Source organism: Stieleria sedimenti (assembly GCF_025060895.1).
GTDB classification, from domain to species: Bacteria; Planctomycetota; Planctomycetia; order Pirellulales; family Pirellulaceae; genus Stieleria; species Stieleria sedimenti.
This window is the reverse complement of sequence record NZ_JANZKV010000015.1, coordinates 1-57,671: the sequence shown is the minus strand read 5'-3', so window position 1 is coordinate 57,671 and position 57,671 is coordinate 1. Positions and strand designations below refer to the sequence as shown.

At 59.1% G+C, this 57,671-nt stretch carries 51 protein-coding genes and 1 riboswitch (1 of these 52 running past the window's edge); of the genes, 28 read left to right on the top strand and 23 right to left on the bottom strand.

All coding sequences use genetic code 11. The features are described from left to right. Together NZK35_RS02910 and NZK35_RS02905 are read left to right on the top strand one after the other, a co-directional pair. On the top strand, positions 1-370 hold the 3' portion of the coding sequence (locus tag NZK35_RS02910; RefSeq protein ID WP_259631097.1) for a carbonic anhydrase. It extends 209 nt beyond the left edge of the window; only the last 370 of its 579 coding nucleotides appear in the window; its start codon lies off the left edge, out of view; its stop codon occupies positions 368-370. A 258-nt stretch (positions 371-628) separates the two neighbouring features. Beyond that, complete coding sequence (locus NZK35_RS02905) at positions 629-1,711, top strand: thiamine phosphate synthase (protein WP_259631096.1); 1,083 nt, start codon at positions 629-631, stop codon at positions 1,709-1,711. A 111-nt stretch (positions 1,712-1,822) separates the two neighbouring features. On the opposite strand, the gene recJ is transcribed toward NZK35_RS02905, so the two are convergent. Then, positions 1,823-3,586 (bottom strand): single-stranded-DNA-specific exonuclease RecJ, encoded by a 1,764-nt coding sequence (gene recJ, locus NZK35_RS02900; RefSeq protein ID WP_259631095.1) that lies wholly within the window; start codon positions 3,584-3,586, stop codon positions 1,823-1,825. A 229-nt stretch (positions 3,587-3,815) separates the two neighbouring features. Beyond that, a complete protein-coding gene (gene rpmG / locus NZK35_RS02895) occupies positions 3,816-3,980 on the bottom strand; it encodes a 50S ribosomal protein L33 (RefSeq protein WP_095736658.1) in 165 nt (54 codons plus the stop codon). Positions 3,981-4,167: 187 nt separating this feature from the next. Here rpmG and NZK35_RS02890 point away from each other — a divergent pair, with 187 nt between their 5' ends. After that, positions 4,168-6,066 (top strand): sulfatase-like hydrolase/transferase, encoded by a 1,899-nt coding sequence (locus NZK35_RS02890; RefSeq protein WP_259631094.1) that lies wholly within the window; start codon positions 4,168-4,170, stop codon positions 6,064-6,066. Positions 6,067-6,202: 136 nt separating this feature from the next. On the opposite strand, the gene NZK35_RS02885 is transcribed toward NZK35_RS02890, so the two are convergent. Beyond that, positions 6,203-7,033: a 3'-5' exonuclease gene (locus NZK35_RS02885; protein WP_259631093.1), complete on the bottom strand. Its 831-nt coding sequence runs from the start codon at positions 7,031-7,033 to the stop codon at positions 6,203-6,205. An 88-nt stretch (positions 7,034-7,121) separates the two neighbouring features. Here NZK35_RS02885 and pepT point away from each other — a divergent pair, with 88 nt between their 5' ends. The 8 genes from pepT to NZK35_RS02845 all read left to right on the top strand — a co-directional run bounded on the left by pepT (position 7,122) and on the right by NZK35_RS02845 (position 14,772). Beyond that, positions 7,122-8,369 carry a peptidase T gene (gene pepT / locus NZK35_RS02880; RefSeq protein ID WP_259631092.1) on the top strand — a complete coding sequence of 416 codons (1,248 nt, stop codon included), beginning with the start codon at positions 7,122-7,124 and terminating at the stop codon, positions 8,367-8,369. Positions 8,370-8,376: 7 nt separating this feature from the next. Beyond that, complete coding sequence (locus NZK35_RS02875) at positions 8,377-9,354, top strand: 4-(cytidine 5'-diphospho)-2-C-methyl-D-erythritol kinase (protein ID WP_259631091.1); 978 nt, start codon at positions 8,377-8,379, stop codon at positions 9,352-9,354. Positions 9,355-9,384: 30 nt separating this feature from the next. Further along, complete coding sequence (locus tag NZK35_RS02870; RefSeq protein ID WP_259631090.1) at positions 9,385-9,936, top strand: SpoVG family protein; 552 nt, start codon at positions 9,385-9,387, stop codon at positions 9,934-9,936. Between the two features lie 169 nt (positions 9,937-10,105). After that, on the top strand, positions 10,106-12,082 hold the full coding sequence (locus NZK35_RS02865; RefSeq protein ID WP_259631089.1) for an ABC transporter ATP-binding protein: 1,977 nt from the start codon (positions 10,106-10,108) through the stop codon (positions 12,080-12,082). A 567-nt stretch (positions 12,083-12,649) separates the two neighbouring features. Beyond that, positions 12,650-13,741: a flotillin-like FloA family protein gene (locus NZK35_RS02860; RefSeq protein ID WP_259631088.1), complete on the top strand. Its 1,092-nt coding sequence runs from the start codon at positions 12,650-12,652 to the stop codon at positions 13,739-13,741. Between the two features lie 114 nt (positions 13,742-13,855). After that, a complete protein-coding gene (locus NZK35_RS02855; protein ID WP_259631087.1) occupies positions 13,856-14,098 on the top strand; it encodes a BON domain-containing protein in 243 nt (80 codons plus the stop codon). A 120-nt stretch (positions 14,099-14,218) separates the two neighbouring features. Then, on the top strand, positions 14,219-14,341 hold the full coding sequence (locus NZK35_RS02850; protein ID WP_259631086.1) for a hypothetical protein: 123 nt from the start codon (positions 14,219-14,221) through the stop codon (positions 14,339-14,341). A gap of 224 nt (positions 14,342-14,565) precedes the next feature. Then, positions 14,566-14,772, top strand: coding sequence for a cold-shock protein (locus tag NZK35_RS02845; protein ID WP_259631085.1), 207 nt, complete (start codon positions 14,566-14,568; stop codon positions 14,770-14,772). 38 nt (positions 14,773-14,810) lie between these two features. On the opposite strand, the gene NZK35_RS02840 is transcribed toward NZK35_RS02845, so the two are convergent. Continuing rightward, entirely contained in the window at positions 14,811-16,262 is a 1,452-nt protein-coding gene (locus NZK35_RS02840; RefSeq protein WP_259631084.1) for a DUF1501 domain-containing protein, read from the bottom strand. Further along, complete coding sequence (locus NZK35_RS02835) at positions 16,259-19,207, bottom strand: DUF1553 domain-containing protein (RefSeq protein ID WP_259631083.1); 2,949 nt, start codon at positions 19,205-19,207, stop codon at positions 16,259-16,261. The genes NZK35_RS02840 and NZK35_RS02835 overlap by 4 nt, the downstream gene beginning before the upstream one ends. A gap of 646 nt (positions 19,208-19,853) precedes the next feature. Between NZK35_RS02835 and NZK35_RS02830 the strand changes: the two genes are divergently transcribed. Next, positions 19,854-20,933, top strand: a complete 1,080-nt coding sequence (locus NZK35_RS02830; protein WP_259631082.1) for a class I fructose-bisphosphate aldolase — start codon at positions 19,854-19,856, stop codon at positions 20,931-20,933. Between the two features lie 57 nt (positions 20,934-20,990). On the opposite strand, the gene NZK35_RS02825 is transcribed toward NZK35_RS02830, so the two are convergent. Both NZK35_RS02825 and NZK35_RS02820 read right to left on the bottom strand, forming a co-directional pair. Next, the gene (locus NZK35_RS02825) at positions 20,991-21,707 is read right to left on the bottom strand and encodes an SGNH/GDSL hydrolase family protein (RefSeq protein ID WP_259631081.1); all 717 of its coding nucleotides are present in this window, start codon (positions 21,705-21,707) and stop codon (positions 20,991-20,993) included. 130 nt (positions 21,708-21,837) lie between these two features. Next, positions 21,838-22,371, bottom strand: a complete 534-nt coding sequence (locus NZK35_RS02820; RefSeq protein ID WP_259631080.1) for a hypothetical protein — start codon at positions 22,369-22,371, stop codon at positions 21,838-21,840. A 453-nt stretch (positions 22,372-22,824) separates the two neighbouring features. Between NZK35_RS02820 and NZK35_RS02815 the strand changes: the two genes are divergently transcribed. The 6 genes from NZK35_RS02815 (at position 22,825) to NZK35_RS02790 (ending at position 29,501) form a co-directional block, all read left to right on the top strand. Then, a complete protein-coding gene (locus tag NZK35_RS02815; RefSeq protein ID WP_145206974.1) occupies positions 22,825-23,004 on the top strand; it encodes a Flp family type IVb pilin in 180 nt (59 codons plus the stop codon). A gap of 649 nt (positions 23,005-23,653) precedes the next feature. Beyond that, a riboswitch (cyclic di-GMP riboswitch) is annotated at positions 23,654-23,752 on the top strand. Between the two features lie 159 nt (positions 23,753-23,911). Further along, the gene (locus tag NZK35_RS02810) at positions 23,912-24,091 is read left to right on the top strand and encodes a Flp family type IVb pilin (protein WP_095736645.1); all 180 of its coding nucleotides are present in this window, start codon (positions 23,912-23,914) and stop codon (positions 24,089-24,091) included. 417 nt (positions 24,092-24,508) lie between these two features. Beyond that, on the top strand, positions 24,509-25,066 hold the full coding sequence (locus NZK35_RS02805; RefSeq protein WP_259631079.1) for an A24 family peptidase: 558 nt from the start codon (positions 24,509-24,511) through the stop codon (positions 25,064-25,066). A gap of 277 nt (positions 25,067-25,343) precedes the next feature. Then, positions 25,344-26,363 carry a Flp pilus assembly protein CpaB gene (gene cpaB, locus NZK35_RS02800; protein WP_259631078.1) on the top strand — a complete coding sequence of 340 codons (1,020 nt, stop codon included), beginning with the start codon at positions 25,344-25,346 and terminating at the stop codon, positions 26,361-26,363. A 217-nt stretch (positions 26,364-26,580) separates the two neighbouring features. Further along, positions 26,581-28,161 (top strand): type II and III secretion system protein family protein, encoded by a 1,581-nt coding sequence (locus tag NZK35_RS02795; protein WP_259631077.1) that lies wholly within the window; start codon positions 26,581-26,583, stop codon positions 28,159-28,161. A 128-nt stretch (positions 28,162-28,289) separates the two neighbouring features. Continuing rightward, a complete protein-coding gene (locus tag NZK35_RS02790) occupies positions 28,290-29,501 on the top strand; it encodes a nucleotide-binding protein (RefSeq protein WP_259631076.1) in 1,212 nt (403 codons plus the stop codon). A gap of 380 nt (positions 29,502-29,881) precedes the next feature. Here NZK35_RS02790 and NZK35_RS02785 read toward each other — a convergent pair whose 3' ends face one another. Further along, complete coding sequence (locus NZK35_RS02785) at positions 29,882-31,396, bottom strand: leucyl aminopeptidase (protein WP_259631075.1); 1,515 nt, start codon at positions 31,394-31,396, stop codon at positions 29,882-29,884. Positions 31,397-31,497: 101 nt separating this feature from the next. On the opposite strand from NZK35_RS02785, the gene NZK35_RS02780 reads away from it, so the two are divergent. Together NZK35_RS02780 and NZK35_RS02775 are read left to right on the top strand one after the other, a co-directional pair. After that, complete coding sequence (locus NZK35_RS02780) at positions 31,498-33,327, top strand: UbiD family decarboxylase (RefSeq protein WP_259631074.1); 1,830 nt, start codon at positions 31,498-31,500, stop codon at positions 33,325-33,327. A gap of 126 nt (positions 33,328-33,453) precedes the next feature. Then, the gene (locus tag NZK35_RS02775; RefSeq protein WP_259631073.1) at positions 33,454-34,260 is read left to right on the top strand and encodes an SDR family oxidoreductase; all 807 of its coding nucleotides are present in this window, start codon (positions 33,454-33,456) and stop codon (positions 34,258-34,260) included. Positions 34,261-34,353: 93 nt separating this feature from the next. On the opposite strand, the gene NZK35_RS02770 is transcribed toward NZK35_RS02775, so the two are convergent. After that, positions 34,354-34,710: a hypothetical protein gene (locus NZK35_RS02770; RefSeq protein ID WP_259631072.1), complete on the bottom strand. Its 357-nt coding sequence runs from the start codon at positions 34,708-34,710 to the stop codon at positions 34,354-34,356. Between the two features lie 158 nt (positions 34,711-34,868). Further along, a complete protein-coding gene (locus tag NZK35_RS02765) occupies positions 34,869-35,339 on the bottom strand; it encodes a YaiI/YqxD family protein (protein ID WP_259631071.1) in 471 nt (156 codons plus the stop codon). Positions 35,340-35,358: 19 nt separating this feature from the next. Between NZK35_RS02765 and NZK35_RS02760 the strand changes: the two genes are divergently transcribed. Together NZK35_RS02760 and NZK35_RS02755 are read left to right on the top strand one after the other, a co-directional pair. Further along, a complete protein-coding gene (locus NZK35_RS02760) occupies positions 35,359-35,772 on the top strand; it encodes a hypothetical protein (protein ID WP_259631070.1) in 414 nt (137 codons plus the stop codon). 245 nt (positions 35,773-36,017) lie between these two features. Beyond that, positions 36,018-36,236: a hypothetical protein gene (locus tag NZK35_RS02755; RefSeq protein ID WP_259631069.1), complete on the top strand. Its 219-nt coding sequence runs from the start codon at positions 36,018-36,020 to the stop codon at positions 36,234-36,236. A gap of 68 nt (positions 36,237-36,304) precedes the next feature. Here NZK35_RS02755 and ruvX read toward each other — a convergent pair whose 3' ends face one another. The 6 genes from ruvX to NZK35_RS02730 all read right to left on the bottom strand — a co-directional run bounded on the left by ruvX (position 36,305) and on the right by NZK35_RS02730 (position 42,401). Beyond that, on the bottom strand, positions 36,305-36,835 hold the full coding sequence (gene ruvX, locus NZK35_RS02750) for a Holliday junction resolvase RuvX (protein ID WP_259631068.1): 531 nt from the start codon (positions 36,833-36,835) through the stop codon (positions 36,305-36,307). Between the two features lie 64 nt (positions 36,836-36,899). Then, positions 36,900-37,436, bottom strand: coding sequence for a 3-hydroxyacyl-ACP dehydratase FabZ family protein (locus NZK35_RS02745; protein ID WP_259631067.1), 537 nt, complete (start codon positions 37,434-37,436; stop codon positions 36,900-36,902). Positions 37,437-37,472: 36 nt separating this feature from the next. Further along, positions 37,473-37,571, bottom strand: coding sequence for a 50S ribosomal protein bL37 (locus NZK35_RS34840; protein WP_407699759.1), 99 nt, complete (start codon positions 37,569-37,571; stop codon positions 37,473-37,475). Between the two features lie 223 nt (positions 37,572-37,794). Further along, positions 37,795-39,036, bottom strand: a complete 1,242-nt coding sequence (locus NZK35_RS02740) for a peptidase MA family metallohydrolase (protein ID WP_259631066.1) — start codon at positions 39,034-39,036, stop codon at positions 37,795-37,797. Positions 39,037-39,158: 122 nt separating this feature from the next. Beyond that, the gene (locus NZK35_RS02735) at positions 39,159-39,938 is read right to left on the bottom strand and encodes an NRDE family protein (RefSeq protein ID WP_095736631.1); all 780 of its coding nucleotides are present in this window, start codon (positions 39,936-39,938) and stop codon (positions 39,159-39,161) included. A 273-nt stretch (positions 39,939-40,211) separates the two neighbouring features. Beyond that, complete coding sequence (locus NZK35_RS02730; protein ID WP_259631065.1) at positions 40,212-42,401, bottom strand: DEAD/DEAH box helicase; 2,190 nt, start codon at positions 42,399-42,401, stop codon at positions 40,212-40,214. Between the two features lie 262 nt (positions 42,402-42,663). Between NZK35_RS02730 and NZK35_RS02725 the strand changes: the two genes are divergently transcribed. Further along, complete coding sequence (locus tag NZK35_RS02725) at positions 42,664-43,950, top strand: hypothetical protein (RefSeq protein ID WP_259631064.1); 1,287 nt, start codon at positions 42,664-42,666, stop codon at positions 43,948-43,950. Between the two features lie 246 nt (positions 43,951-44,196). On the opposite strand, the gene NZK35_RS02720 is transcribed toward NZK35_RS02725, so the two are convergent. From NZK35_RS02720 to recA, 6 genes are all read right to left on the bottom strand, one after another. Further along, on the bottom strand, positions 44,197-45,894 hold the full coding sequence (locus tag NZK35_RS02720; protein ID WP_259631063.1) for a hypothetical protein: 1,698 nt from the start codon (positions 45,892-45,894) through the stop codon (positions 44,197-44,199). After that, positions 45,891-46,631, bottom strand: coding sequence for a hypothetical protein (locus NZK35_RS02715; RefSeq protein ID WP_259631062.1), 741 nt, complete (start codon positions 46,629-46,631; stop codon positions 45,891-45,893). The genes NZK35_RS02720 and NZK35_RS02715 overlap by 4 nt, the downstream gene beginning before the upstream one ends. 215 nt (positions 46,632-46,846) lie before the next feature. Next, a complete protein-coding gene (locus NZK35_RS02710) occupies positions 46,847-47,128 on the bottom strand; it encodes a DUF971 domain-containing protein (protein WP_259631111.1) in 282 nt (93 codons plus the stop codon). Positions 47,129-47,178: 50 nt separating this feature from the next. Further along, positions 47,179-48,615, bottom strand: a complete 1,437-nt coding sequence (locus tag NZK35_RS02705) for a sulfatase-like hydrolase/transferase (RefSeq protein WP_259631061.1) — start codon at positions 48,613-48,615, stop codon at positions 47,179-47,181. Beyond that, the gene (locus NZK35_RS02700) at positions 48,615-49,190 is read right to left on the bottom strand and encodes a DJ-1/PfpI family protein (protein WP_259631060.1); all 576 of its coding nucleotides are present in this window, start codon (positions 49,188-49,190) and stop codon (positions 48,615-48,617) included. The genes NZK35_RS02705 and NZK35_RS02700 overlap by 1 nt, the downstream gene beginning before the upstream one ends. A 162-nt stretch (positions 49,191-49,352) precedes the next feature. Next, positions 49,353-50,474, bottom strand: coding sequence for a recombinase RecA (gene recA / locus NZK35_RS02695; protein WP_259631059.1), 1,122 nt, complete (start codon positions 50,472-50,474; stop codon positions 49,353-49,355). A 502-nt stretch (positions 50,475-50,976) separates the two neighbouring features. Here recA and NZK35_RS02690 point away from each other — a divergent pair. Next, complete coding sequence (locus tag NZK35_RS02690) at positions 50,977-52,938, top strand: ATP-dependent DNA helicase (RefSeq protein ID WP_259631110.1); 1,962 nt, start codon at positions 50,977-50,979, stop codon at positions 52,936-52,938. A gap of 208 nt (positions 52,939-53,146) precedes the next feature. On the opposite strand, the gene rpsT is transcribed toward NZK35_RS02690, so the two are convergent. Further along, positions 53,147-53,410, bottom strand: coding sequence for a 30S ribosomal protein S20 (rpsT, locus tag NZK35_RS02685; protein WP_259631058.1), 264 nt, complete (start codon positions 53,408-53,410; stop codon positions 53,147-53,149). Between the two features lie 247 nt (positions 53,411-53,657). Here rpsT and cobA point away from each other — a divergent pair, with 247 nt between their 5' ends. The 4 genes from cobA (at position 53,658) to NZK35_RS02665 (ending at position 57,564) form a co-directional block, all read left to right on the top strand. Then, positions 53,658-55,151, top strand: coding sequence for a uroporphyrinogen-III C-methyltransferase (gene cobA / locus NZK35_RS02680; protein WP_259631057.1), 1,494 nt, complete (start codon positions 53,658-53,660; stop codon positions 55,149-55,151). Then, positions 55,148-55,465: a carboxymuconolactone decarboxylase family protein gene (locus NZK35_RS02675; RefSeq protein ID WP_259631056.1), complete on the top strand. Its 318-nt coding sequence runs from the start codon at positions 55,148-55,150 to the stop codon at positions 55,463-55,465. The genes cobA and NZK35_RS02675 overlap by 4 nt, the downstream gene beginning before the upstream one ends. A 306-nt stretch (positions 55,466-55,771) precedes the next feature. Then, the gene (gene mobA / locus NZK35_RS02670; RefSeq protein ID WP_259631055.1) at positions 55,772-56,362 is read left to right on the top strand and encodes a molybdenum cofactor guanylyltransferase; all 591 of its coding nucleotides are present in this window, start codon (positions 55,772-55,774) and stop codon (positions 56,360-56,362) included. Further along, positions 56,359-57,564 (top strand): molybdopterin molybdotransferase MoeA, encoded by a 1,206-nt coding sequence (locus tag NZK35_RS02665; RefSeq protein ID WP_259631054.1) that lies wholly within the window; start codon positions 56,359-56,361, stop codon positions 57,562-57,564. Before mobA ends, NZK35_RS02665 begins: the two co-directional genes overlap by 4 nt. Positions 57,565-57,671: the final 107 nt, after the last annotated feature.

Genomic DNA, 57,671 nt, shown 5'->3' with positions numbered 1-57,671 from the left:
GCACCAGTCGCAGTGGGATTTTCAATCTGCTGACCTGGCGTCGCTGCTCGACAGCGCGGTGGCCCGGAGCGGTGTTCGACGTTTGTGGCTGGTGGGTCACTCCGAGGGTTGCGACGACGGCCCGGTCGACGACTCCGCCCAGAGCGAAACAGGCCATCGACTGATCGGAGCGGCACGATCGATGCTGAACAAGGCGAGTCGTGCCAAAGACGATTTTGCGTCCAAGGCGAAATCACTCCATCAGCATCCGGCGGTCCAACAAGCCGTCGACGACGGAGACTTGCGGGTGCACGCGCTGTTCTATCTGGCGCACTGCAAGACCTTCCTGCTGTACAACCCCGCGACGCATGAATTTCGTCCGCTGGCTTGACGCCGCGGCGTGAACCGGCCGTTGTCGAACGAGGATCAGCCGATTGCCACAAGCGGGCTGTCGATTTAGTCGGGATCAGCTGAGTCAATGGTGAGCCGCTGGCCGTAAGGCCTCGGGCAACGTCGCAGTGACCGGCCGCTAACGCGTCGCGGCCCACAAAAACGACCCACCGCAAGCCGTCGGTCGGCTCGCTCGACAGGGCGGCCGGAATGCGAGATAACTGTCGTCCGCCGACGCCCGGTTTTACTTTTGATTGCCTTGATTGTTTGGACCCAGCCGTTGAACGACTCGCGACAGATTAGCTACCGAATTCTGGATGCGTCGGCGAATCGGGCGGCCGAGGGGATTCGCACGATCGAAGAGTTTGCCCGCTTCGGTCTGGAGGATTCCGACAGTGCCGGCGCGGCGAAGGCGCTGCGTCACGAACTCGCCGCGGCGCTGTCGCGGTTGAACCGCGCGGAGTTGCTCACCGCTCGCGATACCGATGCCGATGTCGGCACCACGCTGCAAACCGCGGCCGAGTACTCGCGGACGGAGATTGCCGACGTGATCACGGCGGCCGCCGAGCGGGTGCAACAATCGTTGCGGGTCCTGGAAGAGTACGGAAAAACGCTCGACGTTGACTTTGCTCGACGGATCGAAGCGCTGCGTTATCGGGCCTACACCCATCATCGCCGCATCGAGCTTCAGGCGATGGCCCATCGCAGAACACGGCGGCTGGCCGATGCGGTGCTTTACCTGTTGATCGATTGCGGTTCGTCCGAAGCGATGTTTGTCGAAACGATCCGGTCGTTGTCCCAAGCCGGTGTCGATGTCTTTCAGTTACGTGATAAACAGGCTTCCGACCGCGAGCTTTTTGAACGGGCCGAGGTGGGCGCGGCGATTGCCAAGGATTGCGGAGCGTTGTTCATCGTCAATGACCGCGCCGACATTGCATTGTCAGCCGACGCCGACGGTGTTCACGTCGGGCAAGACGAGTTACCCGCGACCATGGCGCGACGCGTGCTCGGCAGCGGGCGTTTGGTCGGTGTGTCGACGCACGACATCGCCCAGGTTCATCAAGCGATCGCCGACGGTGCGGACTACATCGGATGTGGGCCGACATTTCCCAGCACCACGAAGTCCTTTGACGCCCATGCCGGGACGGCGTTCTTAAGGCAGGTGCATGCGGAAACCCGTCAAACGCCCCGACCGGCGTTCGCGATCGGCGGCATCAACTCACAGAATCTCGATCAGGTGACCGCGTGCGGGTTTCACCGAATCGCCGTCACCGCCGCGATCAACGACGCCAAAGATCCGGCGGCCGCGGCGAGGGCATTGCGGCGCGGGTTGGTGGGATAGCGAGCGGAAAAGGGGTCAGGTACCAAAAACCCAATGGCCCGCAGGGTGTTTCGCATTTTTGGTACCTGACCCCTTTTCCGTGGCACCCTTCTAGCAGCCTATCCCGCAGCGTCAGCCGGTGGCCACGCCGACGTGCACGGGTTTCCAATCGACGACGTGAATTTCAACGCGACGGAAGCCACGGAACTCGTTGATCACCGGGCGATAAGCGATTTGAATCGGTCCGTCACAGGCGTTGAGTTCATCGCACCAATCGCCCGCGCCGAAGGCGACGCCGCGGACGGTCTTGCCGCCTTGATCCAGCCGCACCGTCAGATGGCGATCACCACTGCCCATGCGACGGGCCGGTTCGGCCAGCGTGACGTTTTGGCAGAGCAGCGTGGGGCGTGGGTTGCCTGCGCCGAACGGCTCGAGGGTTTCGATCTGTTTGATCGTGTTCAGATTCAATTGGCCGAACGACGCTTCAGCATCGATCACGATCTCCGGTTCGATTTCACCGGCTGTCCATTGTTCGGAAATCGCTTCGCAAAAGTCTTCGCGGAACCCATCGATTTGGCGTTCGTCGATCGTCAGTCCCGCGGCGGCTTTGTGTCCGCCGAACCGGACCAGTCGGTCGGCGCAATTGGCCAGTGCGGCGTGCAGATCAATCGCCGTTCCACCGACGCGACCCGATCCGACCGCTTCGGCTTTCCCGGAGGCATCCATCGACAGGATGATCACCGGCTTGGCGTACTTGTCGCTCAGCCGACCGGCGACCACTCCGATCACGCCCTGGTGCCAACCGACGCCGGCAAGCACCAGCGCGGGGTCGTTTTCGGCGTCGAAGTTTTCTTTGATTTGCTTCTGCGCGGCCAGTGTGACGCTGCGCTGCAAGCTGTCGCGGTTCTTGTTGAGCTGGTCGATGTATTCGGCCAGTGCCGTCGCCCGTTCTGCGTTGGTCGTCGTCAACAACTCCACGCCCAGCTGGGCTTGTCCGAGTCGACCGGAGGCGTTCAACCGGGGCGCCAAGTTGAACGCGATGCTCTCGGTGTTCAGCGTGGTTGCTTCGTCCAGTTTGGTGATCTTCATCAGTTCGGCCAGACCGGGCAACGGTTCGCTGCCGAGCATTCGCAAGCCGTGCGCGACCAGAATCCGGTTTTCGTCGACCAACGGGACCACGTCGGCGACGGTTCCGATGGCGGCCAAGGACAGCGACTGCATCAGGTAGCGGCGCAAGGGTTCGGTCACTTTCTTGGATCCGCAGATCTTTTGGCACAGCGACCAAGCCAATTTGAACGCCACGCCGGCGCCGCAGAGTTCGCCGAAGGGATAATGGGTACCGGGCAGTCGCGGGTGCACGATCGCGTCTGCGTCCGGCAGGGTTTCGTCGAGCGTGTGGTGATCGGTGATGATCAGTTGCACGCCCAGTTCTTTGCAGAGTTCGGCGCAGGCCACGCTGGTGATGCCGCAGTCGACCGAGATGATCATCTTCTTGCCGCGATCGGCCAGCTTGCCAATCGCGTCGGCATTCAAACCGTACCCTTCTTCCAATCGATTGGGGACGTGGTAGGCGACATTCCCGCCGAGCAGTTTCAAGCCGTTGTACAGGATCGCGGTTCCGGTCATCCCGTCGCAGTCGTAGTCGCCGTAGATCGCGATCGGCGTTTTCGCAGCGATTGCCTCGGCGACCAATTCGGTCGCTTCGGGGACACCGGGCAATTCTTGGGGGTCGCGAAGTCCCGTCAGTTTGGTCGACAAGAAGGCGTCGGCGGCTTTGCGATCGTAGACGCCGCGGCTGACCAGAAGCTGAGCGACGACGGGCGGCAATCCGGATCCACGGATCAGTTGGTCAACGCGGGCGGCATCATGGGGAACGATCCGCCATTTCCGTTTCATCCTTGGACTCACTTACGTTGGGGCGCGTGACGCGTTTCAAATCCGGGTACAGCGAAAGAAGCCGCCTACCGGGCACAGTCTACCGTGCAAGGCATGGAGGATCGGCGCAAGTCATTGAAACGAACGCCGCGATTCACCGATCGACCTCCCCTCGCTTCGCTCGACCCTCCTGCCAGGAGGGTGACTTTCAAACTGCACGACCTCCACAGGGGAGGGTATTTCAAACGTGCTACTTTTTCTTTTCGCCGTGCCACGTGTGGCGGCGCAGTCGCGGGCTGTATTTCTTCAGACGAAGCTTTTCGCCGCCGGGCTTACGCTTCAAGGTGTAGTTGTAGTCGCCGGTTTCTTCGCAAACCAGGAAGACCGTTTCAGCCTTTTTCTTGCTCTTAGCCATCGGAAGTCAATTCGGACAGGTGTGATTGTGGGGATGCATGCCGTTTTTTCGGGTCGCGGATTATGCCCGCTGGCCCCCTGTTTCGGCAAGCCTTGTTTCCAGAAACCTGCTCCGGAGGGCGATTCGGGTTAGAATTAGCACCACCAAGGCCTCCTTCTTTGATCATTTTGCACTGGATTCCTTCCTGATGACGCGTTTCATCCCCCCCGTTTGTCTCTCTGCGGTCGCTGTTCGTTTCGCCCTCGGCCTGGTTCTGCTGACGCAGCTTTCGGCCACCACAGACGCGGCCGACCCTCCCGGCCGACCCAACGTCGTTTGGATCATGTCCGAAGACAACTCGGCGGATTACCTTCGTCACTTTGACCCCGCCGGGGCTCCGGCCCCCAACATCGAAGCGATGGCGGCCCACGGCGTGACCTTCGATCGTGCGTTCTCCAACGCACCGGTCTGTTCGGTCGCCCGCACGACGTTGATCACCGGATGCTACGCCCCGCGGATCGGCACGCAATTCCATCGTCGTCATGTCGCGATGCCGATGCCCGAAGACTTGCAGATGTTTCCGGCCTACCTGCGAGCGGCCGGTTACTACACGACCAACAACAGCAAAGAGGACTACAACGCGGTCAAGGGATCCGATGTTTGGAGCGAGTCGAGTCGGAAGGCGAGTTGGAGGAACCGCCCGGATGCGTCGATGCCGTTCTTTCATGTTCAAACGTTCGCCGATTCGCACGAAAGCCGATTGCACTTCAGCGAAGCACAGATGAAGGAAAAGACGGTCACCGATCCGGCCGAGGTCAAGCTCCAAGACTACTTTCCCGAGACGCCGCTGTTCCGTTACACCCGCGCCCGGTATCACGATCGGATGATGAAAATCGACGAACTCGTCGGCGGCGTGATCGACCAGCTGCGCGAAGCCGAACAACTGGAAAACACGTTTGTGTTTTATTTCGGCGACCACGGCGGCGTGCTGCCACGATCCAAAGGGTACCTGTACGAATCCGGCCTGCACGTTCCGCTGGTCGTTCGCGTCCCGCAGCGTTTTCAATCGCTGGCGGCACGGCAACTCGGTTCGCGCACCAACGGGTTTGTGGAGTTTGTTGATTTCGGGCCGACCGTGTTGAGTTTGGCCGGATTGGAGCAACCCGAAGGTGTCGACGGGAAACCGTTTCTGGGGATCGACGCCGACCCGGACAAAGTCGATCGCCGCGACGAAACATTGGGGTATGCGGATCGGTTCGACGAAAAATACGAACTCGTCCGGTCGCTACGGATCGGCGACTTCAAATACATCCGCAACTTCGAGTCCTTCTATCCCGACGGTCTGCAGAACAACTATCGATACAAGTGTTTGGCGTACCAGCAGTGGCGCGAACTGTACCAGCAAGGAAAGCTGACCGGTGCCGCAAGACAATTCTACGAAGCCAAAGCGCCCGAGGCGTTGTACGACTTGGCGGCCGATCCGTACGAGATCCACAACCTGGCGTCCAATCCCGAGCACGCGACGCAATTGAAAATGATGCGTGATCAACTGGACGATCGACTCAAGTCGCTGCCGGATCTGAGCTTTGTGATCGAAGCGGTGATGGTCGATGAAGCGATCAACAATCCGACGGTGTTCGGCGAATCACACAGCGGACAAATCACCAAGTACATCGACACGGTGAACTTGGCATTGCTGCCGAGCGAACAAGCGTTGCCGGGAATCCAAGCGGCACTCGACGATGCCGATCCGTGGGTCCGTTACTGGGCCTTGGTCGCCTGCAGTTCATTGGGTGAAGCCGCCAAACCGTTGATTCCGGCCATCGAAAAATTCCTCGTCGACGTCGAACCGCTGGTCGTCATTCGAGCCGTCGAGTATCTGGCGGTGCATAGCGACATCGACACCCTACCGTTCCTCTATCGATCGCTGCAACGTGCGACCAACGAACCGGAACTGTTGCGGATGCTCAACACAATCGTCTTCCTGCGTGACTTCCATGGTTACGAAGTGGACCCGGACAAGTTTCAGTTCCTGCCGGTTTTGCTGCCGATCGATCCCAAAGGCGAAGTAATCCGTCGACTGCAATACCTCAAGGGAGAGATTTAAACGGTGTGAAGACGGAGAGATGGCAGAATGATGAAGTGGCAGAATGATTTTAGGTCTGCGATCGGAGCGGTCTGAACATCATTCTGCCCCGGATCATTCTGCCAAACCTCTTCCTACACTGTCGCCCTCGTCGCTCTCACCCTTCGGCGTCCGCCGCATCACTCTCCCAAGGATCCGACCAGTCTTCCCAGTGTTCCAGGTAGGTCGCGTAGGCTTCGCAGTCGGCGGCCTTGGCCTCGATCCATGCCTTGCTTTCGGCCGTGATCTCGACTTCTTTTTCCAGCGTCATCTTGCCGCTGAGCACCATCGACCGCAGGAACACGAAATAGGTGTCCAAGACATCGCAGCGGCAGTAGTCGCTGATGCCCTTGAGGTCACCGTCGTCAAATTGTTGTTGCACCTGGTCGCCGGTGACCGACATTTTGCCGGGTTTGCCGAGCAGTTTGGTCGCCAGATTCAGTCCGCCGTTGAAGCGTGAAGCGCTGAAATTGGTCAACAGATCTTGCAAGTCCAGGTGTGAATCGACGCTGAATCGATTCCGTGGCGATCGATACCCGTCGTTCTTGAACCAGGGCGCGATCGAGATGCCGAAGCGATAAGCGGCCAGCTCCATCAGCGGCAGATCAAAGGTGCGGCCGTTGAAGGTGACCCACTGGGGACGCTTGTAGATCTCCCAGCCCTTCCAAAAATGGGCCGTGATCACGTGGCTGCGGAAATTCGGTTCGTCGAGGGAAACGATATCGATCAGCCGATAGTCTTTGGAAACCTTGGCGACCACCACCGCAATGGGAACCTGAAACGTATACGGGATAAACGTGGTCCCTTTTTCTTCCATCAATTCCGATTGATAACGCGCGATGGCGTCCTGCGGTGAAAGCGACTGGCCGGGGTAGCGGACTTTCGCGATCAGCGCCCCATCGGCGATACTTTCGCAGTCAAATACCAGATGGGAAACGTCTTCGCTCATCAATCACCTTGATCCCGGTTCAAAAAACGTGTTTGGGGTGCGGATCCGTTTCCGACCCCTGCCGCACGAGCTTAACACAAAACGACACATGTTCGAAATCAACCGCCGCCGATTGTTGGACCGTTTTCTACGGTACGTTCGCATCGCCACCACCGCCGATCCCAACAGCGGGACTTATCCCAGCAGCGAAGGCCAACGGGAACTCGGCAAACTGCTCGCCGCCGAACTTGAGGCGATGTCGGCGGACGACGTCTTTCAGGACGAACACGCCCTGGTCTATGCGAGCGTTCCGTCCACCGTCGGTGATGCCGAGGTCCCCGTCGTCGCACTGGTCGCCCACGTCGATACATCGCCCGACGCACCCGGCGAGAACGTCTGCCCCAACGTGATCGAAAACTATCCCGGCGGCGACATTGAGCTGGCCAACGGTGAAGTGATCCGTGTCGACGCCTGCCCGGCGCTCCGCGATCTGGTCGGTGCCACGTTGATCACTACCGACGGCACCACGCTGCTCGGTGGTGACGACAAAGCAGGTGTCGCCATCATCATGGAACTGGTCGAAACGCTGATCGAGAACCCACACCTGAAACACGGTCCGGTCAAAGTCGTGATGACGTGCGATGAAGAAATCGGTCATGGCACCGACAAGATCGATTTGCAAAAACTGGCCGCCGATGTGGCATACACCCTCGACAGCGGCGGAGCCGGTATCGTCGACGTGGAAACGTTTTCGGCCGATGCTGCCACGGTCCGCTTCATCGGTGACAACATTCACCCGTCGATTGCCAAAGACCGCATGATCAACGCGGTTCGTGGCGCCGCCGATTTCATTGCCGCACTGCCCCGCGAAACCGATACACCGGAAACCACCGACGGCCGGCAAGGGTTCATCCACGCCAATTCCATCAGCGGCGGAGTCGGTGAAGCGACGGTCGAATTGATTCTCCGATCCTTTGATGCCGCCGACTTGGAAACCTACGCGGAAACCTTGCGACAGATCGCCGGCACCGTGGAATCGCAATGGCCGGGATTGAAAGTCGAAGTTAAGACGCGGCGGCAATATCGCAATCTGGGCGATGGCCTGGCCGAGCTACCCGAGGCGGTCACGTTGGCCGAACAAGCGTTTGAAAACTTGGGCCGCCCGTGCACCAAAGAGATCGTTCGCGGCGGGACCGACGGAAGCGTGCTGACCGAAAAAGGTCTGCCGACGCCCAATCTGTCCAGCGGCCAACACAATATCCACAGCGTTCGTGAATTCGCTTGCCTGGACGAAATGGTTGCCGCCACCGAACACTTAGTCGAACTGCTTTCGCTTTGGTCGAACCAACGGGCTTGAAACCATCATGACGATCGCCCGAACCTCGCCGCCGGCAAAACTGAATCTGTTCCTGGAGATTCCGGCCCGCCGTGATGATGGGTACCACGAGATCGACACCGTCATGGCCGCGATCGACTGGCGCGACGAACTGCAGATCGAATCGATTCCCCAGCCGCGGATCGAATTGACGGCAGATTGGTTGCCCTCGGTCGAGTCGGTTGCCGGCGAGTTGGGATTGGACGCCGGCGATGGCCGCGTGCCCGAGTTGCTGCGGATTCCCAGCGACGACTCCAATCTCGTTGTCCGCGCCCTGGCGGCCTTTCGGGCCAGCTTTGGGGTCAAAACGGGCTTCCGCGTGCGACTGGGCAAACGGATTCCCGCCGGGGCCGGGATGGGCGGTGCCAGCAGTGACGCGGCCCACGCGATTGACTGTGCTGCCCAGATTCACCAATTTGACAACGTGTCAGAAGTGCTACACGGGATCGCGTCGTCGATCGGCAGCGATGTTCCGTTCTTTCTGGCGACTGGGGACAGCCAGTCGCCCATGGCTGCCCATGCAACCGGTCGCGGCGAATTATTGTCACCGCTGAAGACCTGTCCATCGTTACACTTTGTGGTGGCTTATCCCTCGACCAGCCTGTCGACAGCGGGCGTTTACGCACAGTTGAACGTACCTCAGCAACCGGTTTCTTCCGCGTCTTTTTTGCAGGCGTTTCGGCGTGGCGATCGGGAGCGGATGGGCAAGGCGATGATGAATCGCCTGACCGAGCCGGCCTTGAAAATTCTGCCACAGCTGAACGAATTATTGGAATCACTGTGGCAATGCGGACTCCAACCGTGTCAACTAACTGGTAGCGGTTCGGCATGTTTTGGTCTTGCCAAGGATGTAGAACAGGCCAAGGAGATCGTGAAGCGTTTAGAGACCGAGTTGCAACCTGGTGTTTTGCTTCGAGTGGCGCAAACGGTTCCTGCTGCGACATCCATTGAAATCGAGCCGAGCTAGAACGCAGTCAATCGCGAGGGAGTTCAGATCGTGGAGATAACGGAGATTCGAATCAAGTTAATGGAGTCGTCGGAAGATCGGCTGCGAGCTTTTTGTTCAATCACGATCGATGGCTGTTTCGTGGTCCGTGATTTGAAGATCATCGACGGTGCCAACGGACCGTTCGTGGCGATGCCGAGTCGCAAATTGACCGGTCATTGCAATCGCTGCCACCACAAGAATCATTTGCGAGCCAGCTACTGTAACCATTGCGGTAACAAGCTTTCTTTCGACAGCGACGGCGGGCTCGATTCGCCGCAAAAACTGTATGCCGACGTCGCCCATCCGATCAACAGCGAGTGTCGCGAACTGATTCAGGACGCGGTGATTCGAGAGTTCGAATCGGAACTGAGTCGTTGCCAACAGCCAGGCTATCGTTCGCGATACGACGACGACTTTGCCGATGCCGGCGAAGACGTGGACACGGCGTTGATTGATCCGCCCCACGCCTCGCCGAGTCCGTCCAAACAACGAACATCGAGCGAGCAGGAAGAGAAGCGTGTCGGCGGCGAAGACAGCGAATTCGGTGCCGGGATTTTTTGATCGACGGCGGCCATTGATCTTGAGTTTCCAGAACGGACTGGCCACGGCTAAAGCGTTTCGCTAAAACGCGACTGTTTCCCGCGCGGATCGACAACCATCCTCGACATTTCCGACGCGTCGACCGAACCATTTGACAGCATCGCCCACGACGGTGACCAAGGACGGCCCCGTGAACACGCCTTTCGTTCGAGTACTGAGACTGGCTTTTCGACGTCACTGGGCCGTCGCCGGGATCGCTGTTTCCTCGCTGGCGATCGCACTGTTGTGGAGTGCCAACATCAGTGCGGTGTTGCCGATCGTCGATGTCGTCTTTGCCGGCGATACGCTTTCGGAATACGTCCAGCAGTCGATTGAAAAAGCGGATCAGGCGGCTGAAACGTACACCGCTCAAATCGCCCAGATCGAGTCCGGCGCGGCCACTGCAGGGGATTCCATTGACGAACTCCGCGCTCAGGCGGCGCGTCAGACCAGCAAGTCTCATTGGTATCGCCGAGCCAAACCCTGGGTCGACGCCTACGCCCCGACGACGCCGTTTGGGACGTTGTTGGCCATCCTGACGTTCTTGGTCGTCGGCACGGCGTTGAAATTGGTCGCGCTGACCGCCAACATGATGTGGGTGCAGTATGTCGGAGGGCGGACGGCGATCGATTTGCGAGCGATCTTTTTTCGCAAGGCGCTCCGTTTGGACCTGGATGCTTTCGGCGAAAACGGCTCGGCCGATTTAACGGCCCGATTGACCAATGATGTCGCGCTGGTCACCGCCGGCGTGTCGACCTTGCTCGGCCGCATGATCCGCGAGCCGCTGAAGATGATGGCTTGTTTGATCGGTGCCGCGATCGTCTGTCACCGCTTGCTGTTTCTGGTGTTGATCGTCTCGCCGATCCTGGCGCTGGTGATGCAACAACTCAGTCGCGCCATCCGTCGGGCCAGCAAACGGGCGATGGAAGAGATGAGCCAGTTGTACGGGATGCTCAATGATTCCTTCGCCGGGATTCGTCTGGTCAAAGCGTCCAACACCCAGGCGTTCGAACGCGCCCGACTTCGCCGCGGCACGTTCGCCTACTACCAGAAAACGATGAAGATGGCGTTCTACAACACGCTGGCTCGTGGGACGACCGAATTGATGGGCATGACCACCGTGTCCCTGGCGATCCTGGCCGGCGGCTACCTGGTGCTGAACAAGCAGACGCATCTGTTCGGTTTGCAAATGACAACCGAACCGTTGGAGCAAGGCCAAGTCTTTCTGTTCTTTAGCTTCTTGATCGGTGCGTCGGATCCGGCGCGCAAGTTGGCCGACGTCTGGAGCGGATTGCAGCGCGGCATCGCGGCGGCGGTGCGTGTGATGGAAATCGTCGACATGCCCGTTCGGGTCGAAGAGCCGACCGTCGCCCGTTCGCCCCAGCGACCGCACACGAGCATTCGCTTCGCCGCTGTCGAATATCAATACCCCTCCGGCCCCAAGGTGCTCCGCGGCATCGATCTTGAGATCCCGCACGGCGAAACGATTGCCATCGTCGGCCCTAACGGATGTGGCAAGAGCACGATGATCAGTCTGCTGTGTCGCTTCGACGACCCGCAAGGCGGACAGGTGCTGTTGGACGATGTGCCGATCGATCAAATGCGGACCCGCGATCTGCGCAAGCGGCTTGCGTTGGTGACCCAGCGGACGATCTTGTTCGACGACACGATCGAAAACAACATTCGCTACGGCAGCCCGGGTGCCGATTCGCACGATGTCGTGCGGGCGGCCAAACTGGCCTTCGCCGACGATTTCATTCGCAAAAAGACGCCGGAGGGTTACAAAACCATCCTCGGGACCGGCGGGATGCGCCTTTCCGGTGGACAGATGCAACGAATCGCCTTGGCCCGGGCGTTCTTGCGCAACCCCGATATTCTAATTCTCGACGAAGCGACCAGCCAGATCGACATGGAAAGCGAGCAGCTGATCCACAAGGCACTCGAAAAGTTCCTGGTCGGGCGGACCGGGGTGATGATCACTCACCGGCCGAGCACCTTGGCGATGGCGCATCGCGTGGTCGTGGTCGAACAGGGACGGGTCGCCGCCAGCGGAAAACACGAAGATTTGATCGGTAAAAACCGGTTCTACCAGAGTTTGTGTGGAGCGGACCAACCGATCGCGGCGTGATTGAGTGCCCAATTTCGGGTAACGCTGCGGAGCATCGATATCCTGTGTTTCACGAGATTTTGGCGACAGGGCGCAAGCGGGCTGTCGTTTTAGTCGGGATCTGCCGAGTTAATGGTGAGCCGCTGGCCGTAAGGCCTCGGGCGGCGCCGGAATGCCCGGCCGCTTATGCGTCGCGGCTCACTCGATCAACAGCCCGCCAAAAGTTTCTGCCGGCACCAACGCCCCTATTCTCGCCGAATACGAACTTTCTCCATTGCGGGCGGCGTTGGCGTCGGTAGGATGAAGTGATGATTAGCGACCGGTGATCCATTGCGATGCCGGTCGATCGGCGACGCGTGTCGAACAAACCGACTACGCGAGCCACCCCGCACCCCTCTGATCGTCGGTGCGGTCAATGATCTAAAGAGCGTCAGCATCACTTGGATGAACGTCCTTGGGTGAGCCTCAGTGGAGGTGAGCCGGAATGTGAAAAAGCTGTGTCGAGAGCAATTGTTTTCTCGATGAGCGAAACGATAGCTGCGCGGTAAACATTTGGCGTTCTTGTTGGAACCCGTCTTGAGCATTGGGATGCCCTCCCAACTGCAACTTTTGATCGGCGCTGCGCTGGTCGGGGGTGTGATCGCGATCGCGATGTTCTGGGTGCTCAGCAAATGCGGTGCGTACTGGATCCAAGCCTACATGTCCGGCGCGGACATCACGATGAAGAGCTTGATCGTGATGTATCTGCTGAAGTTGGATCTGCGGATGATGGTCACGGCAAAAATCATGTGCCGGCAGGCCGGGTTACGGATCGATCGTCAGGGCGGCATCCAGACCGCGGACCTGCAAATTCATGCGCTCGCCGGCGGCGATGTCATGAACGTCGTTCAGGCGATCATCGTGGCGCACCGCGCCGGGATCGAGTTGGATTTTGATCGCGCCGCAGCGATTGATCTGGCCGGCCGTGACGTGCTTCATGCGGTGCAGACGAGTGTCACGCCGAAAGTCATTTATTGTCCCGAAGCCCGCGAGGGCCGACCGTTGCTGAGCGCGATTGCAAAAAACGGCGTCGAACTACTGGTCGGTGCACGGGTGACGGTCCGCACCAATCTGGATCAATTGATCGGTGGAGCAACCGAAGAAACGATCGTCGCCCGCGTCGGCCAAGCGATCGTCAGCGCGATCGGGTCGTCGGAGACGCACATGGACGTCTTGGAAATGCCGCTTCAGATTTCCGAGGCCGCCATGGCCCACGGACTCGATTCGAACACCGCATTCGCCATCGTCTCGATCGATATCGCGGACATCGACGTCGGCGAAAACATCGGCGCCCGCTTGCAACGCGACCAAGCCGATGCCGATGGCCGAATCGCCCGCGCCCGGGCCGAAGCACGCCGCGCCGACGCGGTGGCCCAAACGCAACAGATGCTGGCCAAGGTCGCCGAGAATCGAGCCCATTTGGTCAACGCGGAGGCCCAGGTCCCGCAAGCCATGGCGGTGGCGTTTCGCAGCGGAAATCTGCGTGGGAAAGTCGCCCGTTCGATTCCTGGTGTGGATCGTAAAGAACCGCCACGAGGCAACGGCATCACCGATCGCAAAAACAGCCCAACGAAACCGGGCGATGCCAAGCCGTCGCCCGCCAATCCCTTTCCCGGACCTCGGGAGGAACGCGACGGATGAAAGGTTCCCTCCCCCTTCGGGATTCCCAATTCAATACCCGGTGCATTCAGTCGGCGCAATTATTGATCCGATGCCGATGGTATTTGTTACATCCGTTTCACCTAGGAGTGAACGATGGCCCTCGGTAATCGAATTCCAGACAAGACACTATTGAAAAACGTTCAAAGTCGCCTGTCCAAGAAATGTTCCAGTTCACCCAGAGTGAGCGGTGATGTGCGCAGCGGCGAAGTCACGCTCAACGGTACGATCAAAAACGAAGTCGAACGCAAGCAGATTCTCAGGGCGGTTTCGTCCATCGAAGGAATCTCTCGCGTCATCGACCGGATCAAAGTCGAAGTGCGACCCAAGACGGTTTGACGTCGGGTTCATTCGGCCGTAACGTCCTCGCCAGCCGGGGACGTGCATCACACTACTAGTTCAAGAGGAGTCGATCAAATTACGAAAAATCAAAACACCTTCGCCAAACGACAGCGCGAGATGGAAAAGAAGCGTAAAGCGGAAGAGAAACGACAGCGTCGCAACGACCGCAAATCCGCCGTTGAAGACCTCGCACCCGACGCGACCGATGTCGTCGATCCCAACGATTCACCCTCGTCATAAACTTTCAATCAATCAATGACTTCGCCCCTGTTGAAGGGCGAACAATCAAGATCACGTAAGCACCGGCGCCGCGTCAACGCGGCGCGATCCTGTGAGCCGAACACAATCGTGTCGGGTTCCGATGGACCGGCAACGTGATGCAACACCCACCGTGTCTCCAAGCTTGCGTGAACGTTTCACGCAACGCATCGAGACACAACTGTTTTTTAACAACGGATACGGAAATGGAAAAAGGCAAAATCAAACGCGTGACCGACAAAGGTTTCGGATTCATCTCGACCGACGGAGGCAACAACGACATGTTCTTCCACAGTTCGTCTGTCGAAGGCGTCGAATTCAATGACCTTCGCGAAGGTCAAGAAGTGACGTACACCGTCGGACAGGGACCCAAGGGACCTCGAGCCGAAAACGTTCAGTTGGCCGGACACTAACACGCGATCACGCGACGAAACTCGAAACGAGTTTCGACTCAACTGATGATTTCATCAATCACGCGGCCGTAAACGTCGGTCAGGCGAAAGTCTCTGCCGGCGTGACGATACGTCAATTGCTCGTGATGAAGACCCAGCTGGTGTAGCAGCGTCGCATGCAGATCATGCATGTGGACCTTGTTCTGAATGCTGGCGAATCCGAACTCATCGGTTCGGCCGTAGGCCATCCCCGGACGAAAGCCGCCGCCGGCGAGCCAGACCGTAAAACCGGCTGGGTTGTGGTCGCGGCCGGTGCCGTTGCTTTGCGAGTACGGCGTTCGACCGAATTCTCCGCCCCACCAAACGATGGTGTCTTCTAACAGGCCCCGTCGTTTGAGATCCGCCAGTAACGCGGCAATCGGGCGATCCACCGCCTTGGCGTGTGTGGCATGTTTGGGCAGATTCGAGTGCTGGTCCCAAGCGGGGTTGGCCGAGTTGTCGCCGTAGTTGACTTGCACGAATCGTACGCCGGCCTCGCAAAGCCGTCGGGCCAACAGACACTTTCGGCCGTAGTCTTGGGTCGTGGGATCGTCGATTCCATATTCGGAGAGCGTGGTCGCCGATTCGCTGGACAAATCCAAAATGTCCGGTGCGACTTGCTGCATCCGCCAAGCGAGTTGGTAGGATTGCTGCATCGCTTCGAATTCACTGTTGCCAGTCCCGCGTCGCTGGATCTGTCGTCGATTCAATCGATCGATCAATTCCAGTTGAGCTTTCTGGCGCTCGATCGACGCGTCCTGGCGGACCAGGTTGTCGATCTCCAGATCGCTGCGGCCGGCCGTTCCGATCGGTGTCCCTTGGAATCGCGCCGGCAAGAACGCACTGCCATAATTTCGCGGACCCCCGTTGCCGATCGAGGGTGCAATCGAGACAAATCCCGGCAACGCGGCGTTTTCTGTGCCCAGCCCGTAATAGATCCAAGCGCCGACCGAGGGACGGACGAAGTTGGTCGAGCCGCAATGCAGAAACAGCGTCGCCGGTCCGTGTGCGACGCCATCGGTATGCATCGAATGGATGAAGCACAGGTCGTCGACGTGACGCGCCGTCTCGGGAAACAGATCCGAAACGTAACGTCCGCACTGGCCGTAGGGTTTGAATTCCCAGGGCGACTTCATCAACCGTTGCTCGATGCCGCGCTGGCCGGATCGGGCGAACTCGCGGGCATCGTCAAACGGCATCTTCTTGCCGTCGTGGATGTTCAACGCCGGCTTGTGGTCGAACGAGTCGACCTGGCTGACACCGCCCTGCATGAATAAAAAAATGATTCGTTTGGCGCGTGGCATCAAATGCGGACCGGGCGGCATCGCCGGGCCGGCCGCACAAGACGCCGGCGCCGTGAACGAGCTGGCCGCCATCGCCCCGCAGGCCAAGGCACCAAAACCGCAGGCCGATTGCTGCAGCATCATGCGCCGCGCGATCCGTTCCCCGTCGGGCGTCATGTCGTCATTCATTCCAAATACCGAAAGTCGATGGAGGCGAACAGAGATTGAATCAGGTCGGCGATGCGATCTTCACTCGGCGATGCGTTTTCACCGCCGAGGTATTCGAGACAGAGTTGCAGTTCCTCCGCATCCGGCCGCCGACCGTAGCAGGAGAGGTAGAGTTGCTCGACAATTGATTTGGCTGAAACCGACTCGGCCGGACCGTCGGCGGACGCGCACAACCACCGCTTGCCGGCCTGCCGGGCGCGCTCAATGATCCAGGTGTGGTTCATCATCGCCAGCGACTGGGGTGCGACCGTGCTCTGCCCGCGCTGGCCTACCGACACGCTGGAGTCGGCAAAGTCGAACAGTCCGAACAGGGGTGGCAGCGAATTGCGAAACACCGGCAAATAGAGACTGCGCCGTTTCAAGTCGTGCTTGTAGTTGTAATCCGACGAGGTGCCGGGGCGGATTGTCGAGCCTCCGCAGCGATGTTCGATTTCACCGCTGACGCATAGCATTGCATCGCGGAGGGCTTCCACCGGAAGACGTTTGACGCTGGCCGAGGCGTACAGCCGGTTGTTCGGATCAACCGCGATCCGCGCGGGGTCTTCGGTGACCGCGCGGCGATAGGCATCACTGCAGACAATCGTTCGAACCAGCGATTTGGTCGACCAGCCGTGATCGATCAACACGCCGGCCAACGCATCCAACAGTTCCGGGTGCGACGGAGACTCGCCCGTCGTTCCAAAATTGTTCTCGGTCGCGACCAAGCCTTCGCCCATCAACCACGACCAAACGCGATTGGCATACACCCGTGCCGTCAGCGGGTTGCTCGGATCGGCAATCCACTCGGCGAGTTCGACGCGACCGCTGCCGTCGGTGCCGATGCGGTCTGCATAACGCTGCGCCGGTCCGATCGCGGTGAGAAAACCGCGGCGGACGGTGTCGCCCAACTGGTGCACGTTACCGCGAACACGGACCGCAATTTCCTCGCGAGGTTCACTCTCGGAAACGGTCAGATACATGGGCCGTCGATTTAGCTCGGATTGCAACTGTTTCAATTCGGCGGACAGTTCTTTGCGTCGTGCGGCGACCGCCTCCAGGTCGACATCCGTGGTTTTCGCGTCGGCCGCCATCTTCGCCGCAGACGGCTGAGCGTCGATCGGCAAGAATTGAATCGCGTCGACGATGACGCAACCGTCGGCGTTTTCGTTCGAGACGATGACGAACGATTGGCCGTCCTTTTCAAACGGGAAAACGCCCAATGAAATCCAAAGTCCGTCGATCGGGGGGCGGCGTCGTTGGTTCACCCGAACCGTGGTCGACTCGTTCGCGCTAAAGACTTTGACGACGGCGTTCGTGGCTCGATTGTCATGAGACGTGTACGAGAGGCGGACTTCGTAGCGTCCGGTGGGCAGATCGACCGGATCGAAGGTGACCGACTTGCTGCCTTGTCCGGTTGTGCCGTCGTGCCGGTAGCCCGCACCGACATAGGGTTTGACAAACGTCGACTCGGTCCAGGCACCCACGTAACTCGCGTCGGCGTCGTCCATGACGACACCCGGCAGCGAGTCAACCGAAACCACGCGATTGTCTTTGCCCGGATTGCCTTTTTCGAGCGATTGCAACGTCTTTAATTCGGCCGCGACGACATCCGCCCGGGACTGCACAGCACGATAATGCGCTTCGTCGGCCGGATCCAGCGGCAGCGGTTTTTCGATCCACTTGGACAGGTTGGCGTGTTTCAACGGTGTGGTTGATCTCATGATCCCCGCCAACGCGTAGTAGTCGCGTGTCGGGATCGGATCAAACTTGTGGTCGTGACAGCGGGCGCATCCGATCGTTTGCGCCAGGAAAGCGCGCCCGATCGTTTCGAGCTGCTCATCGATATGATCGAATTCGAGTTTCGTTTTGTCTTGGTCTTCCAAGTTCGAATTGCCCAGCGCCAGGAAACCGGTCGCGATCGCCCGCTGTTGGGTCTCGGTGATGTCATCGCAAGCCAACAGGTCACCGGCGATCTGGTCGCGAATCATCTGATCAAAGGGTCGATCGTTGGCATACGACCAGATCAGGTAGTCACGATAACGCCACGCTTCGGGAAGAATAAACCCGCGCAGCGTGATCGATTCGGCATAGCGCACCACGTCCATCCAGCGTCGTGCAAAGTGTTCGGCGAAGTGTGGGGATGACAGCAATCGATCCACCAGCCGCTCGTAGGCCAGCGGTGAGGGGTCGGCCAAAAAGGCATCGATGGTCTGCGGTGACGGCGGCAGCCCGTGCAGGTCGAACACCAGCCGTCGCACCAGCGCCCGCGGCTCGGCCGGGGGCGCCGCGGTCAGTCCGTGCCGGGCCAGGTCGCGGTCGATCCAGGCATCGATTGAGGCATCGGAAGCGGCGATCGGCCGATACGCCCAGTGTTCGTGGGCACGCTCGACGGGCAGCCCCGTTTGCCGCGTCGGTTCCCCGCCCGTTGGACTCGGTTGTCGAGGATCCACGGCACCGTTTTCGACCCACCGCCGAAACGCCGCGATCGTGGTGTCGTCTAGTTTCCCGTCCGGAGGCATTTCCAGGGCCGGATCTTCGTACGCGATCGCTAGGATCAAACGACTTGCCGCGGCGTCACCGGGGACAATCGCGGGGCCGAGATCGCCGCCGGTCTGCCAGCCGTCGCGGGAATCCAGCACCAGCCCGCCGCTCGCCTCGGTCTGAGTCGAATGGCATTCCAGGCAGTGCTCGATCAGTGCCGGGCGGATCTTCGTTTCGAACCACTGCACCTTTTCAGCGTCCGTTTCGAGCGGCAAGGATTCGTCTTGTCCTTCGTCGGCGGTCGCAACGCCCGGGCCAGCGTCCATCCACGCGAGCGACACGAAGCACGCCATCGCAACGCACCACAGGTTCGGCAGCGGACTGAAAAACAGGGCGGGGAGAAACACGGCCAGGGGATGGCTAACGCGTCGCGGTGGATCTGGCATAGGTGGGAGGGTGCCAAGACTTGGAAGTGGGCGGACAAAGGACCGCGGGGGCAGTTCAGTCTACTCTGGATCCACCAGGGGTGGCAAATCCGAACGCCACGGCGGGCAAGCACTGCGAAGCATTTTTTCCCTGTGTTCCTTCGGGTTTTAGCGGCAGGGCGCGAGCGGCCTGTCGATTTAAGCCCGCACGCGTTAGCAAGGGGCCACGCGGCGCCCCTCGCTCACGCGTCGGGCTGGCATGATCACGTTCATTTCGGAACATCGTCTAAATCGACAGGCCGCGAGCCCTCCGGTCTTTCAAGCCGTAACCGGACGGCTCGCGGGNNNCGCTTACGCGTCGCGGCTCACAAAAACGACCGCCCGCTCGCGCCGTTCCGCTAACTCCTTCGGTGCCATAGTTGATGGCATTGGGCTTGCACCCTCCGCTGTTTTAAAAAATCCGTCGCTGTCGAATTGGCTGCTGGCCCAAAACTTGCGAACAAACCAAGGCGCGCCACAGACGGACAGACCCGAGTCCCAAATCGATTGCGATTGCGATCGGAGTCCCGTTTGCTTCGGTTGAGATCACCGTCGCACGGTCTGTTTTGTGACGCAGCCGCGCATCGGCTGTGCAATTCCGCCCAATTTTTGAAATGGAAAATCCAAGATGACGACCAGTACCAAGACCAATGTGCTCGATCTGCTCGGTAGCGATGGGGAAGCCCTGTTGAGCCATCAATGCGAAACCATTCCCGCGTCGCAATTGCATCTGCCCGGTCCCGATTTCGTCGATGAGGTCTGGGCCCACTCAGACCGCAGCCCCCGCGTGCTTTGCGCGATGCAGTCGCTGTTCAATCACGGTCGCCTGGCGCGGACGGGCTATCTGTCGATCTTGCCCGTCGATCAAGGCGTGGAGCATTCCGGTGGTGCTTCGTTTGCCCCCAACCCGATTTACTTCGATCCAGCCAACATCGCACAATTGGCCGTCGAAGCGGGGTGCAACGGGGTCGCATCGACGTTCGGTGTGCTCGGCGGGATCGCGCGAAAGTATGCGCACCGCATCCCGATGATCTTGAAACTCAATCACAACGAACTGATGACCTACCCGGCCACCTACGATCAGGTTCCTTTTGCCCGCGTCCGCGACGCTTGGAACATGGGATGCGTCGGTGTCGGAGCGACGGTCTATTTCGGCTCGCCGGAATCGACACGACAAATTCGAGAGATTTCCGATGCCTTCGCCCAAGCCCACGAGCTGGGCATGTTCACGATGCTGTGGTGCTACCTACGCAACTCGGCATTCACCGTCGACGGCGTGAACTACGAAGCCTCGGCCGATTTGACCGGGCAAGCGAATCATTTGGGATCGACGATCAACGCCGATTTCATCAAACAGAAACAACCCACCAACAACGGCGGCTATCGGGCGCTCAACCAAGGCGGAAACAAATATGGCAAGTATGACGACCGAATCTATGAGGAGCTGTCCACCGACAATCCGATCGACCTGACGCGCTACCAAGTGCTCAATTGCTACATGGGACGCTGCGGCTTGATCAACTCCGGCGGTGGATCCGGTGCGAATGATTTCCAACAAGCCGTCCGCACCGCCGTCATCAACAAGCGTGCCGGCGGCATGGGATTGATCAGCGGTCGCAAGACGTTCCAACGCCCGATGGGGGAAGGCATCGAGTTGTTCAACGCCATTCAAGACGTCTACTTGGATCCCGACATCACGGTGGCGTAAATCGCGCGACGTGCCGAGGCTGGGGCGACGTCAGGAGCTGGCGTCTCAGTCGGTGTCTTAGTCGGCCAGTGCGGACTCGATCACTCCGGCGACATGTTCACCGAGCAGCTTCGACCCGTCGGGGGTGTAATGGACGTTGGCGGGCCGCTGGTGTTCTTTGACCGATTCGGCGAAGGCGAAGAACGGATCGGTCTGGATCCCGCCGACTTTGGCGATCGCTTTTGCCGCGGCGGCGTTGTACTTGACCGAGTCACCGACGACGCGTCCAGCGGCACCCTCGGGAACAGGCGTCGTCTCCCGCCAAATGACGATCCTGGCCTGTTGCTTGATGCGGCGGGCCAGCGTTTCGATATTGGACTGGTAGTCGTCGATCGGCACCTGTTGGTGCGAACCCTCGGCTTTGGGGTCGGCCAGATTCTGACCTTTGGGCCCCATGTACTTCAGGTCGTGCAGTCCGAAATTCCAATGAACGACATCCCACTTGCGATCGCCGAGCCATTGATCGATCTGATCTAATCCACGCGTCGTCGGGCCGCAGTTGGTGGGCGGTCGAAACACGTTGGCCTTGCCTTGCATCGCCGCCCGCGCGGCGACCATGTAGCCGATGGAGATCGAGTCACCGATCAGCAGGACATTGGGAAGCTTGGGGTTGACTTCCGGGGGTTGAAAGGCCGGGTTGACCTTCTTGGGGGCCGGCTTTTTGGCGGCGTCTTGGGCGGGGGCGGAAATGACGTGGGCGAGCGCAACGATCAGGCAGAGTCCGAGTCGGATCATGGTCATCGGGTTCCATGGCAGGGGTTTGGATTTCAATTCCCCTTATGATATTTGCCCGATGCCGGCCCGTGCCTCCGTCAGGGAGCCACGGACCTCACTTTTCGCCGTATTTATCGACGACAGCGACGATTTATTTGCCGCCCTTGTTGGAGACGTTGCGAACGGCGAAGGGATTCTGTTGCGGGCGGCCGATCCGTTCTTCACCATCCATCGTTTCTTTGCTGATCACGACCGACGCGATCGGCAATCCGTACTTGTCTTCGAGAATGTATTGAATCGCAAATTCATCCTGCTCCAGAATCTGGATGATTTGCTCTGGCACGTCACAGTCATCCAAATCGAGTTTTTCGATGTTCTCTCGCATCGCTTCTTCGATTTTGACATTCCCAATTCTTCGGAGCTGTGCGGTCAATTCGTCGCTGACGGTGTACCAGCCATTGAGTGTTCCACCGTAATCCATCGTGATTTTGGTCAACGTGAAATTCTCGTCCAAGCGGTGAGGAAGATCGTTCTCACTCTCCTTGATCATTCGTTTGATCTCCGCTTTGCTCAGTTTGTTGTCGCCGGACTTCTTGTTGAACAAGGATTCGACGTAGCTGCACCCTGACGAAGCGACAAGGACGAGGGACAGGACGGTGGTGGTGAGTCGAGAATTGAATTGCATCGTTAAACCTTCCAAGTGAGTTCATCCATTGACAATTTGAGTGCGATTCCGTCGTCTGAGACTACGGCGCAGTTCGATTGCAGGACCAATCGAGTCGTACTGAGACACTCAAACAGGGTGTGCCCGCAGGGTTTGACTCCTGTTGACCGTTACGACCGTGACAGGCACACCCGGATCTGCCGACGATGACATTTCGATGCTCCACATTTTTGCTTCATCGGCTTTCTGACATACGGTCCAGGTAGAGAACGTGTCCGTGACGATGCGTTTCCGAAATCCCGATCGGCGCTGCGAGAGCAGAGTCGATCGGACACGGTTTCGGACGGTGGTCGGCTTCGCTTTTCTGGAGTCGGTGCTGCTCCTCTTCCGGGTTCCTTTTCACGTTGGAATGGCCCATTAAGTCAGCAATGGATGTCTTCGGTTTCGAAGGCTCCCCACATATGAGATTGAAAGATGAAAAAGTTTGCTAATAGCATCGTTGAGTTTTTGAAGGAAGAAGATGGCCCGACCGCAGTGGAGTACGCTGTGATGTTGGCCCTGATCGTCGTCGTTTGCTTGGCCGCTGTCGGCACGATCGGCACCGAGTCGAACAAGAAGTTCCAAGAAGTTGGGTCTGCAATCGCCGCCAACTAAGCGGACGATCGTTGCCCGAAGCGAGGTCGCTTCAGCGGCACAGCCAAAACACGTCCCGGCGTCACCGATCATCGGCGCCGGGGCGTTTTTTTTTGCGCAGCGTGGCCAAACGGGCCGATCGCTGTTTGACGCAATGCCCCTTGCCACCGGCTTCGGAACGATAGGCGTTGGCGGAACGGCGCCAGCGGCCTGTCGATTGAATCAGCCGTTTGGCGCGAGCCTACGGGCCCCGGTGTGTTTTCTTTGTGCGACAGGCCCGTACGCTCGCGCGAAACGGCTGATCCCATGTGTGATCGGATTCAATCGACAGGTCGCGAGCCGTCCGCTGTCAGCTTGAAAGACCGGTGGGCTCGCGCATGACCGCTAACAACAAACACCCCGGTTGGTGCCAACGTACGTGGCATGGAGCGCAAGCCATTAGATTCAGAGTGCCAGCCCAAGGGCGATCCCGCTGCAGGGGGCAACGCTTGGTTTATCTGTTACATCCAGACCAACGTCACCCTTTTTCGATGCGGAACGCCTTGTCTAACTGGAGTTTTTTGACTCGCCCGATTCCTGACATAGGTTTCTGTTGAGAGCGGGTCACGATGATCTGCTTCCGAGGGTTCGACCAATCGACGGTCACCAGAATGCTCGGACGGCCTGGCTCCCCAGAAAAAGGCAAACCGCATCGAAAGGGCGGGGCGCAAAGCTGCGGGTCCGTGGGCAAAGCAACTCGCTTTGCTCGAAGGATAGCCGAGCTGCCAAGGGAACAGTCGAGATCGTGTTTCAGACGCGATCCCGATTGCCTAGGCAAGTCTTTTGGAGACGTGGCTGCTTCTTTTCCGGGATCCTCTTCACGTTGAATTGGACCAGTAAGTCATCGTCGGGAGTCATGTAAATGACATCCCACCGAGGAGTTTGAATAATGAAAAAGTTTGCTAATAGCATCGTTGAGTTCTTGAAGGAAGAAGATGGCCCGACCGCAGTGGAATACGCTGTGATGTTGGCCCTGATCGTCGTCGTTTGCTTGGCTGCAGTCGGCACGATCGGTACCGAGTCGAACAAGAAGTTCCAAGAAGTCGGTACGGCAATCGCTGCCAACTGATTCGGTGTTGGCGAAGTTCTCGCTCAGAAGCTTCGCCGACAACCACCCCGAGAGATTCTCGACGATTGGCCGGTGTTTGGCTGAGTCGCATTCACATCGGCCACGTCGAGTCTCTTTTTTTGCGCCCACCCGCCTCGGGCGACCACGGAATCCACCATGAACTATCCACTCCTTCCCACTGATGCGGCAGAACACGTTTGGCAGCTTTCGTGCTGTTTTATCACGTTGCTGTTTGCGATGTTCAGTTGGATGTTGGGACCGCGCTGAATCTTCGCGTGATCCACTCGCCGCATGCCGCAGGTCGGCATGCTCCCACTCCTGCCTACCACGCCGCGGCCGGCGTCCCATCCGATACCGCCGCGCGTTGACTCGACCACCAACACACCTTTCTAGAGATTCGTCACGGGGAACTACGCCATGGAAACCATCATCCAGGGTCTGACAGAGAATTGGGCCGTCTGGTTTGTCACGGTCGTCTTGATCGTTGCCGCGGTCATCGATGGAGCCATTTTGAAGGTTCCCAACTGGCTGACCTTTCCATTCATCATCTGCGGTTGGGTGCACTGCACCATCCAGGGCGGCATGGCCGGACTGGGATTGAGCCTGCTGGGCACCTTCGTCGGAATGATGTTGTTGCTCGTGCTGCGGAATGTCGGCGGAATGGGCGGCGGCGACGTGAAATTGCTCGCCGGAGTCGGTGCCTGGCTCGGCACTGTGGTGACGCTCTACGCGTTTGCCGCGACCGCAATCGTGGGCGGCATCATGGCCGTGTTCATGATCTGGAAGAGCGGGAACTGGACCAAGCACTACGCCATGGCGCTACAAATTTTGGAAGAATGGAAAACGGTGAAGAAACCTTCGGAGCTTTCCAAGATCGCCCGCGAGCGAAAACCGACCATGTATTTGCTGCCATACGGAATACCGATGGCAATCGGATCGATTCTCTATTTTGCCTACGCCGGAATGCTTATCTGAACGGAAGGTCAGACGTCTGTTTTTGGACACCAGGAAATCCACCGGAATTAGGGTGGGTTGCACCCCAAGACCTACTGTTTTTGGGAATTTATCCTAGTTAGCTCGTCCTTGGCGTCTAGAGAAAGCAAGCCTATTACACCAGCCCTACGCCTGCGGCTTGCCCGGTTGCAGGCGAGAGCTGGTTGTAACCGAGTGAAGTGAGTGGGTCGACAGCCTCCTCCCAGCTCAGTCCTCCACACCCGACACGTTATCACCTGGTCTGGTACCAGCACACGCCATGCGAAACAAATCACTTTTCTTGCTACTTGCCGGCATCTGCGGCACCGTTGCGGCCGTCGGAGTCGGACAGTGGATGCAGGCACAAAACGGCACCCCCACCGAAATGGCGGAGATCTTGGTCACCACGGTTTCCATCAATCCCGAAGAACAAATCACGGCCGAGAAGCTGCGGCTTGAACAGTGGCCGGCCGATCGAATCCCCAAAGGTGCCTCGGCGGAGCTGAGTCAGTTTGAGGGGCGATTTGCCAAGGTCCCGCTGTTCGCCGGCGAGCCGATGTTGGACCTGAAATTAATGAACGAAGTCGAAGACAAGGTGGTGCCGAAAGGCTATGCCGTTGTCTCCTTGCCCGCCGGTCGTGACGGAACGGTCAACCTGGTCAGTCCGGGTGACCGCGTCGATATCCGCGGCTTCTTCACCAAGGGCGAGATGTTTGCTCGTGACATGGCCCTGGATGTCTTGACGGGCATCAAGGTTTATGGAATCGATGGGATCACCAAGTTTGATCCGGAGCAACCACGCACACGATCCGCTCGCGACATTCAGTTGCTGATCCGCAAGGCCGATGTGGAAGCCTTTGACTTTGCCAAGAAACTCGGCGAGATCTCGTTGTCGCTGGGCAGCCCGACGGCCGATGACGAAAGCATTCCCGAAGGGGAACCCAGCGAAGCGGCCCGCAAATTCCTGCGAGACCTGCAGGACCGTCGTGACGAACAAGAGCGGCTCCGAAAGCTTGCCGCGGAAGAAAAACCCGTAGAAGTAGAACAGGCGGAAGCCGGGCCCAAGAAAGCCACCTTCCGCACCACAAAAATCATCAACGGAAGGATGATTGTTTACGAATGGGTGGAAGGGGAACCGTTGCCGCGTGTCGTCGGAGACACCGGAGCGCTTGACCTGGCCACCACGGATGACTCGGCCGAACAATCAGCCGACCAAAACAAACCGAATTCCGATGATTATCTACGAGGCGCCGACAGCCCCTTCTTTCAGCCCGAAGGCGGAGAAGGATCTGAAGAGTGAACCCTCGATAGATGAATGAAGTAAATCAAGACTCGCCGTTGTAGGAAAGACCTTGCTTCAGACTCTGGAGCAAGACGGACCGAAACGGCGAGCGTGACCCGTCCCCTTTTTTATCCCGACGTTACTCGCAACGAACTGATGTATGTCGATGGTGAAAGTCATCGGCATCATGTTTCGGAAGGATCCGAGACGAAGGTTCTGCAAGGATGCACCTGCGATGCAAATGTTCCGAAATGCGGTCCGCCCAGCCGCGCTCAAGTTGATCGCCCTTTTCTCGGTGGCGTGTCTCGCGACTCATGCCGGCGCGCAAGACGTCGACGACACTCAACTGACTTCTGCCGCTGCGACAGCCGGCGCCGCCAACCACACGATCACACGTGCGGTTGAACGGATGCAAATGCTGGTCAAGTCGAGCAGCATTCTGACCTTGGAGGCGAAGATTCCGCGATTCCAAGTTCACAATGAAGAAGTGCTCGGGGCCACACCGATTTCACAGAATCAGCTGCAGGTCTTCGCCAAAACCCCCGGGACCACGCAAATCAACTTGTGGGACACCGAGGACAAGCAATACACCGTGGACATCACGGTGATCGCCGACGCCCGCGAGATCGAAGGCATCTTGTCGTCCCAGTTGCCGCTGGCGACGCTGAAGGTGATGCCGGTCAATGCCTCGGCGATCGTCTCCGGTTATGTCACCAGCGTTGACGATGTCGATCGGGCGATCGCGATCGTGGAGCAATACTATCCGACCGTCGTCAACAACATCCGCGTGGTGGGCGTCCAGCAGGTGCTGTTGCACACGCGGATCATGGAAGTCTCCCGGACCAAGCTTCGCGAGCTCGGTGTCGACTGGGATTGGGCGGGGGACACACGTTCCTTCACGAGCTATCCGGCCGCGATCAGCGCGTCCGACGCGACGAACATTTTTCAAGGTGAAGAATTCAATGCCTTCATCTCCGCACTCCGTCAGCAGGATCTGGTCAAGTACCTGGCCGAACCGACGGTGATCGCGACGCACGGTCGTCCGGCACGCTTCACCGTCGGCGGTCGGATCCCGTTTATCGTTCCGTCCGGGCAAGGCCAAGTCACGGTCAGCTACGAGGAATATGGAACGTCGGTTGACTTCTTGCCGTTCGTCGTCGGACCGGGCCGCATTCGATTGGAAGTCCGTCCGGAAGTCAAAGAACCCGACGAATCGCGTTCGCTCGTCATCGCCGGTGCAAACGTCATCGCGTTCAGTCAGCGATACGTCGAAACCGCCGTGGAACTGCAAGCCGGCCAGACGTTTGCGATCGCCGGATTGCTGCAGAGCCGCACCGAAGCGACCACCCGGGCCACGCCCTTGCTCGGAGAGCTGCCGGTCATCGGCGGATTCTTCCGTAGCGTCCGCGAACAACGCAATGACATCGAACTGTTGATCACGGTGACACCCGAACTGGTCGACGCGATGGATCCCTACCAAGTGCCGCGAGGCGGGCCGGGACTCAACAGCATGTCGCCCAACGACCACGATCTGTACATGAACGGCCACATCGAAGTCCCCAACTTGTTGGGCGGCGACGGTTGTTCGATGGACAGCGGACCGGGTGCATCAGGCAACGCCTCGATGATCCACAGCAACGTGATGCAGAACGGTGCCATGATGGCCCACGGAAGTCTGCTCTCACCGGGCGTGGGATTGCCACCCGGTGCGACCCTGGACCGTGGATCGGCGCTGCCGCCGGGAGCGATCGTTCCGGGTAGCGAACCGACCGTCGTCGGTGAGGGTGTCATCATCAGCACGCCTGACGAGTATTGATGCCTGGGATGCAGGCCAGGGGCATACGGTTGTCGGCCACCCCACCGACAATGCCTGCGATCGACGGCAACGTGGCCGTCGAAGGGTGGCAAGAATGGAATTGAAATGAGCGATCGGATACATCTGCAATGACAAACGTGCTACGAATCGCATTGGTCGACCCCAATGATGACACGCGTGATTCACTCAAGTCGATGCTCTTGGGCATGGACACCGTGTGGCTGGAAGCCGATTGCTCGCGATACGAGTTCTTTCCCGATGTGATCGAGCAAACCGCTCCCGACGTGGGCGTCATCTCGCTGGACAATGACACGGAGAAATCGATTCGGCTGGTTCAACGACTCGCCAGCGACGCGCCCGACACGGTGATCTTGGCGGCCAGCGAAAGCACCGACGGCCACCTGATTCTGCAAACGATTCGCGCCGGGGCGCGGGAATTTCTCACCCTGCCGATGTCCCACGAGGACCTTGCCGCTGCGCTGACGCGGGTCAGTCAACACAAGTTCGGTACCAGCGAGGGCGGCGCCCGGGGATGCGAAGTCGTCGCCATCGCTGGGGCAACCGGCGGCGTCGGCACGACCAGCGCCGCGGTCAACTTGGGCTGCATTTTTGCCGCTGACAACCGCAACAGTGTCGCCCTGTTGGACCTTGACCTGGCACTCGGCGACGCCGACGTCTTTCTCGATGCGATCCCCGACTACACGCTCGCCGACGTCGTTCAAAACGTCTCGCGGTTGGACATCCAGTTGCTCAAGCAATCCTTGACCAAGCACAGCAGCGGATTGTACCTGTTGCCCCGGCCGGTCGAACTGCACGACACCCTGGGGATCACCGACGAGAGTCTGCGAAAAGTCATCGGCCTGTTGAAAGCTTCGTTTACCCACTTGGTGATCGATCTTTCCAAGACCTATAGCGCGGTCGACATGGCGGCCATCGAAGCGGCTTCCAAGGTGTTGCTGATCACCCAATTGGATCTTCCCTGTCTGCGAAACGTCGTCCGTTTGATGATGAGCTTTGAAGAGATCGAGGGGCTGCAAAGCAAGATCGAAATCGTGGTCAATCGCGCGGGGTTGGAATCGGGTCAGATCAGCTTGAAAAAGGCCAAGGAAACACTCGGTCGCGATATTTACGCGCTGTTGCCCAACGATTATCGCACGATGGTGGAAGTCCGTAACAACGGTGTGCCACTGATCAACCAGGCGCCCAAGGCACCGATCACCCAAGCGCTCCGCGACCTGGCCGCCAAACTCCAAGGCAAAGACGCCTCGGCCGAGACCGGCGAAGGCAGCAAGTCGAGTGAGAGCAAGTGGAAAATGTTCTGGCCCGGCGCCAAGTCATGACGTCATCCGCCAGATCTTGAGGTCTCATCAACGCCCAGGGCGACCGTGTCGCAGACGGCGGCTCTCAAAAAACTCTATCGCCACCGATCGAACGAACGAGCGTCCGCATGAGGTCAACGGGACCAATCTGGTCCCACAGACCGATCGTCGATGTCGCCCAGCGCCGCCCAAACGGAGAAGTCCACTGAATCGGTTTTCGTATGGGTTGATCCGTCCAACATGCCGACGACCACTAAGCCACGGTGCGTACTCGAAGCACCGACAAATCCGACCTGAGCTTCGGAACTAAAGCCCCCCGAGAATATTTAATTTGTGGATATCCCCGCAAATTGAAGGTGTCGATGATCGTAAGGGGCACGTGGTCGCGACAGCGTACTTCTCTACCCCGCCTGATTCTCGATCCAGCGGACAAGCGTTCGCACCATCACGCCGGTCGCTCCGGCATCGCGATGCGGCTTGGGACTGTCCGCAAACGCCGGTCCGGCGATGTCGATGTGTACCCACGGCACGTCACCGACAAAGTTTTCCAAAAACTTCGCGGCGGTGATCGCGCCACCCCAACGGCCTTCGCCGATGTTTTTGATGTCGGCGACCTTGCTTTTGACCTTCTCGTTGTACAGCTCGAACATCGGCAGTTGCCACACCGGCTCGCCTTCGCCGCGGGCCGCGGCGATGACGGCATCACAGGCCGATTGATTGTTGGTCATCAGGCCGGCGACTTCATTTCCCAGGGCAACCATGCAAGCACCGGTCAACGTCGCCAAATCGACCATCGCCGTCGGTTGATGCTCGATCGCCACGTCGAGTGTATCAGACAAGACGACGCGGCCTTCGGCATCGGTGTTCAAGATCTCGATCGTCTTTCCGCTACGTGTGACGATGACGTCACCGAGTTTGTAGCTCGACCCGCTGACCATGTTTTCGGCCAGTCCGCAGAATCCGATGACGTTTTTCTTGACGCCCAATTTCGCCACCGCGCGCATCACTCCGACCACGGTTGCGGCGCCGCCCATGTCGCATTTCATGTCGACCATCCCGTCGCTGGGCTTGATCGACAACCCGCCGCTGTCGAACGTGACGCCTTTTCCGACGATCGCGATCGGCGGTTCGCCCTGCGGTCCGCCGTCGTGCCGGAGGATGACCAGTCGGGGCGGTTTGTCGCTGCCCGCGCCGACGGCCAGGATCGCGCGACAGTTTTCTTCGGCCAATCGATTTTCATCCCACACTTCACACCCCAGCCCGACTTCTGTCGCCAAGGCCGTCGCCCGCTCGGCGAACGAAGCCGGGTAGATGACCGACGCGGGTTCGTTGACCAACCGCCGCGCCAAGTTGATCGAATCGCCCAAGATCACGCCCCGATCGATCGCGGCTGCGTCGGCCGATGCGATGGCGATCGTCGCCGGCACATGGATCGGCGATTTGGTGCGGTAGATCGATTGGCCTGCCAAGCCGTACAAGGTGCCGGCGACGATCGCATCATGATCGGCTGCGTCAAAGCACTCCGGCAACGCGACGACCCATTTTTCGTGCGGCTTGGAAACCAACGATCGGACCGCCGTGCTGGTCAGCGTGAACGCGGCTTCGCGATCAAGTTTTGATTTTTCACCCAATCCGATCAGCAATACCAACTGCGAACCTTCCTCACCGACCCCCGGAATCAGCATCGATTCGCCGGAGTCGGAGGAAAGTTTTTCTTGACCGATCAAGCGGCTAATCACGCCGCCGAGAGCTTGATCCACACCGGCCGCGGTCGCTGACAGCGGTGCATCGTCGCAGAGGCCGACGATCAAGACGTCACATTTTTCACCGATCGGGTTGTCGGTCGCGACAAAACTCGGGCATGGCAGTTGTGGGGCGACGGGATTCGGTTGAGACTGGGACGGGCTTTCCGACATAAGATGATGACACCAATTGAGACGTTGTTGACAGACGCTTGAACAATCACGCTCGAGCAGCGTCCGAATCACTTTGCAATCGTTGTAGTTTATCGACCACCATGAAACACCGCAGCACCCGAGACGTCGTGGAGGATCTTCGCGCCGGCGGTTTGTTGATCGAAGTGACCGATGCGGTCGATCCGAACTTGGAAATCGCGGAAATCCAACGCCGTGTGTATGCCAATGGTGGTCCCGCGGTTCTGTTCACCAACCCCACGGGCTGTCGGTTCCCGATGGCGTCCAACCTGTTTGCCTCCCTCGATCAGGCCCGCTACCTGTTCCGCGAGACGCTCGAGTCGGTGCGACGATTGATCGAAGTGAAACTCGATCCGTCGGCGGTCCCCAAACGGCCGTTTCGCTATGCCGGCGTCCCACTGACCGCGGTTCGCATGCTTCCCAAATTCGTCCGTCGTGCCCCGGTCGCGGCCGGGCAGTGCTCGCTCGCCGACCTGCCACAGCTGAAATGCTGGCCCCGCGACGGAGGTGCCTTCGTGACGCTGCCCCAGGTCTTGAGCGAAGACCCGACCGAGCCGGGAAACTTGATGAAGATCAACCTGGGGATGTACCGCGTCCAGCTCTCCGGAAACGACTACAGCGACCAAGAAGTCGGTTTGCATTATCAGATTCATCGGGGGATCGGCGTTCACCATCAGCAAGCGATCAAGTTGCAAAAACCACTGCGTGTCGCGGTGACCGTCGGCGGTTCCCCGGCGATGACGCTGGCCGCCGTGATGCCGTTGCCCGAGGGGCTGACTGAATTGACGTTCGCCGGCGCCCTGGCGGGCCGACGCATCGGACTGCTCCGCGGAAACCACGCGCCGGTGTATGGCGACGCCGATTTTGCCATCGTCGGATCGATCGATCCCGACCTGACCAAACGCGAGGGGCCGTTCGGCGATCACCTGGGATATTACAGTTTGGAACACCCCTTTCCGGTGATGAAGGTCGATCATGTTTGGCATCGCAAGGGGGCGATCTGGCCGTTGACGGTCGTCGGTCGCCCGCCGCAAGAAGACACGACGTTCGGCCAGTTGATCCATGAATTGACCGACCCGATCATTCCCACCGTGATTCCCGGAGTCAAAGCGGTGCATGCGGTCGACGCCGCCGGGGTGCACCCCTTGCTGCTGGCCATCGGCAGCGAACGCTACATGCCGTACATGAAGGAATCGGCACCGCAAGAGTTGCTCACCCAGGCCAATGCGATCCTGGGCAACGGCCAGCTTTCACTCGCCAAATACCTGATGATTGCCGACGACCGATCCGATGCGTTGGACATTCATGAGATCGAAACGTTTCTCGGATTCGTCCTGCAGCGTGTGGATTGGAAACGGGATCTGCATTTTCATACTCAGACAACCATCGACACGTTGGACTACACCGGCACCGGATTCAACAAGGGATCCAAAGTGGTCATCGCGGCGGCGGGTCCGCCCCGCCGCAGCTTGCCCCATGAGTTGCCCGCCGACCTGCAGTTGCCCGAGGGATTTCAGGATCCCCGCGTCGTGATGCCGGGCGTGTTGGCGATCGAGTGCAAGTCCTTCGCCGACACAACCGGCCACGCCGACGTGCAGCGATTTTGCCAGCACTATCATCCCGATGATCCCATCAATGCCTTTCCGCTGATCACGATCGTCGACGACAGCGACTTCGCGGCGCGATCGCTGAACAACTGGTTGTGGACCACGTTCACGCGCAGCAATCCGGCGACGGATCTGACGGGCATTGGAGCCGAGACGATCGCCAAACACTTCGGATGTCGCGGCAGTGTCGTCATCGACGCGCGTTTCAAACCCTGGCAGGCACCGCCGGTGATCGAAGACCCCGAGACCGTCGCCAAGGTCGACGCCCGCGCCGCCCGCGGCGGTGCCCTGGCCAAGTACCTTTAGCAACGGGCGGAAAGTGGTCGGAGAGGCTGGAAGCCAATCCCCTATCTTTCGAGATCCGAAACCCATTTTTTATCCCATCCTTCGACGTTTCGAATTCAACGCTCGCACCACCGAAAGACTGCGCCGATGAGCTTATTAAAAACCGTGTTCAACTGTGACGGCCCGGTCGCTTTGATCACCGGCAGCGGCGCCCCGCGTGTGGGGCGTGAAATCGCGACCGAACTGGCCCGCAACGGTTGCCGAATCGCCTTGCATGCCAACACCAGCGTGGACGCGGCGGGCCAGGCCGCCGACGAACTGACGCGGGGCTACCAATGCGATGCGATCGTGACCCAAGGATCGTTGGAGGACGAGGGGGTTCCGCAGCGATTGGTCAACGAAACGGTCTCCGCGTTTGGCCGCTTGGACATCCTGGTCAACAGCGCCGCGATCTGGTCACCGACACCGATCGGGGAAGTCACGGCGGCGGAGATGCGTCGTTACTTCGAGATCAACACCGTCGCTGCGTTCTTGTGCGCTCGCGCGGCCGCGGACGTGATGAGCGAACAAACGACGGGTGGTTCGATCGTTAATCTCGGCGACTGGGCGACCGTTCGGCCCTATCTCGATCACGCCGCGTATTTCCCCAGCAAGGGAGCGATCGATGTGATGACCCGCTCCCTGGCCGTCGAATTCGCCAGTCGCAACGCTGCGATTCGGGTCAATTGCGTCAAACCCGGGCCGGTGCTGTTGGCCGATGAGGTGCCCGATCAACAACGGCTGAAGCTTTGTGCCAGCACGTTGACCGGTGGGATCGGAACCGCGGGGCACGTCGCCCATGCCGTGCGTTTCTTGTGTGAAAACACGTTCGTCAACGGTGTCTGCTTACCCGTCGATGGCGGCCGATCGATCTATTCGCCCGACGGATTGCAGGTCGGTGAGAACACGGGATAAAAAAACACCCGCCCGGAGGTGGTTCCGGACAGGTGTATCGCTGGCAAGACAATTCGGTTTCGCCGCCGTGCGTGCTTGGAGAGATTCCTTCGTTTATTTCCCCAAGAAGGTGCGTTTGAGCCAGGCATTTTTTTTGCGCTCAAACGCTTTGAGTTTATCGATCACACCGGGTTTGGTTTCCTCCTGATGGTGGTTCCGGGGTGGCTTTCTGATCGGTTCCGTCGTCGCCGGTTCCGACTTCACCGGTTCCGTTGCACTGTGAAAGGTTGCCGAGCGGATCGGCGGAACGAGCGCGACCGGCGGTTGAGTAGGATCCAAGACCGGGGCCGGTATGGCGCCGCTGATAAGGATCGAGTGTCCGACGTCGAGTGGTGCAGCGGTTGCGACACCCGAGACTGCGACACCCGAGACACCGAGCAGCACGATCGCGGCGATGGCTATCTGTTTCATGGAGTAGAAACTCCTTTAGTCATGAGAAGGTTTCCGAGACACTGAAACATTCCCGCCAGTTAGCCGAACGCAATCAGAAAGCATCATTGATGTATGGCAATCCGCCCCGATCACGCCGTGCGAGGACGCGTTATGGTGAATCGAGGTGACTTTGCAGGTTATTTGAACTGGTCAGCCTGTTTGACGAGCTTGGTCAACAATCGATCAAACGAGGCCGCGAAGGCTTTCTTGTCTTTGGCGTTGTACGGCGCCGCGCCACCGGTCGCCGCTCCCGTTCCACGCAGCTCATCGAGAAAATCTCGCATCGAGAGTCGAGCGGCAATGTTGGAATCGTTGTACTCGTCGCCCCGCGGATCGATCACCGCGACCTTCTTGTCGACCAATTGAGCCGCCAACGGGATGTCGGCGGTGACCGCCAGATCGCCGGGTTGGCTGTGGACAACGATATACTCGTCGGCGACGTTAGCACCCTGGCGCACGATCACCGACCGCACCGTGACGGCCGACCTGGGGATCGGCTGAGCCGAATTGGCGACCAACACCGTTTCGATCTCCAACCGGGCGGCGGCCCGGAAGACAACCTCCTTGACGTCCCGCGGTGCCGCATCGGCATCAATCCAGATCTTCATCCCACACGCTCCGACTGTGATGCCCACTGACTCATTTCACATCCACCTGTACGGTCCGCATCCACACGCTGATCGGCTACCGTCACCCGAAACGACGCCGATCCCGACAAGTTTCGAAGCGGCGGGGCAACGTTTGCATCAATCGCTGCCGTCGATCTTGTTCGAACCCGACGGATCATTCGCCTGGGCGAGCAAGGATCATCAGGTCGTCGGCATGATCTATGACGCCGCAATGGTGATCCAATATGTGGAAATACGCGGGCATTGCGATGCCACCCGTCTACGAAAATTGGTCGAAATCCTGGCCGGAACCACTCAAATCGACCCATTCGCGGTGATGGTGCTGCCAGAGAGGCAGTGGAAAAATTTTCAAAGCTTTGCAACCTCGCTCCCTGCCAGCGACCCCAACGGTGCCGCTGATTCCCATGATTGACAGCTCCCTATATTTTCCCGAGTCGATAATTGCGGCAGTTTGGAACTTTTTCGCGAACTCCCCGTCAAAATGACGACTCCAAGCGTTTGATTGGCACGCTTAATGCATTACCACTTTTTCGTCAGATCGCGTGGATCCGGCAAAATCGGCCTAAAGCAATCCAGCCCATCTGATTGCCAAAGCCTAGGAATCAAACCGCTGATGCGAGTAAACGTGTCGGCCCTGTTTATCGCGAGGGATTGAATATGACGACTGCTGTTTGCAATAAAGAAGTCTTGGAATCGACATCGTGCGCTCAAAATGAGACAGCTGGTCAAGAGATCAACCTGTCTGACGCTGAAATTCTGCGTCGTGTGCGCGACATTCGGGCGACCTGGTCGCTTTCTGAGCGTGCCGCACGCCGCGAAGAAGCAGACCGCCGGTTTGAAAACCTGATCGAAACGATCTTCGCCGAGGCGGCTTGATCGGGACGGTGATTCATTCCTCCGAACCCAGCCGGTCAGGTCGGGTTCGGAATGATGGCACGCGGGCCCTACTCCAATGTGTCGCCGCCATCGGCTTGATCATGGATCGATTGTCCGACCAGAACGCCATGATAACGACAGGCTTCCAGGAAGGACTCTAGTAAGACGAGTGCGGCGACGGCATCAAGTTGTTTCTTCTTCTTTTGACGACTGAGCCGTCCTCCCGAAAGCCGTTCTTTCGCCGCCGCGGTGCTGAATCGTTCGTCGAACAGACGCACCGGCACTCCCGTTTCATCGCTCAACCAACGGGCGAACTCGCGGCACTCTTTGCTTTTCTGACTCTCCCCGCCGTCACAATGGATGGGCAGTCCGACGACAAATCCGGCCAACCGCTCCTGCTCAGCCAGCCGACGAAAGTACTCGGCGTCCTTGGTCTCTCCCCGAACCTGGTAAACCTCCACCGGGCTGGCCAGAATGCGGTCCGGATCACAAACGGCAATCCCGATTCGCACCGTTCCATAATCGACGCCGGCTAATCGGCCCGTCGGTGGAAACGGTGGTTCAGTTGCAGCGGGATCTTGGCCGTGATCAGCAGTCATCGGGAACGTGGGAAGGCACGTTGCGGTTGAAAAGGGAGCGAACGCATTTTCACGAGCGTCGCATTCAAACCACGTTTTGGGCAGACCGCGTGGCCAAGTGATTCTTGACCGCTTGAACGGGCAGCGGGATCCCTCGGATCACTCCGTCGATGACCAATTTTTCACCGACGACGCCCTGGAAATCCGCCACGATCATTCGACCACGACGAGCTTTGCTCAATCGGATCATCAGGATCAAACGATCACCGGGCACGACGACGTCTCGGAACCTGGCGTTATCGACTCCGCCGAAACCCAACATTTCCGCGCCCAGCAGATCATGTTTCTGGGCGAAAAAACTCGACAGCTGTGCCACCGCTTCCAATTGGATCACGCCGGGCATCACGGGCATTCCGGGCATGTGTCCCCGGACCCAAAATTCGTCGTGTCGGACGTCCTTGTAACCGGCGCAGGTGAGCGTTTCGACATCCTCGTACAGGATACCGGTCAGATGCTCCATTTCATGCCGCTGCGGATTGTAGCTGCGGATCGCGTCGAGATCGGCGACCAGCTCGCTTCCGTTGAGCAGGGAGAGATCAACAATAAAATCGTTTTTTGGCACAGCAACCGCCTCTGAGTTTCAGAGTCCCGAGCAATCTCAGGTCTTGATCTTCTTGCGTTTTGCTTTGCGAGCCTTGGCGCTGGCAGGACGTCGGCCGTGATTGGCCTTCTTTATTTTGTGGTGTGGCTTTGCCATCGTGTCTCTGGTTTGGAGAAAAAGGAAACGGGCGGATGCAGTCCTTGAATCCCGGAAAATAGCAGAATACTCGCTTTCGCGGTAGTCTCACCCTCGATCTAGGCGGTAGCTACAAATTTAACACTTCAACCGGCATCGGGCAGGGTCTGCTCGGTGCCTTCGTGTGCAAAGTGGCAAGATTTCGTCCTCGAATGATTCGATCTTGAACGCAAAATGTCCAGCGTCAACGGTACATCCGGCTCGTTCGAGCGGAGGTTGCCGTCGGGATTGCGGCGCCGTAGCTCAACTCGTCTTGCGGCTGGGACACGGAATAACGCCCGCTGTTGAGGACCGAAGGGGGGCCCAGGGGACGGGGCGCCCTCGCAGACGTAGCCGGGTTTGGCGTCTGGGAAGCCGCCGGTTGAGCCCCGGCATCGGCAATCTGGCCGAGAGCCGTTTGTTCGAAACGCCGTCGGTACCAGCTGTTCGACGGGTCCGATGCCCCTGGCTGAGATGCTACGGACGGAGAGGTCCCGGCCGGTCCCGTCAATGCCATGCGACCGCCCGCTGCCAACTGGTTCGGCGAAGGGGAGGTGAGCGATGCGGTGTGAAGCGACGGGCTGCTGGGTGATGGGGGCCCGGTAGGTGATGGGGGCCCGCTGAGCGACCGCGGGGTCCGGGACGATGCGAGCGAAGCGGAGGCCTTGCCGCGGGCTGACACGAAGGATTCGACCGGTCCGCTGCCCTGGGCCACCCAGGCCAGCCACTGGTCTTGCAGTTGTTTCAGCGAATCGTACCCGTAATGAGCCTGCACGTTGGCGGTCCAGGACGAACTCTCCATGTAGCCTTCCAAAAAGGCGATGAATTGACGTGGCCCGGATTGTTCGATCAAAAACCGGCAAACCGAATAGCCTTGCGCGTACATCGGCAACATGTCGCTGGGATACTCGGTCAAACGAAACAAATCGTTCATCGGAATGCCGCGGCGGTTGCTCAAGTACTCTCGCAACTTCACCTCATGTTTGTTGCGTTCTGCCGAATGCTCCACCGTGGTGCAGATCCCCTCGTCCGCCCACCGCGGCAACGGACGGCCGAAGTGCGTCGCCATCACCGTGTGCGTGACTTCGTGCGGCAGAACACTATCAAGAATCCGTTCCCGTGAACCGATCACCTGCATTTGAAAGTTGCCGACCGGCGACCGGTTGTAGGTCGTGGCCCCTTGGGCGGCCAAGTGCGGTCCGGAAACCACTTCGATCGGACAGGGGGTCGTCCAGGGCCGCAGCGGTTTACCGAGCCAGTAGACCGCCAACTCGTGACGAAACTTCTCGGCATGTTGTGCGACCGCTTCGGCCAGTTCTTGCGTGTCGGCGTGGACCAGAAAATTCTGCGTCCGTTTGTTCTGGGCGATCGTCTGCTGACTCGAGACGATCACGACCGCTGCGACCACCAGCGACCGCAACACATTCCATCGTCGAACGGCTTCCATGCCGTGGCACTCCGCTTGCGAGATTCCGGGACCTCATGCTTTCAAAACCGCATCCATTGCGGTGTCTGCATGGGACGTCGGCGCAGTCTAGGGATCGACGCGAACGGCTGAAAGAGAAGTTTTTAGGCTCCGACTTTGGCCTTGGTCCGCGCTTCGCGAAGTCCCCGGCTGAGGATGTCACGCAGCATCGGCGAGCAATCTTCGTACTTGGTTTGGTCCGGAGCACCGTTGCTGAACTGATAGATCGCATCACGCGGTTTGACACCGAGTGCGATCAACGAACTGCTGACGGTCCCGTAATCCTGATTACGAATCACCATGCTCGGTCGGCCCGGTCCGACCGGTGCGCGGGCGAACACGCGGCTGGCCACGGCCAAGAACTTGACCGGTGAATCCAACGTCTGGAGCGTCAGCAGGCGTCGCGCCATCCGAACCCGCTCGTCATCCGGGTCGTTCAGATTGTGCGCACCGATGATGTTCAGCCCGGGTTCCATTTCGACGACCTGCTGATGCTGGTCGGAATGAATCGCGTAGCCAGCTTTTGCATCGGCGATGATCAGGTTACAACCTTCGTATTGCGTCTCACCGAGTTCGGCGAGCGCTTTGTCGAGTGCCCGAGCCGAGCTCGTGCATCGAAGCAGGTCCATCGCAAGCGATCCGCGAGAGCGTTGCCCGAACAGCGGCATCGCCGTCGCCCGGTTGCAAACTCCGACGAATAACCCATTTTGATTGACACCGAGCCAGGTCCCACCGGCTTTCTGATCCACGCCGCATAAAACGCGAGGCTTTCCCGACTGGATTGACGGCGTCAAACTCGGCCGGTCAAAGTACTCTTCGCGATTCGCTGCGACCAGGATAGGACTCTCTGGGACCAATTGATACTGAACGGCCAATAAGCACATCTCGAAGCTTTCTTTTCAAAGATCAGTTGGATTTGGATCACGGGTGCGAGGCCGACGGATACCTCTGGGCTCACGTCGAAATCCACGTCCGCCAATCTATCCACGTCGCCGACGAATCTGCACCCCCTGATGGGGTATTAAAGGCGAAAAACTGCCGTAAAATCCGCTCGCGGGCCGCAGAGTCACCCCGCTGGGCGAGGTTTTTGGGTCGTGGCCTAGTCAAAATGCCTATTTTCGGCTAGCTAGCAACCCAAAGGAGACGCTCCGGCGGCACTAGTCCTGACGGTGCTTCTTTTTCTTTTTCTTCTTGCCCGCGGCGGACTTTCCGCCGAACGAGCCGGATTTTCCACCCACGAATCCGTCCGGTTTGCTGCGATTCTTGCCGCCCGGTTTACCGCCTTTTCGAAAACCGCCCGAGCGGCTCGGTGAATCCCCCTGGGCCGGTCCCCGGTCGGGGCGAATCCGCAGCTGCTTGCCCGACACCCAGGCCCGTTGCAGTGTTTGGTAGACGTCTTTGGGCATCCCCTCGGGTAAATCAATGGTGCTGAAGTGCGGATAGATCTTGATCGGTCCGATCATCTGGCTTTCGATGCCGGCTTCATTGGCGACCGCACCGACGATGTTTCTCGGGGCCACACCGTCGTTTCGACCGACTTCGATCCGATACCGCATCATGCCCGGCTCGGGTGGGCCGAGGACGCGACCCCGTTTGCCGAACTCTCCGCCGCCGGAACGCTCGTCACCGCCACGTCGACTTTCGCCGCGGTCCTGGTATTCATCGCGGGCACGTTTGGGACGGTCCTTCAACAGGAACGGCCGCCCGTGTTGTGCGATCTCCGCCAACGCCGCGGCAATCGCTTCCATCGATTTGCCGGACTCTTCGGCGTATTGACCGATCAGGTCTTTGAACAGCGTCAGGTCCTTGTCGGCAATCACCTGCGTGATCGAGGCTTTGAAGCGTTCGATCCGCGTGGCGTTGATCGCATCAGCTGAGGGGACATCGACCAGTTCGATCGACTTCTTCGTGGCCCGCTCGATCAGCTTCAGTTTGCGTCGCTGGGCGGGGGTCAAGAAGATGATCGCCTCGCCACTGCGGCCGGCTCGCCCGGTGCGTCCGATGCGGTGAATGTAGGATTCCGCATCGTGGGGCAGATCAAAATTAAACACGTGGCTGAGGCGTGTGACATCCAGCCCGCGAGCTGCAACATCGGTTGCGACCAACACATTCAACCGCCCGTCTTTCAGTTGCTCGATCGTGCGTTCACGCACCGATTGTGGCATGTCACCGTTGAGTGCGGTGGCGGCGAAACCGTTGCGGATCAGCTGTTCGGCCAATCGCACGGTGGTGTCTTTGGTTTTGGTGAACACGATGACCCCGTCGGTCGCTTCGGCTTCCAAGAACCGCGTCAGCGCGTTGACTTTTTCTTTGGGGGGGACAATCACCGCACGCTGTCGAATCGATTCCGCCGTGACCTGTTTCTTTTCAATCGTCACCAACGCGGGATCGACCAGATATTTATCTGCGATCGATCGGATCGGACCGGGCATCGTTGCTGAAAACAAGGTGACCTGACGTTTCTCGGGCGTCTGGTCGAGCACAAACTCGACATCCTCCAAGAAGCCCATGTTCAACATCTCATCGGCCTCGTCCAACACCAGACATCGCAGCTCGCTCAGATCCAGCGTTCCGCGTTTGATGTGGTCGATCACGCGTCCGGGCGTCCCGACGACGACATCGACGCCACGACGCAGCGCGCGAAATTGGTGCTCGTAGTCCTGGCCGCCGTAAATCGCCAGGACGCTGAATCCCTTCAAATTCTCGGCGTATTTCTCAAACGACTCGGCGACTTGAATCGCCAATTCACGCGTCGGCGCCAACACCAACGTCTGGACCGTCCGCTGTTTGGAATCGATCGTCGAAAGAATCGGCAGCGCAAACGCAGCTGTTTTTCCCGATCCGGTCTGCGACTGGGCCAGCACGTCTCGGCCGGCCAGCATGTGGGGAATCACCTGTTGCTGGACCGATGTCGGCTCGGAATAACCCGACTCGACGACCGCTTCGAACACCTGGCGACGCAGTTCCAACGCCGCGAATCCCGTCGGCGCTTCCTGCTCTTCTTCTTCTTCTTCTTCGCGATGATCCGCTCGCTCGTCGGTTTCGTCTGGAGCGACGGATTCCCCGACCGCTTCCTTCATCTCCGCCGCAACCGCATCGACGGCGGGTTCCACGCTCGGCTGGTCGGTTTCAGCGTCAGCGTTGGATTCAGCGCCGGTTTCCGTTGCGGGCTCTTCACTTGGCTCGTGAGGCGATTCGGCAGCGGGTTGGACCAACGCTCGGCGTGAGTGGTCATCCTCGGCGGCATCGGCAGCAACCATCGTGGCTTCTTCAATCAATTCAGGCTCATTTTCGACCGTTACCTGATGGTCTTCTATCGACAGATTCAATTCGTTCTCGGATCCCATGATCACTTCTAGGCGGCAAACATTCGTGCTATTTCGTTCCCAGGAGACTATCCCAAGCCCCCGGCAAACGGCAGAGCGTAAATCGTGAATTGGCGACAATCACCGTTGACGGCCCTTTACGTGACAGATCGCACCACTAATCGCGGATACCGATCGGCACCTTTCGGTTTTGTTTCTGCTAAATTCTGTCGTCATTGTCGACCAACGGGGGATTCGCTTGCTGTTCCGGCGTCTCACCCGAGGCAAATCAGAAGCGTATCGCATGACCAATGATGTGGATGAAAGTGAACCGATCGATGTCGGACCGATGCGTGCGATCGATGTCGCCGGGTTCCTGATCGGGCGACGTCGTTGCATCGAACGCGTGATTGCATCCAAAGCGTCACTCGCTCTCGGTGCCGCGTTGGTTGGCACCGCGGCGTTGGCTCGGGAGTATGACGCGGTCAGCTTCATTCATCAGCCGCAGGATCTGTTGGCCCCCCTGGCCGCGTCGATCTTTGTTTCCGCCATCGTGTTTGCGGTCGTGCGATGTTTTCACACGATCACGGCAATCCGCAACCCCGGCACCGTCACGGACGACTACCGTGTCTTCTTGTCAGGGTATTGGATGACTGCTCCGCTGGCGTGGTTGTACGCGATTCCGATCGAAACGATGACCGACGAAATTTCCGCGTTGCGTTTCAATCTGACGATGCTGTCAATCGTTTCGATCTGGCGTGTGCTGTTGTTCGCGCGATTCGTCTCGGTCCGTTACCGGGTCTCATGGCTCGCCGCATTGTCGTGGGTGCTGGCTCCCTGCATGGCCATCGCCGTGGTCGCACTGTTTCAGCAGATCATGTCCATGGTCTCGATCATGGGCGGGTTGCGACTGACCGAGACCCAGCAGATCTTGTTGGATTACCGCTCCAACGTGTTTGGCGTGGCGTTCTACGGTTTCATCCCCGCACTGCTGCTGGGCATCGGCTTGGCAGTCGCGATCCGAAAGGATGGCGACTCGATCGCGCTCGATCGTTTCCGATCGAGCGTTCTAAGACGCTCGACTTGGGCGATCCCGGTGGTGGCGTTTGTCGGTCTCGCCGCCGCCGCCGCGTTCCTCCAGCCGGCTCGCTATCGTGCCGCTCGAGTCGATCGAATGTTGAACGAAGGACAGATCGATGAAGCGATCACGTACATGCAACAACAGGGCGAACATCGCTTTCCCCGGGTCTGGGATCCGCCTCCGCATTTTCCCACCCGTCGCAAGCCGACTCCGCCGATCTCCGACCTGCTCTCGGCGATCGGGCGCAATCCTCCCGATCGCTGGATCAGCGATCGGCTGTTGGTGCAAGCCGACGAACTGTTGATGAGGCAATTCGGATGGACGCAAGGTGTCGGCGACGAAACCTACCTCCGATCGACGCTCTTCATCACCGATCGAGAGGCGCTCATCGAACTGCAAGAACACTTTCAAGCACTCGTTGAGATTCCGGCAAGCGAGGAAGAACAGCAGCGCCGCGCCCGACTGCTGCAAATCGTCAAGGAAGCGATCCCCAAAGCAGAGACGAATTAGAAAAAAGTGGCGTAAGCTTCCAGCTTGCGTGCCTTGGGCTTTAGCCCAATACCGTCATGGAGCGGAAAAGAGGTCAGGTACGTATGGCACGGGCATCCGTAACAACGGATTCAGCAACCGTTGGTGTCTAGCTGAGAGGCGATTCCCGGTCGCTGCGACGCAGCGACAGTGGGCTAACGCCTGCACACCCACACGCTTGCCCGTGCCGTTGGGGTCACGCACGCCAAGTTTAACAGTTGACGAGGCTTAGGGCGTCGGGATTTCCATCCAAATGGGTTTGTCCGCCGGCAGCGAAACCGTCACGCGTACCTTGGTGACCGCCGGGCCGCCGGGGATGCCGATTTCCGTTCCGGGATACACCGTCCCGCTGCGAATCTCCGCGGTCACCGGTCGGGGCGAGGAATCGGTTTGCGTCGCCGGCTCCGTGTGCGGAATCAGCCAGACCTGGCGGATCGGCAGACCCTGGTAACGCCATGTAGCGGGCACATCCGCCGGATAGTTGAAGTTCCAGAAGTTGGCGACATCGGTCGTCAGTGCCAAACGGCGGAACACCTCGCCGTCGGACAAATTTTCAGCGAGGGGCAGTCGAGCCTCGGGAATCGTTTGCCAATTTGTCGTCAGTGCGTCCTCGGGGGACAGCGATTGCAACGCAACCGGTTGAAGCTGTTCGCCTCGTGTTGAATTCGGACCATCATTGTCGGTTTCCGCCAACAACTCCACGGTTCGCCATTGAAAACGTGCGTCAAAGGTTGTCACAAACTGAGCCGCTTTCAGTGGAACGCTCCCTTCGCCCGGATGCGGACGCAAGCCAACTCGATCGGGAAAGCGTGCATCAAAAATCACTTCCAGGACCAACCTTGCGCCTGACGGAAAGGCCGGATAATGAACGAACAGACGCATCGTGTTACCATCATCGGAGATTCGACCTTGCCGTCGACTCGCTTGCGGAGTGCGCGCCTGGTTCGGACTCTGCAGTGAATCCGTCACGATCAGCTTCGGTCTGTCTGCCGTTGCTCCGACGCTGTCAAAAACCACTTCAGGCCGTTCGGCCTGGGAGGATTCGGCACGCACCGGACGGACGGAAATCGCGTTCAATACTTGCAGCCAGCGGACATTTTGCCCGTCCAAGACGGCTCGATAGGACGGATGGATCTCCAGCAAGCCGTTCCAACCATTGGCATTGTTCAACAACCGCATTCCCTGGCGATGACCCCAGGAATGCATGAAGGGACCGTCGTGCGGTGTAACGAACCGCTGTGGCGTTTCGGGTTGATACCCTTTCGGCACGATGGACAGCATGTTGCCTTTGGCATCATATTCCGGCGGCAGAGAATGCAACCTGAATTTGCCGGCGGGATGGACTTCCGCGTAGCGCATCTGACGTAACACGAGGGGCTTGTCCAGGTGAAATGCCTCTGCCGTCGGAGCACCTTTGCCGTTGCTGCTGCTACCGGATGTATTAATCCAATCCGGTGGATGCGTTTTGACGATCGCTTCGGTGTCGTCGACGAACACCTGCGTGACATATTCCTGATCGGCGTTTTGGGAGTGTTTCAAATGGATGGTGTGGACGCCCGTCGGCAACTCATAGGACTGAAACGTTTCAGGATCGCCCATCGAGTGGATTCCTTCGGTCGCCAATCGAAGTTCCATTTCTGCATCGGCGGGCAGATAGTACTTCCAACCGTGAATGTTGTGCCAAATCCCGGGCAGGCTTCGGAAGCACAACTTTTGATCATCAATGATCGACAGATTCGTCGTCAACGCACGCATCTGATCGACGCTGTTCCGCAACACCGGTATCTCACGCACGGCAAAGTAGGTCGGCAGCCAGGCGGCAACCATCAAGGTCAGCAACATCAAATCCAGCAGACTGAACCGCAATCTTCGCCGTCGCGGCAAGGGCGTGGTGGCATTGGTCGCTGAAACCGGCTCGTCCGTCACCGTTGAACCTCCGGCATTTGGTCCGTCTTGCCCTCTGCCCATTGCTCAAACGCCTCGCGCCGATCGAATTCCATCAAGTAGGTGACGATCCCCGGGTAGAGCGTCGGTTGACCCTCTTGTGGCTCAATCGGCTCCCGGCCCCGCAGACGCAGCAAACAAATCGGTTCATCGACCGAGAATGACTGGGACGGTGTCTGAGCCGTCACGGCCGTCTCAACGACCAGTTCATCCAACGAATCAACCGGCAGATCGTCCGGCAACGCTGATGAACTGGATGACCCGCCCAGAGCCCGACTGAAGATCCAACCCGTTTCCTGCTTGATGAGCGCGATCGTCAGTACGGTTTCAACAGGATCTTGATTTTTACTACTCGAGCTACGGTCACTTCCACCGACGCTTCGTGGCGAGTCTGCCGCAATCGCACGTCGCCCCGTAATCAGACACGGTCCATAGCCGGCCGGCAAATAAATTCGGTACTTCCACACGTGTGCGGCCTCCACGCCGGGAGGAATTTCGTCCGGTCCGACAGGGACGCGACTGACATGCACACGTTTGGGATCGGTTACCTCCAATAACCCGACGTCCTCAGCCAACTGCGCCCGCTGCCGACGCAGATCGAACAACCGTCGGTTGAAGTAAATCGAGCTGGCGATGCCAATCGCTGCGGCCAGCACAATCAACCAAGTGAGCGGACGACGAGGTCGCGAACGCAATGGCAACGCAGTGACTCCCATCATTCTGGTATCCCTCTCTCGCGTCCCAGCGGCCTGACCGGACAGGGTGACTGAGTGGAGAGGTAGGAAGATTTTGGAGGTAAGAAAACTAGTTCAATCGAATGGACGGTGCGTTCCATCATTTTCTTACCTGTTTCTAACCAACCCATTTCTTGACCAACCCACTTGCGCGGTTCCGCTAAAACGGCAACTGATTCGTAGCCGTTCCCTTAGCCGTTTCACGCCCCGAGTTCGCGAAGCATCGTCAAGGGGTACAGGCCTGAGGAATGACCGTCGCTGAAGGCGATATTGTAGGCGTACGAACCGACCGGACGCATCGACGTGATCGTCAACGGGCGGGCTTCTTCGGCTTTCAAGACCGGCAACATGAGTGACTTCGATGGCCCGTCGTCGGCTGACTGATCGGCGCGCTTTTTCTCCCGGCACGTCGCGCATGGACAAGCCGTCCGCAGCTGGCTGGCGGTCAATCGCGACACTCTGCCGTCGCTCCACGTGATCACGATTGCTGTCTCGCCATCGCGTGCAATTGATTCGGGAAGAATATCCAAAGTCACTGGTTCCCAGTCTGAGTGCCCGACGCGATGCTCCTTTCCGGACGCCACCACGCATCCAGTTTTGTTCGCAAGTCGTCGAGCGTTGTTTGATAGGTCGGATCGGCTGCCAAATTGTTCTGCTCGTTCGGGTCGTCGGCAAGATGGTACAGTTGGGGCGAGTCGCCGTAATGACCCCAAGCCTTCCCCTTGCTCGTGTGCGGAAGGATCAATTTGTGGTCACCGTCACGGATCCAACGGTACGCGATGTCTGTCGACGGATTGCCCAACACGCTGGCATCGCCTGGATAGATTTCGCCAAACACCGGCTCCGATTTCATCGAAGCCGTCTGACCGGTCGCCAGCGGCCAAAGACTACGGCCGCTGATCGCTCCGGGGATCGGAACCGAACAGGCCTGCAAAATCGTCGGCACAATGTCGACGCTGCTGCACAGCATGTCCTGGGTCGATGATCGAGTCTTTCCGGATTGGTGCAGCAGGATCGGAGTGCGCAATCCGTCTTCAAAGGGCGACCGCTTGCTGCGATGCGTGTAGTTGTAACCCAACCCGTCCCGCATCGGTTGCGTCGGATCGGGTCGAAAACCGTTGTCGACGACAAACACGTACAACGTCGTTCGGGTTGACGGCTGCGTCGCGACCTTCTCGATCAATTCACCCACCGTTTGATCAAACTGGCTGCAAGCGGCGTAGTAGGCACGTTCATGATCGGGGATCGATTCATCGTAAAGATTGAAGAACCGTTTCGGACTGTCGTGCGGCAGATGCGGCAAAAAGGGTGCGTACCAGATGAAGAACGGATCGGTGCCGACATCGCCTAAAAACTGGTCGATGGGCTGCATCGTTTCGCGCCCGATCGCCAAACCGGCATCGCCGTTGCCGTGTGCCACCCATTGCCCGTTGGCCAGCTGTTTGTTGCCGTGCCGCGCTCCGGCCACGGGTTTGGACGTCGTCATCCCCTCGGTAAAGCCGGCGTTCTTCCAATGACCCTCCCAGTACTTTCCGGTCTGTAAACATCGATACCCTGTTGCGGCGAGCAGCCTGGGCAGCGTGTCGACGTTTCGGATCATCACCGAGGCGGCGTCCCTGGCCGCTTCGTACTGATCGCGGTCGTACGTTTTGGTCAGCTTGGAAAACCCCGGCGGCGGATGGTTGAAATGAACGCCATGCTCGTGCGGGTACAAACCGGTCAGCAACGTCACCAACGAAGGCCGACAGACACTGGAGGGAACGTAGCCGTTGATGAAACGGGCCGATCGCGCCGCCAACGCATCCAAATGCGGCGTTTGAACGACGGCGTTACCCATGAAGCCGAAGTCGGAAAACGCCTGGTCGTCTGAAATGATCATCACGACATTCGGACGATCCTCCCCGCGGGCGACGACGCCGAGGTTCACGATCAGAACCAGGACCCAGCTGACACGTCTGACGGCGAACATCAGACGTCAACCGGCTGTCGCGCCTTTTCCAGCAATTCGATCCAGGGACCGATGTAGTGACCGTTGTCGTGAAAGGTTCGCCCGCTGACCAGATTGCCGTCGACCACACAGGGCTCATCGACAAACGTCCCGCCGCAGACTTCCAGATCGAACTTGCATTTGCCCACCGTGGCCATTCGCCGTCCGCGAACACAATCGGCGTACGCGGGGATCTCCACGCCGTGGCAAACACTGGCGATCGGTTTGTTGTGCTCAAAGAAGTGCTTGGTCACCCGCACCAGGTCTTCGTCGTAACGAATGTACTCCGGTGCCCGCCCGCCGCTGAACAGGATCCCCAAGTAGTCATCGGGATCAATTTCCGAAAACGCGACGTCGGCTTGCAGCGTGTAGCCTTCCCATTCCTTGGTGATCGTCCAACCGGGTTTGATTTCGTGCATCACCATCTGATAGAGCCGTTTTTCCGGCGCGGCGACGACCGGTTGGAACCCGGCTTCGATCAGTCGGTAGTACGGGTACATCGTATCGAGCGTTTCGCTCGCATCGCCGATGATGATCAAGACTTTGGGTTGGCTCATGGTGGGATCGGTGGGGAAAGAGGAAGGTGAGGGCGGGCGGCGAAATCAACCGCGTAGGGCATGCCGTGCATGCCGATGGGCCGTCAGGCACAGCCTAACCTACGCATGTCTGCCGTGTAGGGCATGCTGTGCATGCCGATGAGCCGTCAGGCACAGCCTGACTTACGAATTGGCGACTTCTTCGCCGGCTTCGACGTCCAGCTCGGAGGCGTCGTCGATCATCGGTGCTTCGTCCACCGGAGGACCGAATCCGCCGGCTACCATCACCTTCTGTCTGATCTCTTCGGCCACGTCGGTGTTCTCGATCAAGAAGTTGCGTGCCTTCTCCTTGCCCTGACCCAAGTACGTTTCACCGTACTTGAACCAAGCACCGCTGCGGTTGACGACTTTGTGGGTCGTTCCCAGGTCCAGCAGGTCGCCTTCGTAGCTGATGCCGTTGTTGTGCATCATGTCGAATTCGGCGATGCGGAACGGAGGTGCGACCTTGTTCTTGACGATCTTGGCTTTGACCCGCTGGCCGACTTGCTCTTCGCCGTCTTTGAGTGCGCCGATGCGACGGACATCGATCCGGCAAGAACTGTAGAACTTCAGCGCCCGTCCGCCCGGTGTCGTCTCAGGGCTGCCAAACATCACGCCGACCTTTTCCCGAATCTGGTTGATGAAGATCACCGCGCACTTGCTCTTGGCGATCGCACCGGTCAACTTTCGCATCGCTTGACTCATCAATCGAGCTTGCAAACCGACGTGGCTGTCACCGATCTCTCCCTCCAGTTCTTTCTTGGGAACCAGGGCCGCGACCGAGTCGATCACGATCGTGTCGACGGCGTTGCTCTTGATCAGCATCTCACAAATCTGCATCGCCTCTTCGCCACTGCCCGGCTGGCTGACCAACAGCGTGTCCAATTCGACACCCAGCTTCTTCGCCCAGCTGGGGTCAAACGCGTGTTCGGCATCGATGATCGCCGCGATCCCACCTTGCTTTTGGGCTTCGGCACACACATGCAGCGCCAACGTCGTCTTACCACTGGATTCCGGACCGAAAATTTCGATGATCCGGCCACGTGGAATCCCCTGTCCACCGAGGGCCATGTCCAGCGACAAACTGCCCGTCGGAATGCCTTCGATGTCTAAACGCGTCGACGCACCCAACGGCATGATCGATCCTTCGCCGAACGATTTTTCGATCTGCTGAAGGGTCGTCGCCAAGCCCGGCTCGCGCTCCAAAACGGCTTTCAAATTCGGATCCACCTTGGGACCCTTTGCAGCTGCTTTCTTCTTTGCCATGTTTAATTCCTTCTGATTCCAGAGTGGAAAAGTCCGACGAGTGGAAAAGCCCACACGCCACTCCGCTCGACCGGACCCCCCGGAGCGGTTCGCGACGCCACCAGAAACTTAACCGCGGGCGCCGCCTGTCACAACCAAACCGACGTGGAAAACCCGTCGGTGACATCCGATTTATCGCCGCCGCAAAGACACCTCTGGTCATTCGCAACGGTCCGCCGAAATCTTCCGCGGACCGATTCACTGTACGTCTTTTCTGTACGCCCCCGTACAGAACCCCCGATCCGACCAGTTTGCTAGCAAATGGGGGTCCCCGTGGCAGTGCGGTGGGATCGCCTCGGCCAGTGGATCTCGATGCGACCGAGTTCCGCTTTATGGTCTCCGCCCGTATGTTAGTTGAGTAGTGACACCCGACCGCTTGCCCCACTCACGTGGCCCTCGATTGACCGAAGACGAACTGACAGTCGATTCGATTCTCGGCGTCCAGGGGCGTATCGCGGCCAGGATGCCGAATTACGAGCCCCGTGAGCAGCAGTTGCAGATGGCCAACGCCGTCGCCAAGGCACTGCAAACGGGTCAGCACCTGGTCGCCGAGGCGGGCACGGGCACCGGAAAGAGCTTTGCCTATCTGGTGCCGGCCGTGTTGCACGCGACCGGCGAGCCGATCATCAAAACCTCCGACGAAAAGACGCGCCGCCCCCGCGTCTTGATTTCGACACACACGATCAGTCTGCAAGAGCAACTGATTGCCAAAGACGTTCCGTTGCTCAACAGCGTCATTCCGCGCGAGTTTTCCAGCGTGCTGGTCAAGGGGCGGAGCAATTATCTTTCCAAGCGACGGCTGGAGCGCACACTGGGCAAAATGACTTCGCTGCTGGGGTCCGACATCCAGTACCAACAACTTCGCCACACCCAGAAATGGGCGGCCGAATCGAGCGACGGCAGCTTGGCGTCGATGCCGTTCAAACCCGACCGCGAAGTCTGGGACGAAATCGTCAGCGACACCGGCAATTGTCTGAGAAAGAAGTGCGACCACTTCAAAGACTGTTTCTACTTTCGGGCCCGTCGCCGAGCCACCAACGCGCAGTTGTTGATCGTCAATCACGCATTGTTCTTCAGCGACCTCGCCCTCCGCAACGAAGGTGTGGCATTGTTGCCCGACTACGACGCGGTGATTTTGGACGAATGCCACACTGCCGAAGCCGTCGCGGGCGAACACTTGGGGCTGCGATTGACCAGCGGGCAATTCACGTTTCTGTTTGATCGGCTGTACAACGACCGCAAACAGAAAGGATTGTTGGTCGAGAAAGATCTGCGCGGGCTGCAGCAAGAAGTCGACCGGCTGCGATTTGCCCACAGCACGTTTTTTGCCGACATCCTGGATTGGCGGCGCGATCACGCGCCCGGCAACGGTCGCGTCGCCGCACCCGACGTGGTCCGCAACTCGCTTTCCAAACCGATGAAGGAGCTGGCGTTGAAATTATTGACCCAGGCTCAAGGGCAGAAAGAAGAGTCGGATCGCATGGATTTCGAATCCTCGCACGACCGTCTGATGTTGTTGAGCTCTTCGCTCGATCGCTGGCTGAAACAGGAAGACGAGGACACCGTTTTCTGGGTCGAAGCCACGCCTACCCGGAGCGGCATGGACCGGGTGCAGCTCTCTTCGTCACCGATCGACGTGGGATCGGCATTGCGCGAGTGTCTGTTTCAAAGCAAGATGATCCGCAGCGTGGTGATGACCAGCGCGACGATCGCATCGGGCAACGACGACAAGTTCAAGTTCTTTCGCTCTCGCGTCGGGCTCACCGGTGGCATGTCGGTCCGCGTCGGCAGCCCCTTTGATTATCCCAAACAATCACAGATCGTCGTCGTCCGCGATCTGCCCGATCCGTCCAAAGAGCGCGACGCGTTTGAACGCGCGTTGCCGGACCAGATCAAACGCTTTGTCGAACATTCCGGCGGCCGTGCGTTTGTGTTGTTCACCAGCTACGGATTGCTCAAGCAATGCGCCAGCCGGTTGAGCAGTTGGCTGGCGTCGGAGAATCTCTCGCTGTACACCCAAGGCGGCGATCAAAGCCGCTCGCAGATGGTCGAGGCGTTCAAGAAGAGCCCCGGCGTGCTGTTCGGCACGGACAGTTTTTGGCAGGGCGTGGATGTCCCCGGTGATGCGTTGACCAACGTGATCATCACCAAGTTGCCGTTTGCCGTTCCCGACCATCCACTGCTCGAAGCACGACTCGATGCGATTCGAAAGAGCGGCGGCAATCCCTTCACGGACTATCAGTTGCCCGAAGCCGCGATCAAATTTCGTCAAGGCGTCGGCCGCTTGATCCGCACCCGATCCGATCGCGGCATGGTGGTCGTGCTCGACCCCCGCGTTTGTACCAAACGCTACGGCAAGCTGTTCCTCGAATCGTTGCCGGACCAACCGGTGCACTTCGTCTCCAAAGTGCCACGAAAACGATAGTGGCGTACGCTTCCAGCTTGCGCTCGTCAACCTTGTTCCCAGGCTCCGGCCTACGCCGTGAACGACTCTTCAGCGGTAGGGCGCGAGCCCTCCGGTGTGTTGGCAAAGAAGCGGAACCGGAGGGCTTGCGCCCTGCCGCTAAAACCTCGTCAAACACAGGACATAAATCGTTCACGGCGTAGGGCTCCGCCTTGGAACGAGAGAAAAACTACGCGACCGACTTGACCAGCTTACTCAATCGGCTCTTGCTGCGAGCGGCTGCGTTCTTGTGAATCAAGTTCTTCGCAGCGGCTTGATCGAGTCGCTTGGTGGCGACACGAAACTCCGATTGAGCCGTTTCGCTGTCGCCCGCCGCGACGGCTTCGCGGACGCGACGAAGCTGCGTGCGCATCCGGCTGCGGAGGGTACGGTTGTGTTGGCGTCGCTTGTCGTTTTGACGGAGCCGTTTCTTGGCACTCGCTGTGTTTGGCATTTCGTTACGTAATGGTTGCCGGAAAATGTTCGTTTCAGGGGACGATCGGCCGAGAGTCCAGTTCGTACTTCTTGGCTGACAGTTGGCGCACTCGCCGCCCATGGGCTTGATTTCGCCCAATTTGAGGGCCGCGTAGTATGGCGATGCCTGGTCTCGCTGTCCAGAGTCAACTTGGAACTCTGTTTTGTGGCCCGATCACGGCAGTCCGGGACTACGAAAAACCCGCCCATTACGCTCAATTATCCGCATGAAACCAATTGTTTATCTGATCGGTGCCGGCCCTGGCGACCCGGAACTGCTGACCCTCCGGGGGGCTCGATGTCTGCGGGGGGCTGACGTCGTGCTCTACGACGGCTTGAGCAACGCCGAAATTCTGGCGTTGGCGCCTGCTGCCGAGCACATTTGCGTGGGAAAACACGGGCAATCGCGGATCTGGCGGCAAGACGAAATCATCCAGGAAATGCTGCGTCACGCGGCCTTGGGAAAGACGGTCGCTCGACTCAAAGGCGGCGATCCGGCCGTGTTTGCCCGCACCTCCGAAGAGGTCGACGCCTTGAATCAGGCCGGCATCGCCTTCGAAATCGTCCCCGGCATCACCGCCGCGCTGGCCGCCGGGTCCTACGCCGGCATCCCGATCACCGACCGAAAATTGGCCTCCGCCGTCGCCTTGGTCACCGGTCACGAACAACCCGGAAAGAGCGAATCGGCGCTGGATTGGGACGCCTTGGCCCGATTTCCCGGCACCCTGGTGATCTACATGGGTGTGACGACGGCAAAGGTTTGGACCGACGCGTTGATCACCGCCGGTAAAGACCCCGCGACCCCGACCGCCCTCGTCCGACGCTGCAGTTTGCCCGATCAGACCACCCTCCACTGCCGGCTCGATGAAGTCGCCCAGCGGCTCACCCCCGCGAGCAACTTTCGCCCGCCGGTGATTGCGATCGTCGGTGCCGTCACGACACTGGCCGATTCGATGCGATGGGCCCAGCATCGGCCGCTGCACGGTCAAACCATCCTGGTTACGCGGCCGGCGGATCAGGCCGACGTGCTCGCCGATGCGATCCGTGACTTGGGCGGCTATCCCCTGATCGCCCCCGCAATCGCCGTCAAACCGATCGAAGACTTCACCGCGCTGGACCATTCGATCGAAAATCTCGGCCACACCGATCTGCTGATTTTTTGCAGTGCCAACGGCGTGGAACATTACTTTCGCCGCCTGCACGAATTGCAATACGACGCCCGTCGGCTGGCCGGGGTCTCCGTCGCCGTGATTGGCAAAAAGACAGGACTGAAGTTGTTGGAACAGGGCATCCGCACCGATATCTTACCGGAGGACTATCGGGCCGCGTCCTTGGTGGACCAGTTGCAATCCACGGCGGCGGGTCAGTCGATCACGATCATCCGCGCCAGCCGTGGCAGCGACGAACTGCCGAGCAAACTGAAAGACGCCGGAGCCGAGGTGCACGAAGTCGTCGCCTATCAAAATGTCGACGTCGACTCCGCCGATCCGTCGATCCTCGAGGCGATGGACGATGGAAAGATCGATTGGGTCACCGTGACCAGCAGCGCGACGGCAATCAACCTGTCTCGTTTGTACGGCGATCGGTTGAAACAAGTCCGACTCGCCGCGATCTCACCCGTCACTGCCGCCGCCTTGGAAGAACGGGGCCTGACCGTTCATGCCGTCGCGAATCCCTTTACCCTCGAAGCACTCCTCAACGAGATCGTTCAACAATCATGATTCCGAAACCCTACAAGAAAATGCACTCGGACTATCCCGACCTGATGCAATCCTATGAGGCATTCGGGAAGGCCGCCAAAGAAGCCGGTCCGCTGTCGGCCCGCGAGGTCGCCCTGGTCAAGCTGGCGATTTCACTGGGCGCCGGACTGGAAGGTGCCGCCCATTCGCATTGCCGCAAAGCGCTCGAAGCCGGCTGCACGCCCGATGACCTGCGGCACGTCGCAGTCGTCTCCGCCCCGACGATCGGTTTCCCCACCATGATGCGAGCCAAGTCCTGGGTCGAAGACGTGATCGACAAGCAAAGCGCGTCGTGAACACCCCCGTTGTCGCGTCCTACCCGGTGTGCACCAAGTCAAGAAATAACCCTCCCGTACAAGTTATCGAGTCACCTTCCTGGCAGGAGGGTCGAGCGAAGCGAGGGGAGGTCGAACGGTGAATCGCGGCGTTCACTTCACTCTTGCTGGGCGACCCAAGCACCAACGCAAACCCTCTCCTCGCTACGCTCGACTCTCCCAGGGGGAGAGTGACAAAACCCTATCATATCAACGACTAAAAAACCGCTCGACCTCTGTGCGGGAGGGTGATTTCACATCCTCGATGCACCACTTCGCTTGCTGCCCATGCCGCTCCACGCTCCCAAACTGCTCGGCGTCGTCCTTTGCGGCGGCGCGTCCAAACGCATGGGACGCGACAAAGCGGCGTTGACGACGCGACAAGGGCAAACGTTTCTTGACCACGCCTGCCGTCGACTGCAAGCACACTGCCAAACCGTCTGCGTTTCCTCGTCTCCAGAACGTGACATTGACGTTCAACGCATCCCCGACCCGCCCGATTCCCACGGTCCGATCTCCGGCATCCATGCGTCGTTATCCTTCGCGGTGGAACACGGCTTCGATGCCTGCGTCTTCACTCCGGTCGACACGCCCTCTCTCACATCCACTGATCTGCAAACGCTGATCGATGTTTACGCCAACCATCGCGAACAAGTCGTGTGCGCCGTTTCGGATCAAACGGGCGGGCACATCGAACCATTGATTGCGATTTATCCCGTCACGCTTGTCGACATCATCGGTACGTCGATCGATGCTGGACAATACAGCCCACGACGACTGCTGCGATCATTGCCGATCATCACCGTCCCACTTTCGGCGGCATCTTGCCACAACATCAACACGCCTTCCGATCTCAACCTCCATCCACCCAAGCCATGAAACAGCCTTTTCAATACTCCGACCCGGACGCGGCGATCGCGGCCTTGGCCGAGCGACTGTCGGTCGTTGGCGAAACCGAGCCGGTCGCCGAACCCGTCGGGCGAATCATCGCGGAATCCATCGTGGCCGATCGTGACAGTCCGGCGGCGGATGTCTCGGCGATGGATGGCTACGCGATCCGGATGTCCGATTTGCAATCCGACTCGGTGGTTCCGGTCAGCGGGATCAGCCAAGCCGGAGCCGCACCGCCAGCGATGGTCGAGGGGCAAGTCGTACGCATCTTCACCGGCGCGATCATTCCCGACGGTTGCCAGGCCGTGGTCAAACGCGAAGACACCGAGGAACTTGACGCATCGATTCGCTTCTTGCCGGCGGCGATCGAATCGACGGTCTCCGGAAGCCACATTCGACGCCGCGGTGAAAACGCACCGGCCGGCTCAAACGTCTTGGACATCGGGACCGAAGTCACACCGGCCGTCGTCGCAGCATTGGCGAACTTTGGCTGCACAACGCCAGTCTGTTACCGCCGCGTCAAAGTCGCCGTGCTGACGACCGGTGATGAAGTCGTCGATCCGGCGACGCCAGCACTGGAACCTTGGCAATTGCGAAACAGCAATCGCGCCGCCGTTGAAGCGATGCTTGGCCAGTACCCGTCGGCGATCTTGGAAATCGTCGAACACGTCAAGGACGATCGTGATTCGTTGCGGCAATCGCTCGACGCCGCGATTGCCGCTTGCGACGTGGTGGTCCTGACCGGCGGCGTGTCGATGGGGGACTACGACTACGTGCCCGACACGATCGAGCATCTCGGCGCCGAGATCGTCTTTCACGGGCTGCCGATCCGCCCCGGCAAACCGATTTTGGGAGCCGCGACGAAGGACGGCAAACTTGTTCTCGGGCTACCCGGCAATCCGGTCAGTGCCACGATCAACTGCCACCGCTTCTTGATGCCCTTGCTGCGCCGCATCGCCGGCAAACCATCATGGCCGGACAAGCCATCGATGGTGACACTCGTCCAGCCGCCCAAAAAAGCGATTCCACTGCACACCATGTTGCTGGTACGGATGACGGACACCGGTGCTGCCGAACTCGTCTCCGCCAAGGGATCCGGCGACCTCGTCGCGCTCGGCCGCAGCGACGGCTACGTCGCCGTCCCGCCGATGACCACGACGACCGGCCCCTGGCCGATGTTTCGTTGGTGAGTCAATCGTTTGCACGACGTGATCAAGCGTCTCGCGAACCGCCGATCGAACAAGAGTACCGTGATGCTGAGTAAGAGGACGGATTTCAGGCCCGGAGCGACGGTCTT

Bases quoted from the DNA above. Each gene is read 5' to 3' on its own strand.
- NZK35_RS02770 (WP_259631072.1), bottom strand. From the start codon at position 34,710: ATGAAACAGATAGCCATCGCCGCGATCGTGCTGCTCGGTGTCTCGGGT.
- NZK35_RS02885 (WP_259631093.1), bottom strand. From the start codon at position 7,033: ATGAGCGAAGACGTTTCCCATCTGGTATTTGACTGCGAAAGTATCGCC.
- NZK35_RS02845 (WP_259631085.1), top strand. From the start codon at position 14,566: ATGGAAAAAGGCAAAATCAAACGCGTGACCGACAAAGGTTTCGGATTC.
- NZK35_RS02700 (WP_259631060.1), bottom strand. From the start codon at position 49,190: ATGAGCCAACCCAAAGTCTTGATCATCATCGGCGATGCGAGCGAAACG.
- NZK35_RS34840 (WP_407699759.1), bottom strand. From the start codon at position 37,571: ATGGCAAAGCCACACCACAAAATAAAGAAGGCCAATCACGGCCGACGT.
- NZK35_RS02665 (WP_259631054.1), top strand. From the start codon at position 56,359: ATGAAACAGCCTTTTCAATACTCCGACCCGGACGCGGCGATCGCGGCC.
- NZK35_RS02815 (WP_145206974.1), top strand. From the start codon at position 22,825: ATGAAAAAGTTTGCTAATAGCATCGTTGAGTTTTTGAAGGAAGAAGAT.
- NZK35_RS02875 (WP_259631091.1), top strand. From the start codon at position 8,377: ATGACGATCGCCCGAACCTCGCCGCCGGCAAAACTGAATCTGTTCCTG.
- NZK35_RS02755 (WP_259631069.1), top strand. From the start codon at position 36,018: ATGACGACTGCTGTTTGCAATAAAGAAGTCTTGGAATCGACATCGTGC.
- NZK35_RS02785 (WP_259631075.1), bottom strand. From the start codon at position 31,396: ATGTCGGAAAGCCCGTCCCAGTCTCAACCGAATCCCGTCGCCCCACAA.
- NZK35_RS02860 (WP_259631088.1), top strand. From the start codon at position 12,650: ATGCCCTCCCAACTGCAACTTTTGATCGGCGCTGCGCTGGTCGGGGGT.
- NZK35_RS02725 (WP_259631064.1), top strand. From the start codon at position 42,664: ATGACCAATGATGTGGATGAAAGTGAACCGATCGATGTCGGACCGATG.
- NZK35_RS02705 (WP_259631061.1), bottom strand. From the start codon at position 48,615: ATGTTCGCCGTCAGACGTGTCAGCTGGGTCCTGGTTCTGATCGTGAAC.
- NZK35_RS02765 (WP_259631071.1), bottom strand. From the start codon at position 35,339: ATGAAGATCTGGATTGATGCCGATGCGGCACCGCGGGACGTCAAGGAG.
- NZK35_RS02775 (WP_259631073.1), top strand. From the start codon at position 33,454: ATGAGCTTATTAAAAACCGTGTTCAACTGTGACGGCCCGGTCGCTTTG.
- NZK35_RS02840 (WP_259631084.1), bottom strand. From the start codon at position 16,262: ATGAATGACGACATGACGCCCGACGGGGAACGGATCGCGCGGCGCATG.
- rpsT (WP_259631058.1), bottom strand. From the start codon at position 53,410: ATGCCAAACACAGCGAGTGCCAAGAAACGGCTCCGTCAAAACGACAAG.
- NZK35_RS02795 (WP_259631077.1), top strand. From the start codon at position 26,581: ATGCAAATGTTCCGAAATGCGGTCCGCCCAGCCGCGCTCAAGTTGATC.
- NZK35_RS02740 (WP_259631066.1), bottom strand. From the start codon at position 39,036: ATGGAAGCCGTTCGACGATGGAATGTGTTGCGGTCGCTGGTGGTCGCA.
- mobA (WP_259631055.1), top strand. From the start codon at position 55,772: ATGCCGCTCCACGCTCCCAAACTGCTCGGCGTCGTCCTTTGCGGCGGC.
- ruvX (WP_259631068.1), bottom strand. From the start codon at position 36,835: ATGACTGCTGATCACGGCCAAGATCCCGCTGCAACTGAACCACCGTTT.
- NZK35_RS02805 (WP_259631079.1), top strand. From the start codon at position 24,509: ATGGAAACCATCATCCAGGGTCTGACAGAGAATTGGGCCGTCTGGTTT.
- NZK35_RS02820 (WP_259631080.1), bottom strand. From the start codon at position 22,371: ATGCAATTCAATTCTCGACTCACCACCACCGTCCTGTCCCTCGTCCTT.
- NZK35_RS02850 (WP_259631086.1), top strand. From the start codon at position 14,219: ATGGAAAAGAAGCGTAAAGCGGAAGAGAAACGACAGCGTCGCAACGAC.
- recJ (WP_259631095.1), bottom strand. From the start codon at position 3,586: ATGAAACGGAAATGGCGGATCGTTCCCCATGATGCCGCCCGCGTTGAC.
- pepT (WP_259631092.1), top strand. From the start codon at position 7,122: ATGTTCGAAATCAACCGCCGCCGATTGTTGGACCGTTTTCTACGGTAC.
- NZK35_RS02675 (WP_259631056.1), top strand. From the start codon at position 55,148: ATGATTCCGAAACCCTACAAGAAAATGCACTCGGACTATCCCGACCTG.
- cobA (WP_259631057.1), top strand. From the start codon at position 53,658: ATGAAACCAATTGTTTATCTGATCGGTGCCGGCCCTGGCGACCCGGAA.
- NZK35_RS02790 (WP_259631076.1), top strand. From the start codon at position 28,290: ATGACAAACGTGCTACGAATCGCATTGGTCGACCCCAATGATGACACG.
- cpaB (WP_259631078.1), top strand. From the start codon at position 25,344: ATGCGAAACAAATCACTTTTCTTGCTACTTGCCGGCATCTGCGGCACC.
- NZK35_RS02735 (WP_095736631.1), bottom strand. From the start codon at position 39,938: ATGTGCTTATTGGCCGTTCAGTATCAATTGGTCCCAGAGAGTCCTATC.
- NZK35_RS02890 (WP_259631094.1), top strand. From the start codon at position 4,168: ATGACGCGTTTCATCCCCCCCGTTTGTCTCTCTGCGGTCGCTGTTCGT.
- NZK35_RS02730 (WP_259631065.1), bottom strand. From the start codon at position 42,401: ATGGGATCCGAGAACGAATTGAATCTGTCGATAGAAGACCATCAGGTA.
- NZK35_RS02830 (WP_259631082.1), top strand. From the start codon at position 19,854: ATGACGACCAGTACCAAGACCAATGTGCTCGATCTGCTCGGTAGCGAT.
- recA (WP_259631059.1), bottom strand. From the start codon at position 50,474: ATGGCAAAGAAGAAAGCAGCTGCAAAGGGTCCCAAGGTGGATCCGAAT.
- NZK35_RS02835 (WP_259631083.1), bottom strand. From the start codon at position 19,207: ATGCCAGATCCACCGCGACGCGTTAGCCATCCCCTGGCCGTGTTTCTC.
- NZK35_RS02825 (WP_259631081.1), bottom strand. From the start codon at position 21,707: ATGATCCGACTCGGACTCTGCCTGATCGTTGCGCTCGCCCACGTCATT.
- NZK35_RS02855 (WP_259631087.1), top strand. From the start codon at position 13,856: ATGGCCCTCGGTAATCGAATTCCAGACAAGACACTATTGAAAAACGTT.
- NZK35_RS02780 (WP_259631074.1), top strand. From the start codon at position 31,498: ATGAAACACCGCAGCACCCGAGACGTCGTGGAGGATCTTCGCGCCGGC.
- NZK35_RS02810 (WP_095736645.1), top strand. From the start codon at position 23,912: ATGAAAAAGTTTGCTAATAGCATCGTTGAGTTCTTGAAGGAAGAAGAT.
- NZK35_RS02760 (WP_259631070.1), top strand. From the start codon at position 35,359: ATGCCCACTGACTCATTTCACATCCACCTGTACGGTCCGCATCCACAC.
- NZK35_RS02715 (WP_259631062.1), bottom strand. From the start codon at position 46,631: ATGATGGGAGTCACTGCGTTGCCATTGCGTTCGCGACCTCGTCGTCCG.
- rpmG (WP_095736658.1), bottom strand. From the start codon at position 3,980: ATGGCTAAGAGCAAGAAAAAGGCTGAAACGGTCTTCCTGGTTTGCGAA.
- NZK35_RS02690 (WP_259631110.1), top strand. From the start codon at position 50,977: ATGCCGAATTACGAGCCCCGTGAGCAGCAGTTGCAGATGGCCAACGCC.